Origin of the sequence: Blautia ammoniilytica (genome assembly GCF_025566965.1) — a bacterium.
Lineage (GTDB): Bacteria > Bacillota > Clostridia > Lachnospirales > Lachnospiraceae > Blautia_A > Blautia_A ammoniilytica.
In genome coordinates this window covers 57,672-115,342 of the sequence record NZ_JAOQJL010000007.1, presented here as the reverse complement: position 1 = coordinate 115,342, position 57,671 = coordinate 57,672, and the positions used below count along the sequence as shown (strand labels likewise).

The window sequence follows — 57,671 nt, the reverse complement described above, 5'->3', positions numbered from 1 at the left end:
GCCTTCTCCCACGAAGCAGATGAATCACCCAGTTCTTTTAACTTGGTGGAAAGCTCAATGACTGTCTTCCACGGCTCTTGCACGTTATAATCCATACGAATAATTCTCGTGCTGATTCGGATTCCCAAATCCTTATCATCCACGGTTACCACATCTCCGATACCGAAACTCTCATGCTCCCACCCAGTCAGTACAGACAGATCCATTACCTGTATGACATAAGAAATACTCGGCTTAGAATAATCTGCCAGTCGCATTTCGGTATATTCAAGCATCTGATATGGATTGGTAAAAGAGGAACAATCAAGCGTTGATACCCTGATTTCTGAAGAATACTCCGTATTCTCCACATATTCCTTTCCATTATTGATACTTGCAAAGGTCATACCATCTGCACCATAAGCATAGAGTCTTGTCACAAGACTTCTGGTATCCACCACCCGCTGTATGGATTTCATATTTTTACGATAGGCAAACACAGCACCACTGTTACTTCCAGATTGTGTCAGAAGGCTGACCTGTTTATTTACATTGTCAAACTCCAAATCACCACCATAAATGGACTGAATGGTACGAAGCATGGAAAGGGCATTTTTATCCGTGGACTGCCAGGAACGTTTCGTTGATACCGTTATTTTTCCAACACTCCATCCGGTTCCCTGCAGTGCATAAGCCATCGGCTTTTCTGCGGTTTCCGCTTCATATGTCTGTTCACTTTTCTTTTCAGAATATGCAAGGTCATAAAACGCAGCTTCCGCATAAATGCTCGTTACCGTCTTTCCGTCCTCACCCTTATCATCCGTGACTGTTCGGATACGGTAAATATCCTTAGTAATCTGCAGTTTCTTTTCATTATCGAGATATGATCGCTTCCCATCTTTGAATGGAATAGAAAATTCCAAATAGTCAGAACCGTTCAATTCACTCGTAACAATAATGTCATAGGCATTTTCTAATACTGCTTCCCTGATTCCACCATCACTTAACACCACCGGCCTTGCATATCCCAATTTAGAATAGGGGGCCTTTGGTGTCTCGTATATCTGAATTGCACTCAGTTCCGGTGTCATAGACGTATCTGTTGTAGAAAGCGTCATCTGTATCTGAATGTATCTTAAATTTGGAGATTGTATCACTCCATCCGTTCCAACCGCTTCCCAATCTGAAAAAGATACATCTTCCAAAGAGTCAGATGTTCTTGTTTTGACTTCCGAAATGGATGTAATCCCTGCATCCACCGTACCGACAAGCTGTATCTTTCCCTCTCCGGCAAGACCACCTTCCCCAAGGTCTAAAATCCTTGTATAAAGGACACCGCTTTCTGCATATACACCGTCCGTCTGCTTTAAGGTCACACTGCCCGGATTTGATATGGCATCCACAGACGAGTCCACATCTGCACCATTTGCTAACAGACCGGAAAGAAAGTGTGCTTCCAAATCATCAATTGTCAGATTAGAATCCGTTTCATAAAACCAATCATCAAATCCTCCGGCAAAGTAGTAACTGTCTGCATACATTCCCATGACGATATCTGCAGTACAGGAAGGATTCAGTTCCCCGGTAAAAGAACGAATTGCTGTCTTAAACACATCCCCTGTGCTTCTGTCACAAACAAGGCTTTGTACAGTCTTTGCCTCCAAATCAATGACCGTTCCAATAAAATACGCACCATTGTTTTGCAGCACCACCCCCATCGGGTCTGGCTCGATAACGTCATAAATCAGCGTACCAGAAGCATCATAAAGCATATTTCGCAATCTTCCTGAACGAAGGGAAAGATAAAACAGAGGATTTCCCGGACCGCTTCTGGTACTGAAAATAGGTACAAATGTTGTCCCTACCGAATAAGTAGTTGGGTATATCCACCCTCCTGCCACGATTCTCTTTCCCAATTCTGTGAAGAAATCCCCTGTATTCGTTGCCCTTAGATGTGTTTTTTCCGTTGCTGGATTTACGGTATTGAACCGAAAAAATTTCCCAAGTTTTCCGGCACGGGTAGATGCTGTTGTTCCCGACCATCCATTGATGGTAAAATTTCTCGCATGACCGGACGAATCGTGTAGCGTTGTATCATCACCACTCGGTGAATCATTCATTTTCCACTGTGCCTGTGTATTGGCTGTTTTCCGAAATTCGCCTGTGAAATCTTCGGTTGCATTTACAAGCAGTTTTAATCCCATTACACCCACCTGCTCCTTCCCTGTATCGTAAGTTCCGTAAAGGTTGCACCACTTACAGAAACCAGAACCTCATTACCGCCCGGATTCAGTTCCGGGAACACCAACTCATCAAGCTGTGAAAGAGCGTTCCGCAATGTTACCCCGGTATTGGAATCCACAACTTTAGCCGTCAGCTTTGCCGTATCAAGTACAAAGGTTTCTCCTTCCGCAAGTTTTCCTTTTACACGAACCAACTCCCCATTTACTTCGATATCCACATAAGAAGAGGTGCTGTCCATAATCGCTTTTAATTCAAAAATCGGTTCAGATATAAGATTTCCCTTTTGTCTGTTTACAGTGGTCTTGCCCTCTGCTGCGATAGAAAACACCTCATCCTCTACGGCATAACCGAATGGATCAGGACAGATAAACTCCAAAGAAAACGTACCTGCTGTCCGTGATACTCTTTCCATGCTGATTTCCGTATTCAGTCTCGCCATAAAATATCTGTCCGGATATTCATCAAAAATCAATGGCTGAACCCCTCTATACGGATTCAGCCACCCATTAATTTCATCTATTCTATGTACCAGAGCAGAAAAATCCTGCTCCGGGAACACGGAACATTCCACCGGAATGATACGCTCAGAATACTCCATTCCAAAATCCAGTATCCCTGACCTTCCCGGTATGCTTTCCGTATTATTTCTAAAAGCCGGAAGCATGGGATATCCCGTAATTCTTGCTTTCAGCTTTTTTTCCTTCGAATGAATTCCCTGAAATGAAAATCCCATGCTTCTCCTCCTTCTTAGGTGATTGGTATAATTCCCTGTGCCCTCGTTCCCGACTGCATCAGGTTATACAGTCCCTGTGATACCTTTCGAATATCATCCTCACTTCGTACTACCATCTGTGCTACACTCACAAGCGGGCCGGTATAAGTAATCACCGTTCCGCCACTTCCCGAACCGGAAGTCTGTGTATTCGCTCCCACCCTTGCATCTACATCAAAGTCTGTAGGAATGGCATTGTTAATATCCTTTGACACCTTATCCATTTCATCTGTGAAGCCCTCGCCAAGACCTTTGGCCATGTTGTCACCAATTCCAGCAAACACACGGGATGGTGAATGGATACCGAGCAGGCTCTTGATACCGCCAACGATATCCCCAACAAAACTGGAAATCTTGTTCTTTACCCACGAAATCATGGAAGAAACACCACTCCAAAGTCCGGTCACGATATTCTTTCCGACACTCACAATAGAGGTCGCAGCTTTTCCAATACCGGAAATAATGGCTGTCACGATTTGAGGTAAACTTGCCACCAGCTGTGGTATCGCCTTAACCAATCCAACCGCCAGCTGAACCACCAATTTAACACCCATCTCAATAATCTTAGGCAGATTTGTGGTTATGAAATTGATGATGGACGAAATAATCTGAGGCAAAGCAGCCACCAATTTCGGCAGTGCATTCAGAAGTCCCTGGGCTAATCCGGTAATGATGGAAAAAGCGGCATCCAGAATTTTATCCATGTTGTTCAGCAAAGTAGTGCATATTAAAATCACCGCATTGACTATGGTCGGAATCAACTGTGGCAGTGCCTCTCCTATTCCGGTTGCCAGTGTGACAATCATCTGAATCGCAGCATCGACCAACTGTGGCAAATTCGCTAAAATTCCGTTGACCAGTGTAAGCACCAACTGCAAAGCGCCCTCGGTTATCTGAGGAAGGGCGGCTATCAGTGAATTCAGAATAGTCAGCACAATATTTGTCGCAGATTCAATCAAAATCGGCAGATTTTCCAGAATCGCACCTCCGATAGAGGTCACGATATTAAGTCCCAACTCAAGGAACATCGGCATCTGCTCTGTGATAATGGCTGCCACATCTCCTATGGCTGTTCCAATTGCCACACTTATCTGACTGAAATCTCCGTTTGCTTCATTGATTGCATTTCCCAGTGTGGAAAATACATCTGTTATTCCTGCGGACATCTGGCTTACCGTTGGTAGGAACACACCCTCAATGGAGCGTTTCGTTCCCTCCAATGCAGAATCCAAATCCGCATATTTTATTTCATTAATTTGTGACAGGGCATCATAGCTTGTAGCCGCCCCATCTTTCATCCCGGCAAGCACGGGAAGTACATTTGCCTGTAAATCTTCAAACTGTGTACCGAACAGTTTAACCGCAGCCGTGTTCTTTGCTATCGGGTCATCCATATTATTTAAGGTATTCACAACTTCGAAGAAGGCCTCCTCGGCACTCTCTCCTCCGGCAGCAAACCGTTTCGTCATTTCATCTGCATTCATCCCAAGTGCCTGAAATGCTTCTATAGTTGTATTGCTTCCGTCCTTTGCCCTTAAGTTAAATTCCTTAACGGCATCACCGACTTTATCAATGGAGAAAACACCTGCTTCTGCACCATTGATAAGTCCGGTAACAAACTGATCCGCTGACAATCCCAATGCGGAATACTGTGCGGAATATTCATTTAAGGTATCGAGTAAATCCCCGTTTTGGTCTGCACCATTCTGTGCGCCGACTGCAATGATGTTATATGCTTCCTCTGCTGTCACACCAAAGTTCTTCATCAGTGCATTGGCAGCACGAGCCGATTCCTGCAGATCATATCCGAAGGTATCACGCAAAGCAAAACCGGACTCTGTGGCTTTCTGTAACTCATCCCCCACAAGTCCGGTTGTTTTCTGTACAATGGATAATCCCTCTGCTACATCCTCAAGGCTGTCACCGAAATTATTGGTATAGACCTTCTGTGCGATTGCACCAAGTTCCTCTAATTCCGTGCCTGTTGCTCCTGTGGATGCGGATATCTGATTGACAGCCTTATTATATTCATCACCCAGTTTTACCAGTTCCACGCCTGCTGCCACAACGGCAGCACCAATAGCAGCTGCCGCTGCTGCGATAGCCGTACCGACTCCTGCGACAACAGAACCGACCTTTTCGAACTTACCGGATGAATCCTCTGCCACATCTCCGCTGTCTGAGAGTGATTCTGCAAAATCATCCGTCTGTTCTTCTGCTTCCTCCATCTCCTGTCCCAGTCTGTCAATGGCATCCTCATTAGCTTTCAATTCAGACTCCATTTTATTCAAATCAGCCTGTGCATTGTTCAGCTGTATCTGCCAGCTTCTGGTTCGGCTATCCGCTTCCCCAAAAGAAGAGGAAGCATTTTCAAGTGCCGCCTGTAAAGTCTGCACCTTATTTTTCTGTGCTTCTATCTCCTTCGTCAGCACACCGTTTCTTGCACTTAAGGACTGGATGGATTTATCGTTTTTATCAAATTGCGATGTGACAAGGTTCATTTCTGAACCAAGCACCTTAAAAGCGGAGTTGATTTCCTTTAGGGCATTTTTAAACTCCTTCTCGCCCTCAACTCCCATCTTGACACCGAAACTCTCAGCCATCCAAACACCTCCTTAGATGCCTTCCGGTATGATATCCTCAATGAAAACCTCCCTCTTAGGCTTTGCAATTCCAAGAAACTGTTTGTGAAGTTCCCATTGATCCATAAGTTCGCCAAGCGGTGTCAAAAGCACTTCCTCTTCCGGTTTCCGTAACTGTGTTACTCCGATATACACGAACCGGGCAAAGCTCACTTCTGGTGGCTCTGCCCGGTCTGTGCGTTTCCCTTTTCATTTTTCTCCGGCATGGATTCCACATGACGCTTCGTGCCTTTTAACATTGCTGCCATGATTGCATCCTTATATTCTGCCAGTTCATACGGATTGGTAAGAAGTTCTATTTCATCTTCTGTAAGAAGCGGTTTCGGTTCATCCCTGTGCTGTAAATTATGGATGAGGATTTCCTGATTTGCCAACAATGCAATCAGCCAAATAACCTCTCCCAACGATTCCTCCATCGTTGCATTCTTTAACAGCTTGTCACCGAGTTTTTCCAAACCGCCATACCGCTTGGTAATATCCTTTGTTGCTTTGGTGGTAAGAATCAGCTTGTGTTCCACACCACCGATTGTAATAACCTGACTTCTATCTTCTATACTGTACATACTGCTTCTCCTTTCAAATCCCGGTTACCCGGTTTCTATGCATCCTCTTCCGATACATTTGACGCTTCAGTTGTATAAGCAGGCTCGTAAACCTCTTTATACCAGCTTCCGATAGTTGTTGTATTTACACCGGAATCATCCTCACTGACCTCCGCTTTCCACGGATGTCTGCCCTTTCCGTCCACCTTATTTCTGCGCATTACCGTTCCTTCAATGCTTGGTGTCTGGAAGTTTATGGATTCTCCCTTTGTTTCCAAATTGGTAGCCGGAACCGCAAACTTCACACGGTATAACCAGAAATAACGGTATTTTCCGTTTGCCTTCTTTGCTCTGAAGCCGACTGCTACAGGCTTACCGTCGTCTTCCGATGTGGAAACCAGTACACCATTGCTGTCAATCTCTGCACCTGTCAGTTCTGATGCTGCGGAAAGTCCGATGTCATCCACACCAAGTGTCAGTGTGCCAGAATTGAATTCCTTGATGATCTGTGCAATTCCATCATCCGCATACAGCACTGCTTCTGCAAGTTCTACAGACAACTCCACAGAAATCGCTTTTGCAAGCTGCACCGGAGTACCATAGGTTTCCTCCTCGTTTTCATCCTCTGTAATAGGCGCATAAAATAATTTATCAAGACCGATGGTTGCCATTGGCAAATCCTCCTTCCTATTCGCTTATTCCCATTACTTCAAAAATGTAATGGTGGTATTTTGTTTCTTTTTCAAACTCCATATATTTTCTGGATGTAATCGTAATGTCTGCATCCAGGAGCCTTGTAGTAATCTCATCCCTCATCTTCAGATAATTTCCTTTACAGTAAAGTGCCAGTTCAACTTCCTCTGTCTCCACGATTGGTCGGTCATCTGCACATACAGGGAAATCATCCGTTCCGGGTATGATTACCAAAAAAGTATCCGGTTGTTGAGGTTTTCCTTCCTCATCATTAACCGGATACTCCGAAACTGTCACTTTCAGTTTCATAGGTTCTAATGCCTTTATGATTCGGCTGTTCAGACTCATAATTTCTCCACCTCCGAATCCAATGCTTCCTGCATCTTTTTGATGCATTCCTTCTTCGCCTTTCTGCCGGCCGGCTTCGCCCACGGCTTGGCTGGCTGATTAGAACGACCATGTTCCAAAACAGCAGCTTTCAGTGGGTTGGGTACTCCTTTTCTGTCATAACCGATACAGCCCACCTTTATGTTCCAATTCCCATCTGCAGACTGGTAAGGTTTCGTAACAGACAGAGACTCAAGCAAATCACCTGTTGATTCCGATGGTTCTTTTGTCGCCTGACCAATAACGGAAGAAAGACTCTGTTTCGCAGCATCGTACAATGGCTTTACCCCTTCTTCCAATACCGCACTTGTGACTGCATCATAATAGCTGCCCAGTGCTTCCATCTTTCGTATGGTTTCTTCCGGCAGTTTGAATGTCATCTTTGCCATCGCGCCACCTCCCTCGCCATAATGGTAAGCATTCCGCTCCGCTTATCTCCAAGCACGGACTCAATTTCAAAAATTCTGTCCCCGTGTTTTATTCTCATGGTAGATTTAATTCCTGAACGAAATCGGATGTATATTTTATTTGTGATTTCTGCAGTCTCTCTGTTGGAAGCCATATACTCTTTACCGGAAACGGGAGCGATGTCTGCCCATACCGTATGGACTGTCATCCACTCCCTTGTTTCAAACCCGTCTGCATCCTGTGTACTTTTATAATCCTGTATTTCTATGCGGTATCTCATCCTTCCGACCTGCATCAGAATTCCTCCTTCCGCACACTGTACAGCAGAAATTTAAGCATCCTAGTCAACTCATCAAAGTCTGCCTTTTCCCTGTTTTCATATAAATAGGTCACAGCATAACGAATTCCAACTTTCACAATCTCCGGCACTTCTTCCATTTCATCAAAATCTGTTCTTACAATATCCTGGCACAGACTTTCTGCTGTCTCCAAAAGCGTCTGAATGAGGGCATCCTCTTCCGTGCCATCCAAACGCAGATATAATTTCGCTTCATCCACGGTCACAAGCATACCCTCATCCCCCTATCTTACGCAGACTTCATACTAAGCAGTTTCACAGCTTCAGGAAGAATCAGCTTTCCATCCACTCTCTGGCTTGCAAGGAAACCGACCTGTCCTGTGGTTGCATAAAGTTCATTCAGACGTTTGAAGCTTCTGCCCTCACGGTCTGCAATCCAGTAATAAGAAAAATCACCGAATGCAAGAGGTGTGGCTCCTGCTGCCACTTCCGGTGCAAATGTGGAAGTGTAATAAGGACGGTTCAAAATCATATCCGGTACACCTACAGACACAGAAGGCTGCCAGATATAATTACCGTTGGAATCCTTTAACTTACGTAGTGCCTTAACTGTGGAATCATTCAAAATCCATTTAGCCTTCTTACGGTAAGGAGCCTTTAATGAATAGAACAGATCCATGACATCATCAAATGTGATGTTGGCAGTCGTAGTTGTTACACCAACTTCTCCACCTCCGGTGGCATTGAAAATACCGACAGGTTTTCCGGCACCGTCACCAACAAAGAATGCTTCCTCTTCCTTTGTGGAGATACGTCTTGCAAACTCTTTCACGATATATGCCTGAACGTCAAATATACTATCATTTAAAAGTTCATCCGATACTTTAATCATGGTAGCAAGTTTATATGCTCCGATAGATGTCTGACCAAAGCTGTCATCAGATTCAGGGAACTGTCCGTTCTCGTCAATCCATGCTGCTTCGCCCTTACCCGTAACAATCGGAATCTTGCGGTCACCGCTGGAAGTTCTGATTACGGTTGCAAGGGAACGGAAGAAACTCTCCTCTTCCAGTCCTTCCACCAATTTTCTTTCAAACTCATCCGGCACCAGATAACCGCCCTCGGCATCTTCCCCGATGGAAAGTGCATTATTGACATCGTAATAGTTCTTCTTACGCATCGCATTCCAGAATGCAGTCTGGTATTCAGCAGATGCACGTCCGCTCCCCTTATCCCCCGGCTTCATGCCCGGCTTATCCTTGATTGGTTCGGAAGTAGCCTTTGCCAGTTCCGCATCAATGGCAGCCTGTCTCTGCAATCTCTCGATTTCTTTACCGAGTGCCACCACATCCGCTTCCATTCTTTCGTAAGTCGCATTGTCCTCTGCAGAAATCAGACCATCACTGCCCCTTCTGGAATCCAAAAATGCCTTGGCAGTTTCCCATGCTTTCTTTCTCTTTTCCATTAATTCCAATACTGTACTCATATTCATTGCCCTCCTTATGGCTTTAACAGACTGAGCCGCTTTTCAAGCTCGCTAATGTTTACCTTTTTCTCCGGCTTTCCGGGAATCAGCTTATTAAAAAAGGAATTGGTAACAGCCGACCTTGAAAACAGGATGGCTTCCAATTCCTCTTCCTTTTCTTCTTCCTTTTCTTCCGAATTTTCCTCTTTTCCCTTATCAAAGAGAACTTCATCCGCAAACCCAAGTTCCACAGCTTTCTTTGCATTGAACCAGGACTCTGCATCCATCAGATGTGAGATTTTCGTGCGGTTCAATCCGGTTTTGATTTCATAGGCATTCATAATGGATTCCTTGACTTCATCAAGCATCTCAATTGCCTTTTTCATCTCTGCTGTATCTCCAATGGCTATCGTAGCCGGGTTGTGGATCATCATCATTGCCACCGGACTCATCAGCACCTTTGTTCCTGCCATTGCAATCACGGAGGCTGCCGAAGCAGCAAGACCGTCAATCTTCACAGTCACATGACCTTTATAGTCCATCAGCATGTTGTAGATTTGGGCAGCTGCAAACACATCACCGCCCGGACTGTTTATCCATACGGTAATATCCCCTTCGCCGGATAACAGTTCGTCTTTAAATAACTTAGGGGTAACCTCATCCCCGTACCATGTTTCATCTGAGATTTCTCCATTTAAAAAGAGGGTTCTTTCCCCCTCATTTCTGACCCAGTTCCAAAACTTTCGTTTCATCGTAGACCTCCTCTGTTTCTATTGTCTGGTGGTTGCTGCGGTTCGGTTTCCTCTGACGTGCTTTTCGTTCCCTCTTTGGCAAATGCTCCTGCATCCTTCAGCTTCGTCATCGCACCGTTCACAAGATACAGATTGCCACCTTCCTCTTCCGGTAATGGATTCATATCTTCCATTTCACGGATATCGTTGGTCGACAGCCAACCATTCTGTCTGCCGATGGCGTAACCATTCATTCGGCTCTGATAATCTCCACGGAGCAGACCGTCCACATTCAACTTTATAAAAAACTCTTTTTTCTCTTCCGGCAGAAAAAGGGATTTTTTAAGTGCCTGTTCCCATCGGATTACCCACGGGTCAAGTGTGTATTTCACAAATTCCAAGGACTGCTGCTCAATATTAGAAAAACTGCTCTTTTCCAAATCACCGACCATATGTGGCGGTATCCGAAACAGCCTTGCAATTTCGTTAATCTGAAACTTTCTTGTTTCCAGGAACTGCGCCTCCTCCGGTGGGATACCTATCTGCTGGTATTTCATCCCTTCCTCAAGTACGGCAATCTTGTGGGCATTGGTCGTTCCACGATACACTGCATTCCAAGAATCCCTTACCTTTGCCGGGTCTTTCAACACACCCGGATGCTCCAACACACCACCGGGATTTGCACCATTAGCAAAAAAACTGGCACCATATTCCTCACATGCCATCGTCATACCGACAGCATTCCTTGCCATTGCAATAGGTGAGTAACCGATAAGACCATCAAATCCAAGTCCGGGAATATGAAGCACATCCTCCTGCCTTAAGATGATATCTCCCATCTTTTTCATGTTGGGATTCTCATCTGTATAACGGGAATACACATAATACAGCACTCCATTACTGTCCCTCTCCACACTCATCTTGTTTGGAAGTAGCGGATACAGAGAAAGCACCTCGCCTTTCCCATTTCGTATGATCTGTGCATATGCATTTCCCCAAATTAAAAGATGACTCATCAGCGTTTCTCTGAACACAAATGAAATCATCTCCGGGTTTGGCTCATCATGGAGCAGCGTATAAAGCGGGTGGTCACAAACCATTTCCTTCCCACCGTCTTTGTATCGATATACATGAATTGGAAGCGATGCGATTGCTTCTGACAAAATCCTCACACATGCATAAACTGCAGTAGTCTGCATGGCTGTCATTTCATTGACGCTCTTTCCGCTGGTGCTTCGTCCGAAATTGAATGTATACTCACCATTGCTGTAATTCCGTACAGGCTTATCCCTCGCCTGACCGAAACCAAACAAACTTTTTATTCTCATCTGCTATCCCTCCAATGCCTGATTGATTGCTTCCCTTATGAGAACGAAGCCTAATATGCTGACCAAAATCATGTCATCCTCCTAAAACACCAGAATTCCTCTGGCATCGTACACACTGCCATCACTTCCCTGATTACGGATTGCACGGTCAAGTGCCATGACGGTTGCGACTGCAGCATCAATTTTCTCTGTAGATTTTTCTTTATCCATTTTGATATTTCCGGCAGGGTCTTGTCTGACATACACGTTATCCATCATCCAACGGAGAACCTTATGCCCACCGTGGGCAATTCGCTCCTCAAGTGTCAGCTTCATAAGTTCCTTCGTTGGCGGACTCATATCCTTATACCCCTGCCCGAAAGGAACAACAGTAAATCCCATACCTTCCAAATCCTGCACCATCTGCGTTGCACCCCAACGGTCAAATGCAATTTCTTTTATGTGGTACTTCGTACCAAGTTCCTCTATAAATTTCTCTATAAAACCATAATGAATGACATTTCCTTCCGTGGTTTCCAGACTCCCTTCTGCTGCCCACACATCATAAGGAACATGGTCCCTTCTGACACGGAGTCTCATGTTATCTTCCGGTATCCAGCAGTATGGTAAAATGATGTATTTTTCTTCATCATTTCTTGGTGGAAACACAAGTACAAATGCCGTGATATCCGATGTACTCGAAAGGTCTAAACCGCCATAGCAGGTTCTTCCGATAAGTTCCTCCTCATTTACGGGGAATGCACACGAATCCCATTTATCCATCTGCATCCAACGGGTAGACTGTTTTACCCATTGGTTTAATCGAAGCTGCCGGAAGATATTCTCTTCTGCAGCATTTTCCCTTGCACTGATGTAAGCATTTCGAACCTTTTCAATATCGATGGTTTCTCCAAGGGAAGGATTGGCTTTATACCATGTGGCTTCGCTCGTCCAGTCATCCTCATCGGATGCACCATAAATCACGGGATAGAATGTCGGGTCAATTTTTCTGCCCTCTATAATGTCAACAGCTTTTTGGTGCTGTTCAAAGCAAATCGAATTTCTGTCTGTTCCGGCTGTAGTAATCAGAAAATATAAAGGCTGTGTTCTGGCATCACCGGAGCCTTTTGTCATAACGTCAAAAAGTTCTCTGTTCGGCTGTGCATGAAGTTCATCAAAAATAACAGCGTGTACGTTCAGACCATGCTTGGTATATGCTTCAGCTGATAACACCTGATAGAAGCTGTTGGTCGGTTTATACACAAGCCTCTTAACCGACATCACTGGTTTAATTCTCTTTTTCAAAGCAGGACACTGATCCACCATATCCACAGCCACATCAAATACAATAGATGCCTGTTGGCGGTCGGAAGCACAGCCATACACTTCTGCTCCCCATTCCCCGTCACCGCAGGTCATATATAATGCAATGGCAGCCGCCAGTTCCGACTTTCCATTTTTCTTCGGAATCTCACAGTAGCAGGTATTGTACTGCCTGTAGCCATTTTCCTTAACCGTACCAAATAATGTGCGGATAATCTCATCCTGCCAGGAGAGAAGTTCAAACGGAACTCCCCTCCATTTCCCTTTGGTGTGCTTCAGACAATTGATAAAGTTGACCGCATGATCCGCTTTTGTCACATCATACATTATCTGCCACCTCCCTTAATCAAGAGAAGTTCCATCTCATCACTTTCTTTGTCCTCAGCTGTATCTGCAACAATTCTGCTTCTCGCAGAAGGAGTAAGTCCGAACTGTTCACAAAATTTATTCATAATCTTAAGATAGGTCTGTGCAATGGATACCTGTGGCACCTGCTGCCAATAGCCACTCGGAGTCTTCACAATCGTTCCATGCTGCGTGATAAATTCCTCTGCTTCTTTCCACCTCGCATATGCCTGACAGTATCCGGCAAAGGCAGCCATATCAATCTCCGTGAGAATCCCCAACTGCTCCAGCTGCTTGCTCATCCTCTTCCATTCTTTTTTCGCTTCATCCTCAAGCCATGACGGACAGCGTGGTGCTTTCTTTTCAGGCTTCGGTTCGGCCGTATTAAGGCTTCTCTTGCCCGGATTGCCCTCCAACACCTTTACTGCCGTAGGCTTTGGCTTACGTCCTCTCTGTGCCACTGTCCTCACCTCCGTTTCATGGCATCAAAAAAAGGACTCCCGTAGGAATCCTTTGCTGTATAAATTGGTTATATTAACACTCGCCTGTTAGTATGAATTTTGCATAATCTCCCTTGTGTTCCTCAATGAAAATCACAAGTTCATAAAACTTCATCTCGTTTGCAATTACCTGAACCATATTGGTGTCAAACATATTGGTCCGCCCCGTAGCCCTGACAGCAAGTATCTGCTCTTTTATTTTTTCTGTCATCAGTCCACCTCATCCCTGCACTCAGTCATTCCCAGACAAAGCTGTGTATATATGGTGGCACATCTCTCCTGCTCGCTTCCTTCCGAACCTGCCATCGCTTTCAGGAAGAAGGCTTGTGCCTCCTCCCTTGACTGCCATGTATCCTTTTTCCCGTAGCAAATGGTTGTTATCTGCTCCATATCTGCCTCCTAAATTTTTCTGCATCGGTCTTCCCCATAAACTACATGAAGACTGCTGCCGTTATCCCATTTAACCATTATGGAACCTGTGTCATCCACACCCCTTACTGTTCCTTCCGTTCCAATTGGCGGTGCTTGCATATCATCCATCCGCTCAAGAACCACACGGCATCCTTTAGGATACTCATTCCGCACCTTCTCCACTTCTTCTCTGCTTGGAAATCTCATGCTACTCATAATAATATCCGACCTCCTTCAGTAAATGCTGTCCGACTCTTTTTCCAACGCTGTCGTAAAGAGCCTGTTCAAGAACCGTCTGTTTAAATCCAAATCGGCAGTACCCCTCAAGGCAAACATCATAATAATGCTTTGTCGGGCATCCGAGCGGTCTGTCCTCATGCATGATATAAATAATTGCTTCCGTTCCACCGTTTACCTTCTCGCCAATAAAGGGTTGTATTTCCACCCTTATCATTTTCTTGTAATAAAATGATGGGCAACCTTCGTAGCGGTCGAGGTAATGTTCATCCCTTTCACTAATCCGCCAAACCAAAACCGGAACCGTACTTCCCTTCTTTGGCTCAACCGTCAGATAACTTCCTGACTGGCTTCCTTTGAAAAGAAGCTGATAATCCTTAAGTTCTGCTGTCCCCACATATACTGCATCGGGACATCTCTGTGCCATTTGTGCCATTGACAGGTTGCTGCCATAGGCTAAATAATATTTATTCATATTCGTCCATCCTTTCTGAAGGGTTCTTCCCTTCTACCACCTTAAGACCGCCGAAGCGGTCGGTGGCCTCAAAGCTGAATCCTTCAAGCTGCTCTGCCGTGTCTGAAGGCTGTATCCCCTTCAAGGTTTTTGGTAAGGATGTCTCTTGCTGTTGCAAATTCATCTCCGATGAAGCCGAGTCTCAAAAGCCATGTTCTCATTGCGTATTTTGGATTTTCAACCTGTGGCTGTTTCGGGCTGGCACTCGCTACCGTTTTCGCCATCTGGCTGAGTGCGAGGCAAAGCTGTATGTAACTCTTAAGTTCTCCTGCGTGTAAACCGCCCTTTCTTCCGTTGCCAGCGTTGGCAAATTGGAAGCATCTGAACTCGATGGTTTTATGTGTGAAGCAAGCGTGGTAATTCAGCATTCTGTATCTTGAATCGTTGTAATGCTGATTTCTGCTGCCCCATACTCCTTCGTACCAAATGTCTGCAAGCTGTTCCATTGTCTTTGGCTTTCTTCTGTTCAGCCTTTCAAGGAAGGAAGGGTCAACCGTTCTACAGTATCTGTTGATTCGGTTTCGGTCAAGTCTCATTGCGGAAATCAAAAGGCTTTCGTGGCTTACCATGATGTTCGCAAGGTTTCTGAGGCTCTTTGGAGTGTGGCCATTCAGTCCGATGTGAATGTGTACTCCGCACATATGGGCAGGGTCGCTTTTTGCTCCCTTATGTCTCAGCTGTCTTAAAATCTCCTGCAAATCTGGAATGTCCTCGTAGGTAAGAATCGGTGTTCCAAGTTCTGCCTTCTCGTCATCGGAAGCTGCCTGAATGCTTGAATCTCTTGTGATTTTCCATTCTCTTCCCTTATTGTCCTTGCATGCCCATGCGCTGTAGCTTCCTCCAATGTACTTTACCGTTCCTTCGGTATGAAAATACTCTGCAATCGTTCTCGCTGCCTTTTCCCTTGTGATGTTGTACATCTCCACCTCAACCCCAATGGTCTGTTTTTTCATTTCCTCAATTTGGATTCTTGTTTTTTCGTTCATTCTATGTACCTTCCTTTCGGCTGTTTGTTTTCCCTTTCGGTAGGTACATATTCGCTCTAAAAGCACATATTATCCAGTTAATTCGGAGGCATAATGTACACAAATATTTACTGCTCATATCCATATGAAATTGTGTATTTTATGGCAAAATCCACCCCTCTGCTATTCAGCAGGTTCGGTGGATTTCTTACTGTTTCGTTCTTTCCATTTTTCCTTATCTTCCTCGGTTCGGAATGCGGTATGCCCTTTCAGTCTGGAAAGAAATACCTTCCTCGTGTCCTTTCCGTCCTTACCTCCAAGACCAATTCTGACAAGCCAGACTCTCATGTAATATTTTTCATTTTCTTCGATGGTAGCCTTTGGACTTACTCGCTTTGCTTCCTTTGCCGTCTTTGCCATACAAGCTGCCAATTCAGCATAGGCTCTCGCTTCATCCTCGTTCAGCGGAAATCCGCAGAAAAATATTCTGTCCTCCCCAAAGGCAAGCCCCTCTATACTTTCTTCTTCCGCAATCTGTATCACTTGCTCAAGCGGTATGTTTTCTTCCGCATCCAGTCTCTCTACCAGCTTATCGGAAATTCTGAATACCTCTTTTCCAACTGCTTTTTCCAAAAGGTACTGTTTGCTGTGAATCATGTAAATGAGGTTTTTAATACCCTCTGCTGTGAATCCCTCTATCGGAATCCCAATGTTAAGTCTGTCTGTTTCGCCTTCAGCAAAACCTCTCGCTACTAATTCATTCTGCATGGTAAGTGCTGCCTCCTCGGATTCGTGTTCCACGTTGCCATCACGATCCACTGTATACTCCCCGACCTTGTATCCAAAAGATGGTGGTCCCTGATATTTTGCTTTTACATTAAGGATTTCCTCCATCGCTTTCACAACGTCTTTTCTGTTTTCTGCTGTTGTTTTTACCTTCATTTGCTTTTCCTCCATTCAATTTGGTACTACATATATCACTCTGAATGGAGGAAATAGCAAGTTATTTATTCACTAATTTTCCCGTGATTCCGGCAGTGACATTGCCACCGCAAATGCCACAGTAGCGGTCACCGCATTCCCTGCCTGTTTGTAAAGCTGTGCATCCGAATTAACAGATGCTGCTTTATCAAATAAAACATCCGGGAAACCTTGCAGACGGAAACACTCTCTCGGAGTGAGCCTGCGGATTCTTCCGCACTTCATAAGAGTCCCCATTTGCCCGGAGCAATCTAATGTCTGGGAACAGCCTTTTCCAACCCTTCCCCTTCTGGTATCACTCTCAGGATATGCAAGGCTGATACCATCACCAACGTGTGCTTCGTCATACCCCTGTTTTGTACCATTTCTGACACGAAGCATGGTTTCCTCATTCTGCTGCACTTTCTCACACACAAACACACCATGTCTGTCCTGTGAGGTAAGCGTAAACATCGGCTCTCCATCTTCTTTCATCCGTCTGCCATTCTGCCTTTTCTCCATACGTTCTGGTGTCAGAACCGGATGCACTTCCATAACTGCAGAATTCATTGCAGTATGATTTACCATCCCGGAAGTATACCTTGCAGTTATGCATCTGGCATTTTCCGTCAGCTTTGGAGCATGATTGCTCTGATCAATAAATATTCTCGTGCCACAGCCTTTGTTTACAGTAACCGTTGGTGCAATTCCGTCTTCATGATAGACATTTCCACCCTGACCGTGACCACTCGGATTCAGATTACCCATAAGATACAAGCCTGTCTTGGCGCCCACACCTCCAGCATTTCCAACGAGGGTAGCTGATATGCCATCCGTGCCATATACACGGTATCCCTGCATCCCACCTACAAGTTGGTTAAGAGTTGCTGCGTTTTCTCCGCAGAGAGGTAATATTTCTCGTCCACCTCGGCTTCTAAGATTTGCGATAATGAACACACGCTCCCTGTTTTGGGGGACTCCGAAGTCTTTTGAATTAAGCACCTGCCACCGACAGTCATACCCCGCTTCGTCCATTTCAGACAGAACGCTGGCAAAGTCGAAGCCTGAATTAATTGATAACAGGTTCTTAACGTTCTCAACAAGAAGGTATGTGGGCTTATCACTTTCTTCTTTGCCTTTGATGAGGTCAATAATGTTGTAATATATCCCACTTCGCTCTCCGACAAGTCCCCGCTGTTTTCCTGCAACGGAGATATCCTGGCATGGGAATCCGAAACACCAGATGTCTGCATAGGGGACATCTTCTGATTTAAGTTTTGTGACATCATCTGCTTTCCACTCTCCTTCCGTGTCGTACATTGCTTCATAGGAAGCCCTCGCAAATCTGTCATATTCACAATAACCGATACACTTATGGCCGGCAGATTCCAGACCAAGTCTGAAACCTCCTATGCCTGAACATAAATCAAGGAAGGTCAGCTGTTGCATTGGCTTCACCTTCCTTCCCTAAATCCCAATATGGAATTTTCACATTATTTCTGATAACAAAAACTTCATCCGCAGAGCCTTTCATCTCCATATAGCGGTTGACGATGACATCCACAAATTTCTCTTCCAGTTCCACACCATAGCAAATACGCCCTGTCTGTTCACAAGCCATAAGTGTCGAACCGGAACCAAGAAACGGGTCCAGAACCACACATCCCATCATGGAAGAATTCTGTACCGGGTATGCCATCAGAGCAATCGGCTTCATGGTCGGATGGTCTTTGGATGCCTTCGGACGGTCATATTCCCAAATGGTGGTCTGCTTCCTGTCGGAATACCACTGATGCTTACCGCCTTTCTTCCATCCGAACAGACACGGTTCATGCTGCCACTGATAAGGACTGCGTCCAAGCACCAGTGCATTCTTTTTCCAAATACAGCATCCCGATAATTTGAACCCGGCATCCGCAAACGCCTTTCTGAAATTCAATCCCTCGGTATCCGCATGGAATACATAGATAGAAGCATCGCCCTCCATGTTCTGTTCCATATTCACAAAGGCAGCAAAGAGGAATTTGTAAAAATCTTCATCCGCCATATTGTCATTCTTAATCTTTCCGGCAGTCTCCTCCACATCTACATTGTACGGTGGATCTGTCAGAATCAGATTTGCTTTCCTTCCATCCATAAGGATGTTGTATGTTTCCGGCAAAATAGAATCGCCACAGATAACACGGTGTTTGCCCAGGAGCCACACATCACCTGTCTGTGCCACTGTTGGTTTTTTCAATTCTGCTTCTACATTGAAATCATCTTCTTTTACCTTTTTGTCATGTACCTTTGAAAAAAGCTGTTCAATCTCCGGCGGTTCAAATCCTGTAAACCCGACATCAAAATCCGAGTCCTGCAAGTCCTGAATCAAATCTGCCAACAGTTCCTGATTCCATTCGCCTGAAATCTTATTCAACGCAATGTTGAGTGCCTTTTCCTGAGTTTTGCTGACTTCCACAATCGCACACGGTACTTCCGTATAACCAAGTGCAGCTGCTACTGTTACCCTCTGGTGACCTCCGATAATTGTCATATCGGAATTAACCACTACAGGGTCAGCAAATCCAAATTCTTCAATAGAATGCTTAATCTTTTCATACTCCTTGTCCCCCGGCTTTAATCTTTTACGGGGATTGTACTCTGCCGGATTTAAGTCCTTAATCGGCAGAACTGATAGCTTCGCTGTCTTCATCTTCTACCTCCCAAAATCTTGCTTTAATGTAGCAGTCATGACTGCAATACTTCCTTTTCCTGTTACCGTAGCTTAAGAACTCTTTACCGCAACGCACACACACCGCAGGGTACATGGCACTTTCTTTTCTGTTGATTCGTTCCGGGTGTCCTTTCCACCATTCCCGTCTGCATTTATCTGAGCAGAACTTCTTTGGTCTTCCGGTATCCAGCTGTTTCATTTCCTTACCGCAGTACAGACACGCTTTCCCAAGCATGACCTGTTCCTGTATGTTTTTTGTCAGTGCCGAACCATAACCGGAAAGCCCTCTGCTTTTACAGAAGTTCCTCACAATATCACGGGACAGCCCTACTGTAAGAGCAATGGAACGGTAACCAATCCCCTGCTCCCTCATTTCCCTTATCTGCTTTGCCTGCTGCTCCGTCATATCCTTTCACATCCTTCCATTCAAACGGGCATAAAAAATGGGTAAAAAAGCACCTCTTTTTGCGCCTTTTTACCCATTAAAAACACGGTTTTTCTATACTTTTTATCGAAACTCTCTGACGGATTCCCCTTGCATTTAAACACATTCTGCGAAAAATATCACACCACCAGACTATCCCCCCTGCTTAATTCTGCGAAAATTCACGTTTGAGGGGGCGGCGGTCAATCCTGCACAGGATTGTGGAGATTTGATACCCCCACCCTTGTGTATGATACACAATCAATATTTATATTCCTGATACCTGTCCTCGGTCATTGTCTTCACATCATGGTGGTGCTTGCAAAGCGGCTGCCAGTTCCTTTCATCCCAAAACAAAATCGGATTACCCCGATGCGGTTTGATGTGGTCAACCACAGTCGCTTTTACAAGCCTTCCTTCCCTCTGACACTGAACACAAAGAGGATGGCATTTAAGAAACCTTTCTCTTGCCTTTCTCCACTTGCTGTCATACCCTCGCACTGCTGAATCCCCTCGCTCCTGCCCATGCAGCAAAGCGTGTTCTTCACAGTACATTCCCTCCACCAGCTTCGGACAGCCGGGATGCTTACATGGTTTCTTTGGTTTCCTCGGCATAGCACCACGCTCCTTTCTTATGTACCGGGTACGGTGAAAGGATAAAGCCCGTACCCATACCAATGTAAAAGACAGAAAAAAAGACCAAACCACACAGGATTCAGTCCACCTCTAATCTTTCACGCCTACAATATACCACGAAAAATACTCCATGTCAGTACACCGGACGGTACACACTTAGTACACCTTTAGTACACCACCAAAGCAGCAAAAGGGGGTAACTTTTAAATATTCGGTAATGCTATCTTTATGGTTGATAACTTACCAATTCAGAGTTAATATGACCTCATGGTGAAAGGAGCGATTACATGGATAACAAATCCGTACTTTATCAACTGATGGATACCCGAATGGGAGAAGCATTGCACAAGATTACAAAAGAGGATACTTCGTTTATGCAGACAAAAGAAAAAGCAGATGAATATGCTGCCAAACTGGCATCTCTTAATCTGCCGGAAGAAACGATGCGTTTAATCGACCAGTATGTCAATGAACGCAGTGCCAATTGGGTACGCTATGGAGAACTTGCCTATATGCTCGGCTTTTCAGACTGCAAAGAACTGCTTCTTGGCTCCTGCCATATTCCAGAAATGAAAGATGAAGATTAACGAAACGAACTGTTGCATAATTTAAGGGTGGGACACACAATCCCACCCGGTATCAGTTATATTCTTCAAAAACCCCTATCTGTATCTGAAGGGCAACCGTGATCTGCTCCATCAGAAGATTATCATGTATTTCCCCGATTTTATCTTTTACTTTTATCTTATCTACAGTATCGACCTGTTCAGCCAATGCCATGCTCGGTCTTTTCAGTCCAATACAGCTTGAAAGCGGTATCTGCACATGGGTTGGCATTTCAGGTCTCTTATGTATGTTGCCTGTAAGCGGAACAACCGTTACTGTTGGTCCATGACCATTTCCCCGGTTATTACTCACAATCACTGCCGGCCGAATGCCACACTGTTTATGTGTCGTTTTGTCTTTTCCAAAATCCACAAAATAAACCTCGCCTCGTCTCACTGCCTCACCTCAAAATAAAACTTTCCGTCTGCCTGTCCCTCTCCTCATACAGCGCATCCAATTCCTTTATAGCTTTCTTCCGGTATTTCGCCACCATTGTATGGCTGATATGATATTTCATCATCAGTTCTTCCCAAGTGAAACGCTCCACAGCCATATCCCATACAATTTCCGGTAATTTCCCGGAAAGTCCACGTACAGCATGTTCAAAAAAATCCAGTTCCTCTTTTATCTGTCCGTACTGTCCGGCAAGATAAGATAACCATTCATCACTCATCCTGTCTGCCACCTTACGGTATGCAAGTGCTGCTCTTGCAGTCACATCCGAAACACCGCTTGTCTGTACTCTTTCCCCTTCCGGCTTAGAGAAAGTAAGGGAAGATATGACGGTGTCATAATCAATTCCCTCACATCGGCTTAACTGAAATTCCAACACCGATAGTTCCCTTTTCAAATTCGGATATTCCTTAATCATCCTTTCTGCTCGCACCGTTCACACCTCCAATCCTTGCCTTTACTGCATCTATGATAGCCGACTGCCCACAGTCCTTCTGTTCCAATGACCGCATGGCATCTTCGTCCAATGTTCCTTTGTTGATGATATGGTAAATCATTACTGTTTCCCTCTGTCCCTGTCTCCACAGTCTGGCATTGCACTGCATATACAGTTCCAAAGACCAGGTAAGTCCGAACCAAATCAGAATGTGGCCTCCGTCCTGTATGTTCAGACCATGTCCTGCCGATGCCGGATGGATTGCTGCCACCGGGATTTTTCCTTCTTTCCATTTGCGGATGTCACCTGCTGCTTTTAATGGAACAGCTTTAAACCGTTCAACAATTCTATCCAAATCATGCTGATACCAGTAAGCCACTAACACAGGCTTTCCATTCGCTGCCTCGATTAAATCCTCCAAAGCATCCAGTTTCTTATCGTGGATATGGCGGACTTTGTGGTTCTCATCATAGACTGCTCCATTTGCCATCTGCAGTAATTTCCCGGAAAGAGCAGCTGCATTGACCGCATCCACGTCCCCATCTTCAAATGGCAGAAGCATATCCTTTTCCATCTGACGGTACAGCTTCTCTTCTTTTTCATCCATCCGAACCTCCACCCGATGATAAAGGCACTCCGGCATAGAAAGGTAATCCTCGGCCTTCATGGAAATGCAGATATCAGAAATCAAATTGTAGATTGCTTCTTCCGCACCATCCCTCGGTTTATAGGAATAAATGATATTCCTGTTTCGCTTATCCGGCAGAAAGAACCTGTCACGATAAGCTCCAATATATCTTCCAAGCCTCTGCCCCATATCAAGAATTCCAATCTCAGCCCATAAATCCATAAGATTTCCCGGTGTTCCGGTCAGACCAACCACACGAATTGCCTTCGGCCGGTATCGTCTTAGTGCTTTGAACCTTTTCGCCTGATAAGATTTGAAAGAAGATAATTCATCAATCACAATCATGTCAAAATCCCAGTGATGCTTCTCACAAAGCCACACCACATTTTCACGGTTGATTACATACACGCTTGCCTTTTTTTCCAAAGCATCCAATCGTTCTTTTTCAGAACCGACTACCACTGACACCGACAGTCCTTTCAAGTGATCCCATTTTTCCAGTTCTTCCTTCCAAGTATCCCGTGCCACACGGAATGGTGCAATGACCAGAACCTTTCCTACCTCAAAGTAATCAAGTGCCAGTTCCCACAAAGCAGTAAGGGTAATAACTGTCTTTCCAAGTCCCATATCCAAAATCAAAGCACATACCGGATGCCCGATAATAAACTCCCTGGCATATTCCTGATATTTATGTGGTCTGAATTCCATGCAGCACACCTCCGATCTGTTCCAATCCATCTATCACATATACGGAAAACCCCAAGGCTTCCAGCTGATGTTTTCGTTTTTCCTGTAACGGTCGCAGCTTTTTTCCCGGTGCCTTTAATTCCACAAATGCACACTTCCCACCAGGAAGCAGAACGAGACGGTCAGGCACCCCATCGAAACCGGGAGACACGAACTTTACCGCCATGCCGCCCCTGCTCTTTGCCTCTTTTACCAGAGCCTTTTCAATTACACATTCTCGCAAAACCTCATCTCCGTTTCCCTCTGCTGTTTCCACTTTCAAAAACATCTATTCTCCCATATGCGTATATACGGGTGTATCCGTGTCCTCTTATACTTATTTTCATTTATTAAATATAAGTGGAAACATTGGAAACAGCACCGACACAGCCCTTTTGCCTGCTGACTTCATGGCTGTTTCCAACATCTGTTGCCTACCGTCTTACCAATCCCCCACGGAAACCCATCATTTGTTTCCTGCGGTTTCCTTTTTCACTCTGACAAACACCCTCTGTACACCATAACCGGGGATACGCATTTTGCCGGAGGAATTCCCTTCATACTTCTTCCAGCCACCAATTTTTTGAATAATGGATTCTAACTCATAAGAATCTGTCTTTCGGAAATTCTGACGCTCCTTCCCAAAGCATTCACACCAGACTTCCATTAAACAGAATCTCTCTCTGACTACCGTTCCGGTTCTTCCTTCTGCTTCAAACTCTCCACCACCAAGATAAGAACGTCTCTGATACAAATCCATTGTGTCCCAGTCTGCCGGAAGTAATCGCTCCAGGTAATCCTCCACAATGCCTTCTCTTTCATCAGACTCCATTGCTTCCTGCTGTGCCACATAAGCCTCTGCAGCTTCCTTTCCTTTCAGATACAACTCTTCTCCATCTTTATAAATGGAAATCGCTTCTGCCCAAATCTGGTCTACCGTCTCAGGAGTTAAATCCCATCCACGATGCTTCCCTTTTCCGGTTACATGCACAGGCCAAAAGCGTCTGTTTCCGGTAACATCACGCAGAAAGCCGCCTTCTGAGTTTGTACTTCCCACAATCACACATTCCCTCGGATGACTCTCTACCGTTGTTCCATATGACTGCCTGTATTTATCATCCGTCCGGGTAACAAAAGATTTTACGGTTTCCACATCTACCTTTTTGATACCCGCAAGCTCTCCCAATTCCAAAAGCCAATACCCCTGAAGCTTCTCCGCAGCAGTTTTTCCATCCTTCATATCAGAAATCGTAAGGGAATCCGAATACCACTCTTTTCCCAGTTTTGCAAAGAACGTAGACTTACCACACCCCTGCGGACCGTTTAAAACCAACACGGAATCAAACTTTATACCCGGCTCATAAATACGGGCTACCGCCGCTACCAGAGTTTTTCTTGTAACTGCACGGACATACGGTGTGTTTTCTGCTCCCATATAGTCAATCAGCAGACTGTCAATCCTGCTACATCCATCCCAGGATAACGTGGAAAAATACTCCTTGACCGGATGATAAAGTCTTTCGGAAGACACTACTGCAAGCAGAGCATCTTTGAATTTGGTAGGTGACCAAATCCCATACACCCTTTCAAAGTACAGCTTCGCACAGGCAATATCTGCATCACCCCATCCTTTTTTGACCTGTACCCACGGCAATTCCCCGATGACATCCAGTGCATTCTTCAGCTGATTAAATACGATAGGTTGTAGATTCTCATCGAATCGAATAATCGTTGCAATATTGGAAAGTGTGTCTTTTACTTTTCCCTGACGATCCAAGTCCAGCATGGTCTGCCATTCCCCGGTATCAGTATCGAATTCCTCACTTGCTGCCTTCTCCCTTTCCTTTGCCAGTGTCCTCTTTACCTGTTCATCCGACACCGCAAAGTCACTCATAGCCTTAAAGGATGGCAGCTTTCCTGCATCCGTTCCTTCTTCAGCCTTATCATCCTGCTCCCCAAACTTATGGATGCGGACAATGTCAAACGCATTCAGCAGCTTCCCACAAGCCGGATCAGTGGCATGGTGGGAATATGCAAACTTCCCTTCATAAATCACCACACCTGCCTGTGAATCTGCCGGAATATAATCAAATCGCTCCGGCATCATGCTTTCCTGATATACATCCGGCAGAAATATACGGATTGCCTCTTCTATCGAATAAGTCCGGCAGAATGCACCTACGATTCCTTCCTTCGACAACGGATCAGCCTGTTTCTTCATCTCCCTGCTGACAACTGCTTTTTGTCTGCTGCTGACAGGCCATGAAGAAGAATCCCTCCAATCTGCATATCTTTCCAATACAGAATCCGGATTCAAAAATGTTCCCGGAATATCACGGAAAAAGAATTCTCCATCTGCAGAGGTGGAAGGCCAATACATGAGGCGGCTTGGTTCGTAGGTTGTATCATCAAACAACTCCATACCAATATCCTCTGCCACTTTTCTTGCCACTGCTGCATATTCATCCGGCGATACCGTTCTTGACAATGGGATGATTAAGCGAAGCCTTGGTTTCTCCGGTGTGTGTTTATGGGTAGAGTAGATTAGGCATCTAAAATCAAAAAACAGCTCTATCTGCTCTGCAATATCCTCTGTGGCATAGTCCATATCCAATGTCAGACCAGAACGGAATAATACATTTGCTTTCTTTCTTCTACCGCCCTTCAGCTTTCCAAGCACAAAACCACCCACATCCTTGATGGAATCCTGCTTTGCCTTGCTCAGTTTCCGATACTGTTCCATCGTTTCACTGGTACGGACAGTATGAGAGAGACGCTCCAAAAACACACTAAACTCCATCTCCTGTCCATTCCACTTCTTTTCCATTCGGGAATTTCCTGTTGAAATATACAGTTTCATCCTGCAATCCCTCCTAATCCTTTTTATAAAATTGGCACTCGTAGCCATCAGCACGAAGCGGAAGCCCGTGTACCCAGGAAGGCTGCTCTGCCATAATCCTGCATACCTCTTCCACGGATGATTCTCCTTCCGGCACTTCCAGCACCGCTTCATCATGTACATGAAATACAATGGAGAATCCCGCTTTCTTCAATCTCATCATGGCTTCTGCCAGAATATCCCGGCTAGTACCCTGTACGATATTCTCCACCAGCTTTGGCCCGTAAGTATCCATCCTTTCCCATTTCTTGTTTTCTCCCACACCTTCATAAGTCAATCCATCCCTGCCATATTTGTTGACACCCATTCTCGGTTTCACATAGGCAAGTTTCCTTCCGGACGGGAGCATGGCAAACAAAATACCGGAAGCATACTGAAAACGAATCAGTCCGACCTGTGTTTCTTTCCTTTCACGGACTGCCCTCACGGCTGCTTCATCTACATCCCACCAAAACTGTGTAATATGCGGATTTGCATTTCTCCATGTAGATACCAGTCCCGGCAGTTCCTCTTCACTAAGTCCCATTGCCAAGGCTCCCATTGAAGTCAATGCCCCTACTGCTCCTCCGTATCCGAGAGCCAGTTCCGCAATCTTTCCCTTTTGTCGCAGTGGAGATCCTTTTGTAATTTCCTCTATCGGAACACCAAACATGGCCGATGCCGAAGCCTCATATATTTTTCCGTGTGTAGCAAATACATCCAGTCTCCACTGTTCCCCGGATAACCATGCCAGCACCCTCGCTTCAATAGCTGAAAAGTCCGCAACAATAAACCTGCATCCCTCTTTTGGAATAAATGCAGTACGGATTAATTCAGACAGTACATTTGGTGTGGATTCGTAGAATAATTCCAATTCCTCGAACTGCCCTCTTCTGACAAGACTACGTGCTAGTTCCAAGTCACTGATATGATTCTGAGGAAGATTCTGTACCTGCACCAGTCTTCCTGCCCACCGGCCGGTACGATTTGCCCCATAAAACTGCAGCAGTCCATGTACCCTTCCGTCCGAACACACTGACCGTTCAATCGCTTCATACTTCTTTACTGATGTTTTCGCCATGAGAAGCCGGAGTTTTAAAGCCTCCAGCACTTCCCCATCCGCATCCTCAATCAACTCCGCAACTGCTCCTTTGGATAGGCTGTCGATTTCCACTCCACGTTCTGAAAGCCATCCTTTCAACTGCGATACAGAATTTGGATTTTCAAGTCCCGTTACCTCATAGGCACGGTTCGTCACAATGTCTTTATGTAACAGGTCACAGGTAATCGACTGTTCTACCAATTCCCTGTCAACTAAAACTCCCCTGTCATTAATTTCCTGATCCAAACGGTAAAATGCCATCTCAGATTCCGGTATCGGAAACTTATGCAGTTTCTGCCGGATACCTTTTTCCACATCCACGTCACGGATGCAGTACGTCTTGAACTGTTCCCATTTTTCCGGTGCATGGCATGGAAGGTTCCTGCTCCTGCCACCATTTGTTTTGGTCGGTTTGCAAGGCACACAAAAATAGCGGATTAAGTCCTTACCTTCCTTCAGCTTTTGCTCAGAAAGCCCCAGAACCGCCCCAACACCCTCCAAAGAAAGCGGAAGGGCAAGCATAGCCGACTGTACTGCAGTACAAACCCACGATTCGGGAGATAAACGGACTCCCATATATTTTGAAAGACAGGTACGCTCAAAATTAGCATTGAACGCTGTCTTAATAATTCCCACATCAGACAGGGCATTTTTTATTTCTTCCGTCAGCTGTTCGCCCTGTGCCAAATCAATAATCTTTGTTTCTTCATCATCAAAGCTGTATGCAAACAGCAGGATTTCAAATGCAGGACTGTCTGCATAGGCATATACCCCGCATTTGATTAAGTCCACATCGGAAAAGGTCTCTATGTCAATTGCCAGTGTTTTATATCCTACTTCGCCCATGCGTAACTCCTTCCCGATTTAATCTTGCTGACGGTCTTTCTGGAAATCCCCATGCTGTCAGCAATATCATACACATGTTCCTTTCTTCCAAGCCTTTCCTTAACTTCCCTTACCTGACTCTGGTTCAAAGGAAGAATCTCTTCCGGCAGTCTTCTCCCCTGAATATACCGGGACAGCCTTTTGTATCTCCCCATATTACTGATCTTGTATTTCCCTTCCAGTCCGGGAATATCTGTCCATGTCTCTTTCATCAAAACAACTCCTCTATGTACGGGCGGCATACACCGCCCTTATCATTAGCCGAGGAAATCTTCATCCTCTACTGCTTCAAAATCATCCTCTGCATTGGTACGGCTGCTGAGTGCCTCTCCGTCTTTCAACTTCTGGATGTTACCAAGTCCTGCTGCCACACCACGGTTGCCATTGCTGTTGTAGCCATAGAAGTTTACACTGATTCTTCCGTAACAGCCGGAATACACTTCTGTCTGATCCAGGATTGGCTGTACCTGCTTATCAACCACCTGTGGTGCCTGTCTGCTGTTGGCATTAAAGAAATAACAGCCTTTATATGCCTCATCCTCCGGTCGGTCAATGTCACCATCACGCAAAGGAAGCTTCAGATTCGGTGGAATCTTGCCACCCCACTTTGACAAAGATTCCTGCTTTGCAGCTTCCACCGCTGCCTGAATCTTCTTAATGGTTTCCTTATCTGACTTCGGGATAATGGCAGACACGCTGTACTTCGGCTCGCCGCCATTGATTGCTTCCGGCTCCCAACAATGCAGATAAGAAAATCTGCACGGTACGATTACTTTGGTCGGTGTTTCATTCTTGCTCATTTATTCATCCTCCTTAAAATCCGCCTCAGCGGTTTCTGTTTGAATTGGTGGTCTCTTATCGGATTCCGGCACCAAGGTGATTTTGCCCTGCGGCTTATACACCAGACTACCCAGTATCTTCTGAAAATCTTTTTTGCCCATCAGCTTCTCCATTTCCGTGATACCAATCAGAGACTTCTTGTAAATGTCCTCATATCCGGCTGCTTTTGCAGCATCCGCCACTTCCTCTTCGTTGACATATTTACGGTTACTTCTGCCTTCTACCAGTTTGAATCCGTTCCATACCCTTCCGTGTGTAATCGCTTCATCCTGTGCATAGGCATAAACATCTGCAGACCACTTGGCAAGTTCATCCGCCACCTTCAAAACCTCTGCGATTTCTTCCTCTGACAAAAGTTCCGGTGGCTTAAACTCCATTTGTGCCAATCTCAAATATTCTTCTGCTCTGGCACGGCAGGTATTTTTCGCTTTACAGAAACGACACCAATCTCCAACTGCAAACTCTCCTTCGCCTTTGGCTGCCATCTCTGCCTTCGGCATCAACTCCTGCTCTGCCCATTCCATGAGGTCATGAACCGTAATTTCAAAGGTGCTGACATTTTCCAGTCTCGGCTGGTGGATGGTCATATTGACCTTTTCAATGTCATAAAGGGAACCGAACAGTTCCAATGCTCCCAAAGAATATAAAAGCATCTGTGGATTCCATTCTGCAGATACAGCAATGCCTTTTCCGTACTTCAAATCCACAATGTATAAAGTATCATCCGCTACGATGACCAAATCTCCGGTACCGAATCCTTCCGGCACCCATCTGGAAAAGTCCAGTCTCTGCTCAATCATCACTACCGGATCACTGCATGACTGTTTCGCCTTTTCAATCTGCTCCATTGCAAAGGACACATAATCATCTGTGCATTCTTCCATCTCATCACAGTCATAATCAGATACCGGACGTTTGGAACGCTTCTTAAGAAACCGTTTCAGCTTATGCTCTGCAAGAGCATGGGCAGCAGTTCCCTCCGCTGCATAGATACTTTCCTCGTCCGCAAACTGCTTCTCCAACAATGCAGATGGGGTACAGTTCATCCATCGTTTGGAGGCAGATGCGGATAATATCGCATGCTGTCCCATTAAAGAGCCTTTGCATCACGAAGCAAATCTGCATATTTCTCCGGCTGTACCCCGGATAGCTTATCTGCCCCATACTTTTGAATCAGCGCTTTGACCTGCTGCGTTTTTCCATCCTGCGATTTGGATGCCATGACCGCACGGACCTGTTCAATGGTAACGGCATTCTCTTGTTTCTCCTGACTCTTCTCATTTCCGCTTTCTTCATCCTTCTGCCCTCGTTCTTCTTCCTGATTTTTACTACAATTACATGAATGTGCCTTTCCTGCGAGGGCACGGACTCCTTCCGAAACCGCCAAAAGACCATCTGCAATTTTCAACAATTCCTCGCTCATAAACTGCTCCTTTCCACAAATTCTCCGTTTTGCTTTGTGAAATACCGGATGGGAATTCCTGCATGGTCAGCTTCCGCAATCTCCATACACATGCCTTCACTCATTATTTCTCCAAATACCCATACTTCCCGGCACTCTTTCAACAATGAAAGTCCAAACTGAATCCCTGCCATCCGTTCCTGAACATCACTTTCCTTTAGGAACTGTGGAAAATACAGATGAGGCACTACCGGAAGACAGCCTTTTTCATAAGCAAATCTGGCATATTTTCTGGCAAGCTCCACATTCTTCTCTTCCGCTCCCCGGAACGGACTGCAGATAAACACCCTTTCCAAATCTTTTCACCTCCATCTTTCAGACAGGACTTATTTCTCTGCCCTTTTTGTCAAAGCAAATTCGGAAAGGATGCTGTTCATCGTAGCGAGGTCTTCGCCTGTTAAATTTTCTGAAAGCCGCTTCAACAGTTCCTGCTGATCTGGTTTTAAATACTTACGTCCAAGATAATAGCCATCAGCAACCCTGACGCCTCCACCATATCTGCCACGCACGGTTTCAATCGGGTGAGCAAGTGTCAATTCTTCAATATCATTCCGAATTGTACGAGTTGTAACATTGAATTCCTGTGCCAGATTTTCCATCGTTTCCTGACGGCGCACACACAGAATTTCCAATATCTTCTGCCTACGTTCATTCGCTTTCAACACTTGCCCACCTCCTTTCCTCTGCTTTGTGGCATCATCATAAGAGTTAAATAGGAAGGTTCATTTCCTATTTAAAAAACTTTTTGAGATTTTTTCAGTAGCAGAGAGGAAGCCTGTCCATCATCCTTTAAGCGAAAAACACCCGACAAGGCGCAATTCAGCTATTGCATCTTGTCGGGTGTTCCATTCAATCCATGTTTCTATGTACTGTTTTCCTATTTTACGAGTTCCGTAAGCCACGGAGCCATTGGCCTTGCAACTACTCTCGCATTCAAATATGCCATCTCCAACGTCAGACAGGTATTACCCAAATAGTACCCATCCATAACCGTCAGTGTCATGGCAAGGTCAGGTTTCTGCATATTCGTCAGATAAACCGGAAGAAGATACTGCACTCTCCCCTGATATCCCTGTGGGACCACAAGCCCCGGTTCAATTACCGACTTCCTTCTTCCAAGTTCTACTGCTGTTTCAAACAATAGCGGCAAATTCTTCACCTTCCGAATTTTAGCCGGAATACGCTCCAGGTTCTCTTCATCTCCCAATATGTGATTTACGTTTACTCTTATAGGCCACTCTGGATTAAAGTTAATGCCACTCTGCGCCATATGATAGACGGGCTTTTGTGGTAATGGCTCGATGTATCTTAACTTTGGAGACAATTCATCACAAAAACCTCTAAAATACCAATCTCTTAAAGAATCCGAAAAATTGTTTCTTTCAAAATAACCATAAATCCCCTTGTACTGAGGTGTGTATAATCCAGTATGGAAGCAGACGCATTCGTTTTCCAAATGAAAAATACTGTCTGCCTTTCTTGGATCACTTTCTGAATTAAAGTCAATAACCTGCTTGCGAAAAATTGTATGTATGTAACGTTCTAAAATGGGGGTGTCTGCATTCTTTGTTTCCCGGCTCGGCTTTCGGAACTTCCATGATTCCGGCAATGCCAATCTCTCCAGTTCCGCTAAATGTCCGTACCAATCCGGTACATATGCAAATTCAAATAAATCCGGTGCTATCATCTGTTTCCTCTTTTCCTGTGGTTTTCTGTACTCATATCTGTTTTCTGTCTTTGCTTCCATCTCTTTCATCATGAGCCTCCTTCTTGTTTTCTCTTGAAATATAAAATAGGTGTATCGCAATTCTATCGTTCCATGAATTGCGATACACCTATCAATGCGTTTTTATCCATGAGCAAATTTCAGTAACTTCAACAAACATCGTATTCTGTGCTGTTTCCTTGCTTCCATGTGATTTCTCCTTTTATGGTGTAGTTCGTTTCATCTTATACCTGTACTCTATTGTAATTCATAATATTTACCCTGTAGTGTAAACTAGCACTGAGGTGAATTGTAATGCATGACTATGTAAAAAATCTTGCGAAGGTAGTTCGGGCTGCCAGAGAAGAAGCCCATCTATCTCAAGCAGCATTAGCTGAACAAATAGGTTGTGATGAACGTACAATACTGAATATTGAAAACGACCGTGGGAATCCCAAGTTCGAAGTATTGTGCCAGATCATCGCTTATTTACACATTCCTGCAGACCGGATTTTCCACCCTGACACTGCTACGGATGGGTTGAAAAAACAAAAACTGTTATTGATGCTACAGGAATGTGATGAGCAAGAGGCAGCCGAGATTCTTCCAGCAATTGAATACCTCTTAGCACTCATACATAAAAGAGGTAATTCAAACGAGTAAAGGAACCAGCTAATCCGTTGTGATTCTGGTTCTTTTCTTTTTGTTGCCATCTCCAAATCTTACTCTTGTAATATTTCAATTATTACACAAGTAAGATTTCAAGTCAATATGTTTTTTCTGAAATTGACAACCACATAAATAACGTCTATAATATATTTATTACAGCCGTAAGATTTAAGGAGGGATTTAAAATGAACGATTTACCACAGATTTCTGAAGCTGAATTTGAAGTTATGAAAATCGTATGGAAACATGCGCCGATCAGTACCAATGAAATAACAGATAAATTATTACAGACCACAAGCTGGAGTCCTAAGACGATACAGACTTTAATCAAACGTCTCGTAACAAAAGGCGTTCTAACTTATGAAAAACAGAGCCGAGTGTTTGTTTATACCCCAGTCGTGAAAGAAAGCGAATACATCGGCCAGGAAAGCAACTCTTTTCTGGAACGATACTATGACGGGGATATCACTGCCATGCTGTCTGCCTATATAGAAAATGACAGACTGTCTGAAACAGAAATAGACACCCTCCGTTCCCTTCTTTCCAAGAGGTCAAAAAAAGGAGGAAATTAACGTGGCTAATTTTATGATACGCTTTTTAATATGCAATGTATTTATCAGCGGTATCATCGGAATTCTTTTGATAGCCAAGCGGATATTCAAAAACAACCTGTCCAGCCGGATGCAGTATAATCTGTGGTTCCTGCTTCTTGGGTTGCTGGCAGTTCCCTTTATACCGTTCCGTCTCATCGGATTTCCACAAATCTTCTCGTGGCTTGGTAGCTTAAGAAGCTCTCCTGCTTCTGGTACCGCAACCGCTATGGGGGAAGCTGTGGGAATTCATCCGACCGGAAATACAGACTGGATGAATGATTTCGCACTTTCTGTAAATAGCGAGACACCATCCATTGCTGGATATATATTATTAGGGATATGGACTGTAGGCATTTTTGCAATGATTATATTAGTAATCAAATCCTCACTCCGCCTACGCAATTTGGAGAAATCTGCACTTCCCCTTCAGAACCCGGAGGTACGCAGACTATATCATCGATGTTTGGAGGAAATGGGAATTCACAGAAATATCCCTGTTTACAGTACTGCATTTTTGAAATCCCCGATTATTGTGGGACTTTTGAAACCATGTATTTATCTGCCGATTCATCTGATCTCTGATTACAACGAATCCGATATGCGGTATATGCTGTTGCACGAACTGCAGCACTATAAGCACAAAGATGCTGTTGCCAGTTATCTGATGAATCTTGCCGGGGTAATATATTGGTTCAATCCTCTTGTCTGGTATGCACTGAAAGAAATGCGTAATGACAGAGAGGTTGCCTGTGACACTTCCGTTTTGAAAATGCTTGAAGAGGATGCTTACGAAGATTATGGTAATACACTGATTAACTTTGCAGAGAAGGTTTCACTTACTCCTTTTCCGTTTGCCGCCGGCCTTGGTGGAAACATGGAGCAGATGAAACGAAGAATTATCAACATTGCCTCTTATGAGAAGCCGACATTTATGAAAAGAATAAAAGGTATGACTGCATTCATGTTGACTGCTGTTCTTCTCCTTGGATTCGCACCTTTTATTTCTACATACGCAGCAGACGGAAGCCACTACCAATGGGATTCCTCTTCTGAGAATGTTTCCTATGTAGACCTCTCCACATACTTCGGAGAATACGAAGGCAGCTTTGTTTTATACGATTTGGAAAATGATGCATGGAGCATACACGACAAGGAGCATGCCACCCTGCGAGTTGCACCAAACTCCACCTACAAGATATACGATGCCCTGTTCGGATTGGAAGAAGATATCATTACACCGGAAAATTCGTTCATTGCATGGAATGGAGAAACCTATCCATTTGAAGCATGGAATGCAGACCAGACCTTACAGTCAGCAATGAATTCCTCTGTGAATTGGTATTTTGAATCTGTGGACGAACAGCTTGGAGCCGCTAACATTTCCAACTATATTCAGGAAATTGGATATGGAAACGAAAATATAAGTGGTGATTTCTCCACCTATTGGATGGAGTCTTCCTTGAAAATTTCTCCAATAGAGCAAGTCGAACTTTTAACCCAGCTGCAGAATAACAACTTTGGATTTGCTCCTGAAAACATCAATGCAGTAAAAGATTCCATCTGCCTTTCTTCTTCCGATGCCGGAACATTCTACGGAAAGACCGGAACCGGACGTGTGGATGGCCAGGATGTGAACGGATGGTTTATCGGTTATATCGAAACTGCAGATAATACATACTTTTTTGCTACCAACATTGGTGCAGACAGCGATGCTACCGGAGGCAACGCAACTGAAATAACCATGTCTATCTTGTCTGACATGAATATCTGGAAATAAAGAATCGGGTAAAGGTCAATCTCTGACTTTTACCCGATTTTTCTTAATTCGCTATCTGAACAAGCCCTTTGTATTCCCATGTCGCTCCATAATCAGTTGACTGAAATACAATCCCATCTTTCTCCGCTGCATCTGTGGTAACCGTTATCGTCAATGTGTCGTCCTCTTTTTCAGGCATATTCAGGTAATCAAAATCCTCCACCGTAAATCCGCAATCGATAGCGATTTGTGGTAATTCTGAAACAAGATCCATTGGAAGTTTCATTTCTTCAAAGGTCCTTCCGCCATCGCGAGTGACATATAAGCGGGAATAGGACTGGGATGCGCCTGTAATTCCTGCAACCCCAAAGTTCTCATCATAAAATATTAAACCTTCTGCAACTCCCAATTGTCCACTGAACGGATCATCATTTATGCATTCCCAAGTAGAACCACCATCCATTGTCTTTTCCATTACATAAAATCTGCTTCCGGCAGCTGCATCCGTTATCACCAAACGCCATCCATTATTTTCATCTAAAAAGAAATACATAGTTCCATCACTTTGATCCACAGTCCAACTTTCTGTATCTTTAGCATCCTCCACCTGCTGCATCGTATTCTCCTGCTTCAATTCTTGTTGACTGACGTACTCAGGCTCCATAATATATCGAACAGGTGTGACACTATTTAAATCAGGAATATGCAAAGATACCTCAAACCCAACGATTTCTCCACCGCTTCTAAGCTGAGTAAAATTGCCGGTTCCTGTTTCAGTTCCATCACCATCTGCATCTCCCGAAATATATTGTAAGCCTTCCTCTGAACTAAAAGATCTTCGCCCCATATAGAGTATTTCATAAATCTGCTGCTCTTCAAATGTTTCAGCCCACGCCTCTACCTGACTCGTCCAGTCTGAATTGTTCAAAATTTCAATCATTGGAGACAAACGCATATCGTCACTATATTCTCCATTCACATTACCATCTATCCAAACAGTCATATCATTACTGCTGTCTGCGTCATAATCAATAAGATACGTTTTTTTCTCTCCAGCCTCATTTTTTCCATATATGAATGCATAAATCCTTTGAATCGTTCCGTTTTCATCAAATGACACCTGATATTTATTTGCAATATAGAGTTCTTCCGGCAGTTGCAATGCTTCATCCAAATCCATCAGAATCCCTTCTACACCATCCTCAAAAAGATTATTATGCTCCAGTTCTACTTCTTTTTTACGCATCCACTCATCAAGTTTCCAAGACAGTGCCCCGTGATACGGAACTGCAGAATAAACGATACGTCCACCAAAGAATAAAGTTGCTGCTATAAGGAGTATCATTTCCGTATAGAAAAGTTTCTTATTTCCATTATCTCCTGAATTAACTTCTTGATTATGCCTTTTCGAAATCAGCCAGAGAACCACTGTGCCAACCAATCCTATTATACCTAACGCCAACATCGGTATATGCCTTCTCAAGCCACCATATTGACATAGATGCCAGAATTGATACAACATAAATATATATAGTATTAAACTTACTTTTCCCGTGATTTTATAAATATATTTCATGTAAGTCTCCTTTCTTCATATCTGTAAAAATACCATAAAACACCAGTATTATCAAATCATTCTTTAATACGGTATTGGTAATCTGGTATATGCATAATTCCGTCATTTAGGATTTCATTCCCCAAATACTGAAAACTGCCATCCTCTGCAAACCTTACCGTAAGTTCATGGGTTATGACTGCATCATCGCAAATGACCATGTCACAGACCGCCTCAACTGTTAATGTGACTGTTCCATCTTGATTTTCTTTGATGTCGACAACCTCCGGCAGAGAAGTTCCAAAGAAGGTAGGCGCATAATTGAAGCACCCAAGTCTCGCCCAAAGATAGGTCTGGTTTTCCTCATCAAATACTGCGTACTCTCGTATCTGCTCCGCTGTTATGGGAAGATACTCCATAATCAGACTTTCGAACTCTTCTTTAGGAATGCCATTTGGATAATCTTCAGAATTGAACTTTTCTCCATATTTCATTCCATACAGATATTCAAACATTCCGTTATAATCCAACTCACTCATATTTTCTACATTCCAGTTGGAACACAAAAGGTTCTGTCCCTGATATCCAAGCCCCCGAACACAACGTTCAGACATTTCACACTGTTCCTCTGTCATAGGTTTTATTCTGATCAGGCAGCTTCCATCCATAATTTCACTAACCTCTGGCGGCTCTGGCACACACAGCTCATAGCAGAACCATCCTTTTTCCGTGTATTTCCATTCTTTGAGTCTCGTATAAGAAATGTACGAAATTCCCGGCTTGTTGTCAGCATTCCAGATTCCTCTTGTACTCACAACATACATATCCGTTCCATCAAAAATGAATTTCATTCTGCCCAGTCCACCATCATTGTGGATTTCATAAATCACCACAGAGCCTCTTTTCCCTTCCATACATTCTTTCAGAAAACTGTCAACACTTTCATAATTCTCCATGTTAGAATACGTTACCATCGTAGCAATTGGATATCCTGCGTCCTTTACCTTCTTCTGAATTTCAAGAACCGTTTGATCATCCAAAACAACATTAGATGCTATCCCTTTATCTGCTGTTTCATAAATGTCAAGATAAAGTTCCATCAGCTTTTTACAGTCAGTCTCAGCTTCTTCCCTTTCCTGTTCATCTACCGGAAGATCGTAGCCCTTTTCCCATTGTACTGCAGCCTCTTCCTCAGTATTTTTTGTTTCCTCCGTGGAAGATACTTCTTCCGTATCTTCCACAAGAGATTCTCCCGCAACACTATCTTCTTTTCCACAGGCACACACGAAACCCCCAATCAGAAATACCATGATCAGTAGAATGCTCTTTTTCCTTAATACCATAAAATCATCCTTTCGTTCTTGCTATTGGCGGCAGTTCCAATTCAATTTGTTCTATAGAATTGGAAAGATACCTGAAAGTTCCGTCTTCAAATGGCTGGACCACAACCGTATTCCGAAAAGCGAGATCAGAATTATAATCCGGCCATACTCCATCCACGATAAGTGTAATCGTTCCATCCGCATTTTTTGTATAGTCAACTACTTCTCCAAAAGGTGGGTATGGGCTGGCATAAATCATCTCATATTCATAGCTGTTACTCCCTTCATCATACCCACAATACTCTCTTAACTGTTCTATCGATACTGGAAAATAGGTGGTCATTATCCTTTCATATTCCTCTGCCGGAATCTTCCAATCCTCAGTTTTCAGATTTTCACCCGTGGAAATTCGGTAAATATCTTCATACATGCAAGGCATCAAAATATCCTTTACATTGCTACTGTTCCAGTTTGTGACAAGCACATTGTAATTCACATAACTTAGTCCTGATATGTATTTCTCCGTCAGTTCCTGGCAGTCTTCCGGAAGCGGTTCTATTCTCCAATACTGTCTCAAACTTGCATGTGCAATCACATATTCATATGCGTAGATAAAATACCCTTTTTCCGTAAGTTTGATTTCAGCCACATTACTTACCGAAGTTCCCTGTATTTCAGGCACTCCACCTTCCTTCCAACGAACACCTATATAATAAGTCTGCAACTCACCTTTCCGGTAAATAAAAGTAACTGCTCCAATCAGTCCATCTCTATGTACTTCGAATACCGTAACCATTGAGTCCCGTCCATCCAAGTAATCTGCATAAAATGTTTCGACTGCTTCATGGTTTTGCATGGCAGTATCTTCTTCAACACTTACCAGACCGCTTCTGCCCAATTGCTCCACCACAGTTTTCCTCTGCTCGTTGGTAAATTCGCTAATGCCGGAAGAATAACTTGGTGCATCTGCAATTACAATATCCTTATAGATTTCTGCTACCGAATCTGCCGCTGACAAAACCATACTCTGCAATTGTTCCTTTTCCTCATCTGAGATAAGACAATCACTGGCTTGCGGAATAAACCAATATGCTGACTCTGTGGAAGTTTCCGCATTCTCGGCTTCTTCTGTTTCTGCTTCGCTATTTTCGATTTCTACAGGTGGCTCCCATACTTCTTCTGCCACCTTTTGTTCTTCTTCATGCATTTTCCCCCAACAGATTACCCCAACTATCACGAAAATCAACAGCAGTAAAATTAGAAGTCCACATTTTCTAAGCAGCCATTTCACATCCTCCATTATTCTCCTCCGTACAATTCTTCCCATTCTTCTAACGTCAACCGTGGCGTATGCCAAGTTTCTCTGTAGTTGTCTTCGGATGGTATAATTCGATTAGATACATATTGTACCCGTCCATTCTCTAAAGGGCGAACCACAACCTCGTGAGCATATACCTTGGAATCACCCGCATAAGGGAATACTACATTGGCTGTAAGTGTAATTGTCCCATCATTGTTTTCTGTAAAACCTACTACCTCTGAATATGGATATTCGGGGTACTCTACTTCTTCAAAGCCTCTCGGCTTATATTCATAAGTCAAATTCTCCGAATCATAGATGGTTTTTGATTGTAGCGTTTCACTATCAATGTTGAAATATTTCATAATAACACTTTCAAATTCTTCTTTTGGAATCTGATAAACTGCACTGACTGATAAGTTGTCATCAGCAACATAGGGAGCATATTGACCATTCACTTTTGGATAAAGAATGTCATACATATCATAGAAATTCAAATCCCCGAAATCCTCCTCACTCCAATCCACAATGAACATATTATTCCGTTCAAAGCTGATTGGGTTGAGATATTTCCGACTCAACTCCCTATATGTTTCATCCAATGGCTGTACCCGTAATGCGGTATGTTCCTCTGCTCCACTCAATGTAAGAACATATAATTCTTCTGAAAACCAAACACCGGAAAACATCAGGTAACCTTCTTCTGTATAATTCCAATACTCCGCTTGATAGTTTCCTATAACCTCTCTTTTCATATTTCCATTTTCATACTTGTAATAGCTTCTGACCACATCCACATTTCCGCCTTTTGTGTGCAAATCGTATTTTACAAATCCGCCCAAATAACTGATTTCAAGAATCGTTATTTCTGCTTCCTCCTGTGCATCCACCTTTTCGCAGAATTCCACTACCTTCTCTGGTTCCGTCATGTTAATTTGATTTCTGCTGTCAACTGCCGAATAACCATTTTCTCCAAGACGATTTACAATACTACGGATTGTTTCCAAATCCGCTAATTTATTTTCTTCTTCTGCTTTCTCATAAAGATCAATGCAGACGCTTATAATTTCATCTGCATCCTCCTCTGATTCTTCCTGAATAGCCTGAACATCTATTACCGTTTCCGAAACTGTATTTTCTTCCGGGGGTGCATCACTGCACCCCGAAATACTAAGTATTAATACAAAGCTAATTGCTGCCAAACCACTCTTCCAGAACCAGGTTGTCTTTCTTAACAACATATCCGCTTCCTCCTCTTCCTTTCACATCTTCTACCATGCTAATAATCAATATAGGACGTTCTACCGTATCTTCTGCTGTAAAAATTGCAAACCATCCTAATTCCGTACCCGAAGTATCATCCTTCGATGCCTTGATTTCTGCCGTACCTGTTTTTCCTGCTAAAAGAATGTCATCCCGATGGGCTGCATATCCAGTTCCATTAGAATCATTCACAACCTTTTTTGTTCCTTCCAATACACGGCTTGCTGTCTCATTAGAAAAGGCTCCCGGAATCCAATACTCAGCTACTGCGTCTTTCTGATATACTAAATACGGCTTTATAACATTTCCCTCGTTACAGAAAGCAGAATAGATACATGCCATATGTAATGGATTCACCAAAACCTGCCCTTGACCGTAACCGCTGTCTGCTAACTGTATTTCTGTTTCAATTCCCTCTGAATTAGAATACTGCGACTCTGCCATCTTAATCTCAAATGGCAGTTCCTCATTAAAACCAAGTCCAGTCAAAGAACTCTCCATCTCTTCTGAGCCAATCTTTAATGCTGCCTTTGCGAAATAAATATTGTCGGAATATATTAGGGCATTCTCTAAAATGACTGGTTCATATGCATGGAGTGTTGTTACATGATAGGAACCCCACGATGCATCCTTTTGCCAACTTAAGCCTACGTTGCCGTAATCTTCCATTGGATCGATTGCTCCTGATTCCAAGCCGACCGCTGCGGTAATTGGCTTGAATGTAGACCCCGGACACCACACTTGCCGGAAGCGATTATACATTGGCTTATTCTCATCCTCGTTAAGTACAGTCCACTGCTCACTCGACAATCCCATAATAAAATCGTTATTGTCATAGGCCGGTGTGCTGACCAAAGCCAATACTTCTCCGATATAAGGATTCATGGCTACCGAGCAGCTTTTATCTTCCTTAAACTGCTCATGCAAGGAAACCTGTAAATCAGTATCTATCGTAAGCTGGATGTCCTGCCCATGCTGTACCAGGATACAAGCAAGTTCCTCCTTCTCTTTGCCTTCCGAGTTTTCAATGTAAATCCTGCAACCGTTCTGGCCTTTCAGTTCACTCTCGAACAAGCTCTCCATTCCGCTTCTGCCGATTACACTATTGGCTGTATAGCCTTCTCCTGCATGCTCCTCTAAATCTTCCGCAGTAACACTTTGAACATATCCGACCAAATGTGCCGCTGCTTCTCCTAATGGGTATTCACGCACTTCAACATCAGATATCATCACTCCGGGAATCTCCAGCAACTTTTCATGCCTTTCTTTCTCCTTTAGGACTTCTTCATCTGGACTGATAGACATTAACTCAATTTCTTCCACTCTTGGAATTGTTTTAATGGGAACAAAAGAATCATCCTTTACCCACTTTGCAGACAGTTTCTTTTCTATCGCTTCCGGTGTGATTTCCACTAGTTCTGCAATCTGTGCGATTGCTTCCTCTCTGTTTTCCAACTTGCCCGGAACGATTCCAACCGAAGATGCTGTACCTTTTCCTGCAAGGACACGTCCGTTCCTATCCAGAATTTCTCCTCGTTCTGCCTGTGTAGTGGAAACTCTTACTTTATCTGTAGATGCCAGATTCGGAAAAATCAGGGAATCATCCCAAACTAACTGATATCCTTCTTCGTCCTTTAGGAAAAGTGCTTTATTCTCAAAGCTGATAGTTCCTGCAACTGTATCGAAAGAAGTCTGGTAGGTTACCGTCATTTGCTCCTCGTCATATGCAATAATCTGGACAGCTATATTCTGGACTTCTATACCTTCATAAATAGCTGAATTTCGAGTTACAAAATCCTCCTGACTGACATTTCCCGATGCCTCAATATGTAGCATTGCATACATTTCTTCATACTCCTGTTTTGGAATATGATCCATGTACTCCACCAGAAGTTCTTCCGGTGTCTTCCAGGCATTTTCCTTTGTTGCCAACATTCCTGCCACACATACTGCAGAAATTACCGCAGCTATTCCTATAACAGCAATCGCAATCCATAGGAGCCTGCTTCTTGTTTTCTTTCGCTTGTTTCTGCTTTTTCCTTTCTTCATATTGACCTCCATTCATTTTGCTTTGCTGATATGGTCATATTCTATTTTCAATGTACGCTATATCTTCAAAATATTACACTCGTAAGATTTTGAAGTAAAAAAATTTCTCTTTGCTGGGTATATCGTACTATGCATTCCTCCTTCCTTTTATTACATGCGTAAGATTTCGCAACAAAAAAATTTCGTCCGCAATCCTACTGCACTTGTGTAAATATTACATCAGTAAGATTTAGAAGTCAAGTTATCTTTATATAAAAAGGCTTCTGCCAGGAAGTATCATACATTTTCACAAAAGTGATACCTTTTAGCAAAAGCCTATTATTCAGCAGAGTTTCAAAACACCCCACTGCTGCGATATTCAAATGGTTCATTCATAAGGCTACAAAACACATATCCATTTTCGTTCCTTAATATCCCACAAACCGCAGAAAATCAAGGTTTCTTTGAAAGCAGACATACGGTTTCAATAATCCCCTGAACATTTATTTTATGCTGCATAGCGAAAGTATGCAATAGGTTTTCAAAGTGGGGTAATGGTTTTATCCCCATAAAAAGTGGTTGACTAAATGTATTTTAGAATTTTTCTATATAAATCCCACAGCCTCGGTCCACAAAAACCACCCAAAGCACTCAACCCACGATGCTCATGAACATCTCTATCTTCAACCTCAAAGAGCCTATGGAAATCATCTCCCTCACCTACATAAACTGATTTGTCATAATTAAGAAAAGTAGACTTGCCACTAAATTGGTCACCTGTGATATCTATAATAATATATTTGTCTACCATCAGCCATGCATGAGATTGTCCGTTTCCATCCGGTTTACCCCAATATGTTCCACAGACATAATCTGTTTTGATACCTTTATCCAATAAATACTGAGCTAACAAATCACTCGTATCTCCGCAGCAAGCACGTGGAAATCTGCGATATATGCTGTCGTTATCAAACTCCCCTGCTTCCAAAGCCAAGTCAATCGCTCTTCGAAATTGGGTTGCGAACTGTTCAATTTCCTTCATCATACGCTCCTTTAACAAAACCGCTTTTGCGAAAAAGTATTCTTTCGCCAAAATGTATATTTCCCGTTCTCCAAAGCCTATCCCCTGGGGTAAACCTCCTGATATATCATCACTCTGCGGAAACAGAAACACACATCTATTTTATTCCCAAAATGGCGAAATCCTTTGATTTATAAGGGCACTGAAAAAGTCTGATTCTAAAAAAGAATTGGGCTTTTTTTCGTATTTCCATTATAATAGAAATATAAGGAGGGAGCGGCTACCATGTTAAAAGATCATTCACAGTTACAATTATCATTGTCACCATATCAGGGGCTTTACGATGCAATCATTCCCGAAGATCATCTTTTGCGGAGAATAAAAGAAAATATAGATTTCAGCTTTGTAAATCCAATGCTTCGTAAGCAGTATTGTGAAAATTTCGGTCGCCCGGCGAAGGAACCGGAGATGATGTTTAAACTGCTTTTTCTGAAAAAGCTGTATGATCTTTCTGACGAAGCTCTAATAAGTAGCGCCCAGACGGACATGGCATATAAATTTTTCCTTAATCTGGAACCGGAAGCAAAAATGATAGATTCCAGTCTTCTTACAAAATTCAGAAAAACTCGTATTACAGAAGATATCTTAGAAGAACTACTGAAAGAAACCATTCAACAGGCACTAGACAAAAACCTGATCAAATCGGGAACCATTATCGTCGATTCCACTCATACACTTGCGTCTGTTCGGGCAAAATCCCCAACGCAGATTCTGCGAGATATGAGCAAACAACTCCGGAAAGAGATTTATAAAACAGCTTTTGAATTATCAGAGCAATTTCCTGAGAAACCATCTTTGGAAGCAGGGTTGGATGAAGAAATTGCCTATACTAAGGAACTCCTCCGGATTTTGGAGGAAGGAATAGAATCCTGTGGAAATGAAAAGATACAGAAACTTTCTCGGGAAATGAAAGAGCTGCTAGAAGATGAACGGCTCAAAGAGATCCGCTCCAAAGAGGATAAAGATGCACGATTCGGGCATAAAACGGCAACCAGTACGTTTTATGGATATAAAAATCACCTTGCGATGACAGAAGAACGTCTTATTGCAGGGATCAGTGTAACAGATGGAGGAGCGCCAGATGGGCAGGAATTACCAAAACTGATAGAAAAAGCAAAGGAAAATGGAATAAAAGTTACAGAAGTTATAGGCGATATGGCATATGTCAGTGATGATAATCTGGAAGTTTGCGGAAAAGAGATTACATTGATTGCCAGGACCAATACAGCAGTAGCTGCAGCAGCAAACGGAAACCTTGAGGAAGGTTTCTGCTTTAACAAAGATGCGGGGATGTTGCAGTGTCCTGCCGGAGAGCTTTCCACGCGTGTGGAAAAAAGAACAGCAAAAAACGGAAACACTTATTTAAGATATATATTTAGCAAAGTAAAGTGCCGGAAATGCTCACAAAGAGAAAACTGCCGTGTAGGGAAATCAAAGGCTAAAGAACGAAGCTACAGTATTACGCAAGCAAGCGAGAAAAATCTTGAACGGCTTAAATTTGAAGAAAGTGAATATTTTCAGGAGCGAATGAAGATTCGGCACAGGATAGAAGAAAAGAATGGAGAATTAAAGGAAGCTCACGGTTTGCGCAAAGCAGATTCGAGAGGTCTATTTGCTATGCATCTGCAAATGTATTTTACGGCATTTACAGCAAATGTAAAACGAATAGTAAGATTAGAAGAGCTGGCTATGGAGTAAGCCATAGCTTTTTTGTGCTTTTTCTAAAAAAAAATTGAAAAAATATAAAAGAAAAACTTCCACTTAAGAAAAAATGGAAGTTTTTCAGTGCCCTTGTAATAGCAGGCTTTCAGGGGTGTTTTGTTAAAGATGTATATGTATACAAGGAGACAAAGAAGATGAAAATTGGATTTATCGGATGTGGGAACATGGGATCTGCGATGATCAGCGGGATCCTGAAAAAAGGGATTTTTCAGAAGGATGAGATCATTGTATCAAATCTTACAGAAGAAGGCAGCAAAAGAAGCAGGGAAAAGCTGGGAGTTGTAACCACCCTGGACAATCGCCAGGTAGTTAAAAATGCAAAGACGATCATTCTGGCCGTTAAGCCACAGTTCTATCAGGAAGTGATCGAAGAAGTACGGGCGGATCTTACTCCAGAGCATATGGTGATCGGTATTGCACCAGGGAAAAGTCTGGACTGGATACAGGAAATATGTCAGACATCCCTGAAAGTAGCACGCCTTATGCCAAATACCCCTGCTCAGGTAGGTGAAGGTATGACAGGTGTTTGCAGAAATGAACTGGTAACAGATGATGATCTGGAACAGGTATTGAAGATCACTGACAGTTTTGGCAAAACGCAGGTTGTGCCGGAGCGATTGATGGATGCAGTGGGAGCAGTCAGTGGGTGTTCTCCGGCATACGTATTTATATTCATTGAAGCAATGGCAGATGCAGCAGTGGCACAGGGGATGCCAAGAAAACAGGCATACCAGTTTGCTGCACAGTCTGTTCTGGGAAGTGCCAGGATGGTACTTGAGACAGGAATGCATCCTGGAGAATTAAAAGATATGGTATGCTCACCAGCAGGAACCACCATTGAGGGTGTGCGTACTTTGGAAAAGGCAGGCTTTAGAAGCGCTGTTTTTGAAGCACTTCAGGCCTGCGCAGATAAAGGCAAAAAGATGTAAATAAAAAATCAGATAAAAATGCATCTGGATACAGAGCAAACTGTAATCAAGATACAGATAATCGGAAATACTTAAAACTGCTACAACTGGCAAATTCCCTTACTTAAAGTGCTGTTGTGATATTTGGAAGAGTTGGTTACTTCTTCACCGAACCATTCTGGAGGTATATAAGATATAGCTTCTTCTTCAGAAGAGAATTCTACCTCTGCAAGGAAAAGCCCCTGATATGGAGCGTCAAAGATGTCCAATTCAATGGTCAGACCGTCCTTTTCCGGAATCACATATCTGGTTTTTGATATGATAACACCATCTGCTTTAGGCTTCAGGTGCTCATAAGCTTCCTGAGTAAGAGGCAGATTGTATTCTTCACGGCACATCAGTCCTTTGGATTTATAGGTAAGATAATAAGAATCATTGGATCTGCGGATACGGACAACAGGATCTGTACACAGATATCCCTGTTGGATCTTTTTTGAAGGATAAGATACCAGGTTTTGGGGCAGATTTTCCTGAGAAATCAGGAATTTTCGTTCGATTTCCATAATAAAAGCCTCCTTATATAATATGGGGAAAACCAATACCATTTATAATGTGGGAAAACCCAATCTCATTATACATGGAACAAGGGAGAAATAAAATAGGAAGAAAGAGGAAATAATAATGGCAAAAAATGTTTATATTTTTCTGGCAGACGGATTTGAAGATATTGAAGGACTTGCTGTAGTAGATCTGATGCGCAGGGCAGGAATCCGGATCACTACCGTTTCAATTATGGACAAAAAAGAAGTAGTTACTTCTCACCATATTGCCCTTTTGGCAGATTCTTTATTTGATGAAACTGATTTTTCAGATGCGGATATGCTGGTGCTTCCTGGCGGGATGCCGGGGACAAAGTACCTTGGAGAGTATGAGTCGCTTGCAAGATTGTTGACACAATTTGATCAGAAAGGCGGAAAAATCGGAGCTATCTGCGCAGCACCTACTGTGCTGGCTTCCCTGGGACTTCTGGAGGGAAAGAAAGCAACTGCTTATCCTTCCTGCATGGACGGATTAAAAGGGGCAGAAAAATCCTTGGAAAAAGTGGTAACAGATGGCAATATTACCACCAGCAGGGGACTGGGTACAGCCGTTGATTTTGCACTATCCCTGATTGAACAGCTTCTTGGAAAAGAAAAAGCAGATGAAATTGCAGAATCAGTAGTATATACCCGGTAAAATGGTCTTTTGCTGGAAAAACCATGTAAAATGGGGGCTTTCCTTTGAAAAAACACTAGCGTTTTTGAAACTCCTGTGCTATACTACTACAATGACTGTAATTATAAAGAATTGTAGCGTTATTCATGAGCGTTATAAAAATTAAAGGCCAGAAGTCTGAGACAGTGACTGCCTGCATGGATATTTGACAGACCGGATGGCAATGTATTATTTTACCTGAATTTTAAGGAGGAACACGAAAATGAGTTTACAGGTTGAGAAAATGGAAAAAAACATGGCGAAGCTTACGATTGAAGTTTCTGCTGAGGATTTAGACAAGGCAATGGAAGGTGCTTACAAAAAAGCAAAAAACAGAATTTCCATTCCTGGATTCCGTAAAGGAAAAGCTCCAAGAAAGATGATCGAGAAGATGTACGGAAAGGGAGTATTCCTGGAGGATGCTGTGAATGCACTGTTACCGGAGCATTATAGCAAAGCTGCTGCAGAGAGCGAACTTGAGATCGTTTCCCAGCCTAAGATCGACGTTGTACAGATGGAGCCTGGAAAAGACTTTATCTTTACAGCAGAAGTAGCTGTTAAGCCGGAAGTTACTCTTGGTGAGTATAAGGGACTGGAAGTTCCGAAGACAGAGATCAGTGTAACAGATGAAGAAGTTGATGCTGAAGTTAAGAAAGAGCAGGAGAAGAATTCCAGAACAATCACTGTAGAGGATCGTGCAGCACAGAAGGATGATATTGTTACTATCGACTTTGAAGGATTCACAGACGGTGTTGCATTTGAAGGCGGCAAGGGCAGCGATTATCCGCTGACTATTGGCTCCAATACATTTATTCCTGGATTTGAGGATCAGCTGATCGGTGCAAATACAGGTGACCATGTAGAAGTTAAGGTTACATTCCCAGAGGAATATCAGGCAAAAGAGCTTGCAGGCAAAGAAGCTGTATTCCAGTGTGATGTTAAGAAGATCGAAGCAAAAGAACTTCCGGAGCTGGATGATGATTTTGCAAAGGATGTTTCTGAGTTCGATACTCTTGCTGAGTACAAAGAGAATGTTAAGAAGGAACTGACAGAGAAAAAAGAAGCAGAAGCAAAAACTGCAAAAGAGAATGCAGTGATCGATAAAGTGATCGAGAATGCACAGATGGATATTCCAGAGGCAATGATCGATACACAGTGCCGTCAGATGATGGATGACTTCGGAAGAAGAATGCAGTCCCAGGGCCTTTCCATGGAGCAGTACTTCCAGTTCACAGGTCAGAGCATGGACAAGATGATGGAAGATATGAAGCCACAGGCTCTTAAGAGAATCCAGACTAGATTGGTTCTTGAGAAAGTGGTTGAGACAGAGAATATCGAAGCATCTGAGGATGAGATCAATGAAGAGATCAGCAAGATGGCTGAGATGTATAAGATGGAAGCTGACAAAGTCAGAGAGCTTCTTGGCGAGCAGGGTCTTGGACAGATGAAAGAAGACCTGGCAGTACAGAAAGCAGTTACTATGTTAGCTGATGCTGCAAAAGAAGCTTAATTGTAACTATTCAATAGGAAGTATCCTGTGAGGTGTTTTGAAATATATCAGCTGGGAGTCAATCCCCCAGCTGATATAGCCTCCGGCAGGATTGCAGAGGTGCGCAGGAGAAGTATGTCATGCAATTGCATGACGCGCACCTCGCAGCAAGAATGCCGAGGCATTCTTGAATTTGCCTCGCAACTGTAAGGGTACTGAACAGTTACGTTTAATCAGAGAGTAGAAAAGAGGAAATTATGAGTTTAGTGCCATATGTCATTGAACAGACAAGCAGAGGGGAAAGAAGTTACGATATTTATTCAAGACTTTTAAAGGACAGGATCATTTTCCTGGGAGAAGAAGTGAATGATGTAAGCGCAAGCCTTGTAGTGGCTGAGCTGCTTTTCCTGGAAGCAGAAGACCCTGGAAAGGATATTCAGCTTTATATTAACAGCCCGGGAGGTTCTGTGACAGCCGGCATGGCTATTTATGATACAATGCAGTATATCAAATGTGATGTATCTACAATATGTCTTGGAATGGCTGCCAGCATGGGAGCATTTCTTCTGGCCGGAGGTACGAAAGGTAAGAGATTTGCCCTTCCAAACTCAACGATCATGATTCATCAGCCCTCAGGCGGTGCCCAGGGACAGGCTACAGAGATCCAGATCGTAGCTGATCATATTGCAAAAACGAAGAGAACCTTAAATGAGATTCTTGCTGCCAATACCGGACAGCCACTGGAGGTTGTAGAGAAGGACACTGACAGGGATAATTATATGTCAGCAGAAGAAGCCAAAGCTTATGGCCTGATCGATGGTGTTGTCATGCATAAGTAACAACATAAACAAAAGAGGACTCAAACAGGAGCTTTCTTTTGTATGTAATGATTAAGAAAAGACTCCTGAACATCAGGAGTCTTATCTTGCTTAAAAAGGAAAGACGCAGAAACTGTATTTTTTATGGGAAAGCTTCTGCAAAGAAATAGAAAGGAAATGTATTGACCCATGGCAGAGAAGATAAGAGAGGGAAAAATAAGATGTTCCTTTTGCCGTAAAACGGAGGATCAGGTAAAGAAGCTGATCGCAGGACCGGACGGCGCATATATCTGTGATGAATGCGTAGGTATCTGTGCAGAGATCATGGAAGAGGAATTTGGAGGATACGATCAAGAACTGGGATCTGAGATCAATTTGCTTAAGCCGGAAGAAATCCATGCCATTCTGGACGATTATGTGATCGGACAGGATGAAGCAAAAAAGGTTCTTTCCGTAGCAGTATATAATCATTATAAAAGAGTGACCGCATCCAGGAACCTGGATGTGGAACTGCAGAAGAGCAATATTCTTATGCTTGGACCTACCGGATCCGGTAAGACACTTCTGGCACAGACATTGGCACGGCTTTTAAATGTACCTTTTGCCATTGCAGATGCCACCACTCTTACAGAAGCCGGATATGTAGGCGAGGATGTGGAGAATATCCTTTTAAAGATTATCCAGGCAGCAGATTATGATATTGAGAGAGCTCAGTATGGCATTATTTATATTGATGAGATCGATAAGATTACAAGAAAATCAGAGAATGTTTCCATCACCAGAGATGTTTCCGGAGAAGGCGTACAGCAGGCTCTTTTGAAAATCCTGGAGGGCACAGTGGCAAGCGTTCCGCCGCAGGGAGGAAGAAAGCATCCTCATCAGGAATTTTTGCAGATCGATACTACCAATATCCTTTTCATCTGCGGTGGTGCTTTTGATGGTCTTGAAAAGATCATTGAATCCAGACAGGATACCAAAGCCATTGGTTTTGGCGCAGAAGTTACCTCTAAAGAAGAGAGAAACGTAGGTGACGTGCTTAAGGATGTTATGCCGGAAGATCTGATCAAATATGGCCTGATTCCGGAGTTTGTAGGGCGTTTGCCGGTAGTTGTTACTCTGGACAGTTTGGATGAGAAGGCTTTAATCCGTATTCTTCGCGAGCCTAAGAATTCATTGACAAAGCAGTATCACAAATTGTTTGAATTAGATGGTGTGGAACTTGATTTTAAGGAAGAAGCACTGGAAATGATGGCAAGAAGATCCATGGAGCGCCGGACAGGTGCCAGAGGTCTGCGTGCCATTATGGAGAGTACGCTGATGGATCTGATGTATCAGGCTCCTTCAGATGATACTATCCGCAAATGTATTATTACTAAAGAGGTTGTAGAGGGAACCGGCAAACCGGAGATTGTCCGGGGAGAAGCTCCGGCACAACCGGCAGGCCGTAAAAGTCCAAGGGTCAAGAAAAGCGGAACCCCGGAAACAGCCTGATGAAGGGATAGACAATAGATGAGTGAACCAGTCATTATAATGCCTGCCATAGCACTTAGGGGAACTACTATTCTTCCGGGAATGGTTGTTCATTTTGATATAAGCCGCAAGCGTTCCATGAAGGCGATTGAGGCAGCAATGGTCCAGGACCAGAAGATTTTTCTGGTGACACAGAGAAATTCCAGGCAGGAAACACCAGAACTCCGGGATTTATATCAGACCGGAACGATCGCCTATGTAAAACAAGTAGTAAAGCTTCCCCAGAATCTTTTAAGGGTTCTGGTAGAAGGAACAGAAAAAGCGGATTTATTGGCCCTGGATCAGGAAGAGCCTTATCTTAAGGCTGAGGTTTCCATGATCCGGCAGGAGGAAGAAGAGCTGCAGGCACCGGTAAAGGCTGCCATGCATCGCAGCATTCATGACCTTTTCCAGCAGTATTGCCAGGACAATGGTAAGATGAGTAAGGAGATGGCAGTACGTATTCTGGATATTGCAGATGTGGAAGAACTGATCCAGCAGGTTGCTGTGAATCTGCCTCTTACCTATCAGAACAGGCAGAGATTTCTTGAAGCGTCAGGCCTTGAGGAGCAGTACGAAGTACTCGGCGCACTTCTCACCAATGAAATCGATCTTTTGGGCATTACCAAAGAACTTCAGCAGAAGCTGAAAGCCAGGGTAGATAAGAATCAGCGGGAGTACATTCTCCGGGAGCAGTTAAAGGTGATCCGGGAGGAACTGGGTGAGAATAATATTCTGGATGATGCTGAAGAATACAGGAAAAGACTAAAAGAACTGCAGGCATCAAAAGAAATAAAAGAGAAGATCAACAAAGAAATTGACCGTTTCAAAAGTATTAATGGCAACAGTGCAGAAAGCACAGTAGAGCGCAGCTATATAGAAACACTGCTTTCCCTTCCATGGGATAAGCGGTCACAGGATTCAGAAGACCTTGAAAAGGCATGGAAGATCCTGCAAAAAGGACATTACGGACTGAAGGAAATAAAAGAGAGGATCATGGAATTTCTTTCTGTAAGAAGCCTGACCCATAAGGGTAAAAGCCCGATCCTGTGTCTGGTAGGACCTCCGGGTACCGGAAAAACCTCTATTGCCAGGTCTGTAGCAGAGGCATTGGATAAAAAATATGTGAGGATCTGTTTGGGCGGTGTACGTGATGAGGCAGAGATCCGGGGACACAGGAAAACCTACGTGGGAGCAATGCCTGGAAGGGTGACTGCAGCTCTTGCACAGGCTGGTGTAAGCAATCCGCTGATCCTGCTTGATGAGATTGACAAGACCAGCAGTGATTACAAGGGAGATACATCATCAGCACTTCTCGAGGTTCTTGATCCTGAACAGAACAGCAGATTTAATGACCATTATGTAGAGATCCCTCAGGATCTTTCAGAGGTTCTTTTTATTGCAACTGCGAATGATCTGCAAGGCATTCCAAGACCGCTTCTTGACCGTATGGAGATTTTGGATATTTCCGGTTATACAGAAAATGAAAAAGAGCATATTGCCAAAGAGCATCTTATTCCAAAGCAGATGGAAATCAATGGCATCAGTAAGGACATGCTTACCATACAGGGCAGCGCTGTCCGTAAGATGATTAATAATTATACAAAAGAAGCAGGTGTACGTTCCCTGGAGCGGTGTATTGGCAGGATCTGCAGAAAAACTGCAAGAGCAATTATGGAACAGGGAAAGGATAAGATACGTGTAACCGGGAAGAATCTTTCAGAGTACCTTGGAAAAGAAAGATATGATTACCTGATGGCAAATAAAAAAGATGAAATTGGTATTGCACGTGGACTGGCATGGACTCAGGTGGGTGGCGACACACTTCAGATCGAAGTAAATGTAATGCCGGGAAAAGGGGAACTTCTTCTTACCGGTCAGCTGGGAGATGTAATGAAAGAATCTGCACAGGCTGGTATCAGCTATATTCGTTCTGTAGCCGGGAAATATGGGATCCTTCCTGAATTTTTCAGGGAAAACGACATTCATGTACATATCCCGGAGGGCGCTGTACCAAAGGATGGACCTTCAGCCGGCATTACCATGGCCACTGCTATTTTGTCAGCTGTAATCCAGGTTCCTGTACGGGCTGAGGTAGCTATGACAGGAGAGATCACTCTGAGAGGAAGAGTCCTTCCTATCGGAGGTCTGAAAGAAAAGCTTCTGGCAGCAAAATACGCAGGGATCAAAGAAGTCCTGGTTCCAAAGGAAAATAAAAGGGATGTCCAGGAAATGGATAAAGAGATTACGAAAGATCTGAAAATCTGTTATGTGGAAACAATGGGACAGGTTCTGGAGCATGCCCTTTCCTCCGGAAAAAAATAAAGGCTTTGCATAAAAAGGCGGTTCCATGGCAGCAAAGGAGATTATTACATGGTAATTAAAAATGTTTCATTAGATATTGTGTGCGGGATCACCAGTAAACTTCCGGATACAGGAAGACCGGAAGTGGCATTTGCAGGAAAGTCCAATGTAGGAAAGTCATCACTGATCAACAGCCTGGTGAACCGAAAGGCTCTTGCAAGGACAAGTGCGCAGCCAGGCAAGACTCAGACCATTAATTTCTACAATATAAACGAAAGTATTTATCTTGTAGATCTTCCAGGATACGGATATGCGAAGGTTCCCCAATCTGAAAAAGAAAAATGGGGAAAGATGATCGAAAGGTATCTTCATACTTCAAAAGTATTGAAAGCAGTATTTCTGCTGGTGGATATCCGACATGATCCTTCTGCAAATGATAAGATGATGTATGATTGGGTGGTACATAACGGCTACAATCCTATTATCATTGCAACCAAAATGGACAAATTAAAGCGCAGCCAGATACAGAAAAATCTTAAAGCGATCAAAACCGGGTTGAATCTCCGGCCTGGAAGCATTATGATCCCATTTTCTGCTGAGACAAAGCAAGGAAGAGATGAGATCTGGGCATTGATCGATGAATTGACCGGACAGATTCCGGCAGTTACTGAGCAGACCAACTTACAGGAGAAATAATATGGGAATAATTAAGGCGTTCAAGCTGGGATTTGACTATTTCAAGTATGACGAAGACGGCAATGTGCAGGAAATGCAGAGAGCCGTCGATGATATAAACCTGGACATTGAAGCCGGGAGCTTTGTGGCTATCCTGGGACATAACGGTTCTGGGAAGTCCACACTGGCAAAGCAATTAAATGCACTGCTCCTTCCTTCCGAGGGGACGATCTGGGTGGATGATATGGATACATCCAAGGAGCAGGAATTGTGGAAGATCCGCCAGAAAGCAGGAATGGTTTTTCAGAATCCGGACAATCAGATCATTGGAACTGTTGTTGAGGAGGACGTAGGCTTTGGCCCTGAAAATATGGGTGTGCCTACAGAGGATATCTGGAAACGTGTGGGTGACAGTCTGAGAAAAACAGGGATGACAGCATACCGCCACCATTCACCTAACAAGCTTTCCGGAGGACAGAAGCAGAGAGTTGCCATTGCAGGTGTAATGGCCATGCGACCTCAGTGCATTGTTCTGGATGAGCCCACAGCTATGTTGGACCCGAATGGCAGGCATGAGGTTCTGGAAGCAGTTTCCGAACTGAATAAGAAAGAAAATGTGACAGTGATTCTGATCACTCACTATATGGAAGAAGTCATCCATGCGGACAAGGTTTATGTAATGGACAGCGGTAAGATTGTTATGCAGGGAACTCCAAGGGAGATCTTTTCACAGGTGGAAAGACTGAAGGAATACAGACTGGATGTTCCCCAGGTAACTTTGCTGGCTCATGAACTTCATGAGGCTGGTGTGGATATCCCGGAGGGAATACTGACAACAGAGGAATTGGTGAGTGCATTATGTCAATAGAACTTAAGAATGTTACCTATACGTACAGCCCGGAAACGGCTTATGAGATACATGCATTAAAAAATATTAACCTTGTGATCCCAGATGGACAGTTTATGGGGATCATTGGCCATACAGGCAGTGGAAAATCCACATTGATTCAGCATTTCAATGCGCTGATCCGTCCTACCTCAGGCACGATCCTTTATAATGGAGAGGATATATGGGAAGAAAAATATGACCGCAGAAAGCTGCGAAGTGAGGTTGGGCTGGTATTCCAGTATCCAGAGCATCAGCTTTTTGAAAGTGATGTTTTATCCGATGTATGCTTTGGACCTATGAATCAGGGACTGAGCCGGGAGGAGGCTGAGAAAGAAGCCAGAAAGGCCCTTGCCCATGTTGGATTTAAAGAAGAGTATTTCAGTAAATCACCCTTTGAACTTTCCGGAGGACAGAAAAAAAGAGTTGCCATTGCAGGTGTGTTGGCAATGAATCCAAAGATCCTGATTCTTGATGAGCCTACTGCAGGATTGGATCCTAAAGGCCGTGATGATATCCTGGATCAGATCCAGCTCCTTCATAAAATGCGCGGCATCACCATTATCCTTGTATCTCACAGTATGGAAGATATTGCCAAGTATGTGGAACGGCTGGTGGTTATGAATCATGGTGAAGCTGTATTTGATGACACACCAAGAAAGGTATTTTCCCATTATCAGGAACTGGAAAAAATGGGGCTGGCAGCTCCGCAGATCACTTATATTATGCATGCCCTGAAGGAAAAAGGGCTGGATGTGGATGTAAATGCCATCACTGTGGAAGAAGCAAAAGACAGCATTCTGAAAGCACTGAAGAAGGGAGGAAAGGCAGATGATTAGAGATATTACCATTGGACAGTATTATCCTGCCGATTCTCTGATTCATAAGCTGGATCCAAGAACTAAGCTTTTGGGTACATTGATGTTTATTGTTTCAGTGTTTGCTTTTCATACATTTTGGGGATATTTGGTTGCTACAGTATTTCTGGGCAGCGTGATCCTGATTTCCAAGGTACCTGTTAAATTTATTTTTAAAGGCCTGAAAGCGATTTTTGTACTTTTGTTATTTACTATTGTTTTTAATATTATCCTTACACCAGGCGAAGTGTTATGGCGTTGGGGATTTATTAAGGTGACAAAAGAAGGTCTGGTGCTGGCAGGGAGAATGGCGATACGTCTGATCTATCTGGTGATCGGATCTTCCATTATGACTCTTACCACAACACCCAATCAGCTTACCGATGGATTAGAACGTCAGCTTCGTCCTTTGAATAAGATCCATGTTCCGGTTCACGAGATTGCAATGATGATGTCCATTGCACTTCGATTTATTCCTATTTTGCTGGAAGAGACAGATAAGATCATGAAAGCGCAGATTGCAAGAGGAGCAGACTTTGAAAACGGAAATCTGATACAGAAAGCAAAGAATATGGTTCCGCTGCTTGTTCCGTTGTTTATTTCAGCTTTTCGTCGTGCCAATGATCTGGCAATGGCCATGGAAGCAAGGTGCTATCATGGCGGAGATGACAGGACACAGATGAAACCTTTGAAATATGCAGGCAGGGATTATGCAGCCTATGGGATTCTGACCGGATATCTGGCAATTGCAATCCTGTTTCGGGTAGTGGGGATATAAAATATGAAAAGAATCGGACTTGTAGTAGCGTACGATGGAACCAATTACAGTGGATGGCAGGTGCAGCCAAATGGGATTACGGTACAAAGCGTTTTGAATGAAACCTTATCCCAGCTGCTGGGAGAACAGATCGAGACCATTGGAGCCAGCCGTACAGATGCAGGGGTGCATGCAATGGGAAATGTGGCTGTATTTGATACTGAGACACGGATTCCGGGCGAAAAGATTTCTTATGCTCTGAATCAGAGGCTTCCGGAGGATATCCGCATCCAGCTTTCTGAAGAAGTGGATCCGGATTTTCATCCCAGGTATTGTGACAGCGAAAAGACTTATCAGTACCGGATCCTTAATCGCAAATTTCCTGTACCTACAGAACGGCTGTATTCATATTTTTACCATTACAAGCTGGATGTGGATAAGATGAGAGAAGCCACTTCTTTTCTCATCGGACGTCATGATTTTGCCAGCTTTTGCGGGGCGAAGGCCCAGGTAAAGACAACCATTCGTACCATTACAGGAATGGACGTATGGCGAGACGGAGATGTGGTAACGATCCAGGTAACCGGAACCGGATTTCTTTATAATATGGTAAGGATCATTTCTGGTACATTGATCGAGATCGGCAATGGTCAGTATCCACCAGAGAAGATCAAGGATATCCTGGATGCCTGTGACAGGGAGGCAGCA

At 43.7% G+C, this 57,671-nt stretch carries 61 protein-coding genes (2 of these 61 cut by a window edge); 16 read left to right on the top strand and 45 right to left on the bottom strand.

Going from position 1 to position 57,671, the window contains the following annotated elements; translation table 11 throughout:
* From OCV61_RS05195 to OCV61_RS05075, 25 genes are all read right to left on the bottom strand, one after another.
* Positions 1-2,183, bottom strand: the 5' portion of a protein-coding gene (locus tag OCV61_RS05195; protein WP_158420909.1) for a phage tail spike protein. It extends 361 nt beyond the left edge of the window; only the first 2,183 of its 2,544 coding nucleotides appear in the window; the start codon lies at positions 2,181-2,183; its stop codon lies beyond the left edge, outside the window.
* Positions 2,183-2,956: a distal tail protein Dit gene (locus OCV61_RS05190; protein WP_155176894.1), complete on the bottom strand. Its 774-nt coding sequence runs from the start codon at positions 2,954-2,956 to the stop codon at positions 2,183-2,185. Before OCV61_RS05190 ends, OCV61_RS05195 begins: the two co-directional genes overlap by 1 nt.
* Positions 2,957-2,970: 14 nt before the next feature.
* The gene (locus OCV61_RS05185; RefSeq protein WP_155176892.1) at positions 2,971-5,598 is read right to left on the bottom strand and encodes a phage tail tape measure protein; all 2,628 of its coding nucleotides are present in this window, start codon (positions 5,596-5,598) and stop codon (positions 2,971-2,973) included.
* Positions 5,599-5,610: 12 nt separating this feature from the next.
* The gene (locus tag OCV61_RS05180; RefSeq protein WP_155208334.1) at positions 5,611-5,772 is read right to left on the bottom strand and encodes a hypothetical protein; all 162 of its coding nucleotides are present in this window, start codon (positions 5,770-5,772) and stop codon (positions 5,611-5,613) included.
* Between the two features lie 14 nt (positions 5,773-5,786).
* Positions 5,787-6,200, bottom strand: coding sequence for a hypothetical protein (locus OCV61_RS05175; protein WP_021869604.1), 414 nt, complete (start codon positions 6,198-6,200; stop codon positions 5,787-5,789).
* Between the two features lie 35 nt (positions 6,201-6,235).
* Positions 6,236-6,850 carry a major tail protein gene (locus OCV61_RS05170; RefSeq protein ID WP_021869605.1) on the bottom strand — a complete coding sequence of 205 codons (615 nt, stop codon included), beginning with the start codon at positions 6,848-6,850 and terminating at the stop codon, positions 6,236-6,238.
* Positions 6,851-6,866: 16 nt separating this feature from the next.
* Complete coding sequence (locus OCV61_RS05165; protein ID WP_021869606.1) at positions 6,867-7,220, bottom strand: hypothetical protein; 354 nt, start codon at positions 7,218-7,220, stop codon at positions 6,867-6,869.
* The gene (locus tag OCV61_RS05160) at positions 7,217-7,648 is read right to left on the bottom strand and encodes a hK97 gp10 family phage protein (RefSeq protein WP_021869607.1); all 432 of its coding nucleotides are present in this window, start codon (positions 7,646-7,648) and stop codon (positions 7,217-7,219) included. The genes OCV61_RS05165 and OCV61_RS05160 overlap by 4 nt, the downstream gene beginning before the upstream one ends.
* Positions 7,636-7,962: a phage head closure protein gene (locus OCV61_RS05155; protein WP_021869608.1), complete on the bottom strand. Its 327-nt coding sequence runs from the start codon at positions 7,960-7,962 to the stop codon at positions 7,636-7,638. The genes OCV61_RS05160 and OCV61_RS05155 overlap by 13 nt, the downstream gene beginning before the upstream one ends.
* Complete coding sequence (locus OCV61_RS05150) at positions 7,962-8,237, bottom strand: head-tail connector protein (RefSeq protein WP_021869609.1); 276 nt, start codon at positions 8,235-8,237, stop codon at positions 7,962-7,964. Before OCV61_RS05150 ends, OCV61_RS05155 begins: the two co-directional genes overlap by 1 nt.
* A gap of 17 nt (positions 8,238-8,254) precedes the next feature.
* Entirely contained in the window at positions 8,255-9,451 is a 1,197-nt protein-coding gene (locus OCV61_RS05145) for a phage major capsid protein (RefSeq protein WP_021869610.1), read from the bottom strand.
* A 14-nt stretch (positions 9,452-9,465) separates the two neighbouring features.
* Complete coding sequence (locus OCV61_RS05140) at positions 9,466-10,182, bottom strand: head maturation protease, ClpP-related (protein WP_155176890.1); 717 nt, start codon at positions 10,180-10,182, stop codon at positions 9,466-9,468.
* Positions 10,179-11,489, bottom strand: coding sequence for a phage portal protein (locus OCV61_RS05135; protein ID WP_158420908.1), 1,311 nt, complete (start codon positions 11,487-11,489; stop codon positions 10,179-10,181). Before OCV61_RS05135 ends, OCV61_RS05140 begins: the two co-directional genes overlap by 4 nt.
* A gap of 81 nt (positions 11,490-11,570) precedes the next feature.
* Entirely contained in the window at positions 11,571-13,118 is a 1,548-nt protein-coding gene (locus tag OCV61_RS05130; protein WP_021869613.1) for a terminase large subunit, read from the bottom strand.
* Positions 13,118-13,597, bottom strand: a complete 480-nt coding sequence (locus tag OCV61_RS05125; RefSeq protein WP_021869614.1) for a phage terminase small subunit P27 family — start codon at positions 13,595-13,597, stop codon at positions 13,118-13,120. The genes OCV61_RS05130 and OCV61_RS05125 overlap by 1 nt, the downstream gene beginning before the upstream one ends.
* A 73-nt stretch (positions 13,598-13,670) precedes the next feature.
* The gene (locus OCV61_RS05120) at positions 13,671-13,847 is read right to left on the bottom strand and encodes a DUF5049 domain-containing protein (protein WP_021869615.1); all 177 of its coding nucleotides are present in this window, start codon (positions 13,845-13,847) and stop codon (positions 13,671-13,673) included.
* Complete coding sequence (locus OCV61_RS05115) at positions 13,847-14,026, bottom strand: hypothetical protein (protein WP_021869616.1); 180 nt, start codon at positions 14,024-14,026, stop codon at positions 13,847-13,849. The genes OCV61_RS05120 and OCV61_RS05115 overlap by 1 nt, the downstream gene beginning before the upstream one ends.
* A 9-nt stretch (positions 14,027-14,035) precedes the next feature.
* On the bottom strand, positions 14,036-14,254 hold the full coding sequence (locus OCV61_RS05110; protein WP_044929718.1) for a DUF4314 domain-containing protein: 219 nt from the start codon (positions 14,252-14,254) through the stop codon (positions 14,036-14,038).
* Position 14,255: 1 nt separating this feature from the next.
* Positions 14,256-14,759, bottom strand: a complete 504-nt coding sequence (locus tag OCV61_RS05105; RefSeq protein ID WP_021869617.1) for a gamma-glutamylcyclotransferase family protein — start codon at positions 14,757-14,759, stop codon at positions 14,256-14,258.
* An 83-nt stretch (positions 14,760-14,842) separates the two neighbouring features.
* On the bottom strand, positions 14,843-15,784 hold the full coding sequence (locus OCV61_RS05100; protein ID WP_155176888.1) for an amidoligase family protein: 942 nt from the start codon (positions 15,782-15,784) through the stop codon (positions 14,843-14,845).
* A 162-nt stretch (positions 15,785-15,946) separates the two neighbouring features.
* A complete protein-coding gene (locus OCV61_RS05095; protein WP_155176886.1) occupies positions 15,947-16,705 on the bottom strand; it encodes a phage terminase small subunit P27 family in 759 nt (252 codons plus the stop codon).
* 72 nt (positions 16,706-16,777) lie between these two features.
* Positions 16,778-18,172 (bottom strand): DNA cytosine methyltransferase, encoded by a 1,395-nt coding sequence (gene dcm / locus OCV61_RS05090; RefSeq protein ID WP_021869619.1) that lies wholly within the window; start codon positions 18,170-18,172, stop codon positions 16,778-16,780.
* Positions 18,150-19,415 carry a site-specific DNA-methyltransferase gene (locus tag OCV61_RS05085; RefSeq protein WP_021869620.1) on the bottom strand — a complete coding sequence of 422 codons (1,266 nt, stop codon included), beginning with the start codon at positions 19,413-19,415 and terminating at the stop codon, positions 18,150-18,152. Before OCV61_RS05085 ends, dcm begins: the two co-directional genes overlap by 23 nt.
* The gene (locus tag OCV61_RS05080; RefSeq protein ID WP_021869621.1) at positions 19,381-19,842 is read right to left on the bottom strand and encodes a helix-turn-helix domain-containing protein; all 462 of its coding nucleotides are present in this window, start codon (positions 19,840-19,842) and stop codon (positions 19,381-19,383) included. The genes OCV61_RS05085 and OCV61_RS05080 overlap by 35 nt, the downstream gene beginning before the upstream one ends.
* Before the next feature lie 279 nt (positions 19,843-20,121).
* Positions 20,122-20,475, bottom strand: a complete 354-nt coding sequence (locus OCV61_RS05075) for an HNH endonuclease (RefSeq protein WP_021869622.1) — start codon at positions 20,473-20,475, stop codon at positions 20,122-20,124.
* A gap of 308 nt (positions 20,476-20,783) precedes the next feature.
* Here OCV61_RS05075 and OCV61_RS05070 point away from each other — a divergent pair, with 308 nt between their 5' ends.
* On the top strand, positions 20,784-21,083 hold the full coding sequence (locus tag OCV61_RS05070) for a hypothetical protein (RefSeq protein WP_021869623.1): 300 nt from the start codon (positions 20,784-20,786) through the stop codon (positions 21,081-21,083).
* Between the two features lie 52 nt (positions 21,084-21,135).
* Here OCV61_RS05070 and OCV61_RS05065 read toward each other — a convergent pair whose 3' ends face one another.
* From OCV61_RS05065 to OCV61_RS05005, 13 genes are all read right to left on the bottom strand, one after another.
* Positions 21,136-21,498, bottom strand: a complete 363-nt coding sequence (locus tag OCV61_RS05065) for a type II toxin-antitoxin system PemK/MazF family toxin (RefSeq protein WP_021869624.1) — start codon at positions 21,496-21,498, stop codon at positions 21,136-21,138.
* A 4-nt stretch (positions 21,499-21,502) separates the two neighbouring features.
* Positions 21,503-21,988: a hypothetical protein gene (locus tag OCV61_RS05060; protein ID WP_009320888.1), complete on the bottom strand. Its 486-nt coding sequence runs from the start codon at positions 21,986-21,988 to the stop codon at positions 21,503-21,505.
* A complete protein-coding gene (locus OCV61_RS05055) occupies positions 21,966-23,327 on the bottom strand; it encodes an SNF2-related protein (protein ID WP_021869626.1) in 1,362 nt (453 codons plus the stop codon). The genes OCV61_RS05060 and OCV61_RS05055 overlap by 23 nt, the downstream gene beginning before the upstream one ends.
* Positions 23,308-23,634, bottom strand: coding sequence for a VRR-NUC domain-containing protein (locus OCV61_RS05050; RefSeq protein ID WP_021869627.1), 327 nt, complete (start codon positions 23,632-23,634; stop codon positions 23,308-23,310). The genes OCV61_RS05055 and OCV61_RS05050 overlap by 20 nt, the downstream gene beginning before the upstream one ends.
* Positions 23,635-23,811: 177 nt before the next feature.
* Complete coding sequence (locus OCV61_RS05045) at positions 23,812-26,205, bottom strand: virulence-associated E family protein (protein WP_021869628.1); 2,394 nt, start codon at positions 26,203-26,205, stop codon at positions 23,812-23,814.
* A 13-nt stretch (positions 26,206-26,218) separates the two neighbouring features.
* Entirely contained in the window at positions 26,219-28,171 is a 1,953-nt protein-coding gene (locus OCV61_RS05040) for a DNA polymerase (protein WP_155176884.1), read from the bottom strand.
* Positions 28,159-28,422, bottom strand: coding sequence for an NUMOD4 domain-containing protein (locus OCV61_RS05035; protein ID WP_155176882.1), 264 nt, complete (start codon positions 28,420-28,422; stop codon positions 28,159-28,161). The genes OCV61_RS05040 and OCV61_RS05035 overlap by 13 nt, the downstream gene beginning before the upstream one ends.
* Before the next feature lie 45 nt (positions 28,423-28,467).
* A complete protein-coding gene (locus OCV61_RS05030; protein WP_021869631.1) occupies positions 28,468-29,010 on the bottom strand; it encodes a DUF2815 family protein in 543 nt (180 codons plus the stop codon).
* On the bottom strand, positions 29,011-30,141 hold the full coding sequence (locus OCV61_RS05025) for a DUF2800 domain-containing protein (protein ID WP_021869632.1): 1,131 nt from the start codon (positions 30,139-30,141) through the stop codon (positions 29,011-29,013).
* Positions 30,141-30,473, bottom strand: coding sequence for a hypothetical protein (locus OCV61_RS05020; protein ID WP_021869633.1), 333 nt, complete (start codon positions 30,471-30,473; stop codon positions 30,141-30,143). Before OCV61_RS05020 ends, OCV61_RS05025 begins: the two co-directional genes overlap by 1 nt.
* Positions 30,470-30,799, bottom strand: a complete 330-nt coding sequence (locus OCV61_RS05015) for a DUF7768 domain-containing protein (protein ID WP_262582695.1) — start codon at positions 30,797-30,799, stop codon at positions 30,470-30,472. The genes OCV61_RS05020 and OCV61_RS05015 overlap by 4 nt, the downstream gene beginning before the upstream one ends.
* Positions 30,800-30,838: 39 nt before the next feature.
* Complete coding sequence (locus OCV61_RS05010; protein WP_330382883.1) at positions 30,839-31,177, bottom strand: HTH domain-containing protein; 339 nt, start codon at positions 31,175-31,177, stop codon at positions 30,839-30,841.
* A gap of 212 nt (positions 31,178-31,389) precedes the next feature.
* Positions 31,390-32,271, bottom strand: coding sequence for a DUF3825 domain-containing protein (locus OCV61_RS05005; protein WP_244092970.1), 882 nt, complete (start codon positions 32,269-32,271; stop codon positions 31,390-31,392).
* Positions 32,272-32,532: 261 nt separating this feature from the next.
* Between OCV61_RS05005 and OCV61_RS05000 the strand changes: the two genes are divergently transcribed.
* The 3 genes from OCV61_RS05000 (at position 32,533) to OCV61_RS04990 (ending at position 35,256) form a co-directional block, all read left to right on the top strand.
* Positions 32,533-32,880, top strand: coding sequence for a helix-turn-helix transcriptional regulator (locus OCV61_RS05000; protein WP_004059104.1), 348 nt, complete (start codon positions 32,533-32,535; stop codon positions 32,878-32,880).
* Positions 32,881-33,071: 191 nt separating this feature from the next.
* Positions 33,072-33,458: a BlaI/MecI/CopY family transcriptional regulator gene (locus OCV61_RS04995; RefSeq protein WP_155176880.1), complete on the top strand. Its 387-nt coding sequence runs from the start codon at positions 33,072-33,074 to the stop codon at positions 33,456-33,458.
* Between the two features lies 1 nt (position 33,459).
* On the top strand, positions 33,460-35,256 hold the full coding sequence (locus OCV61_RS04990; RefSeq protein ID WP_158420907.1) for a BlaR1 family beta-lactam sensor/signal transducer: 1,797 nt from the start codon (positions 33,460-33,462) through the stop codon (positions 35,254-35,256).
* Positions 35,257-35,299: 43 nt separating this feature from the next.
* On the opposite strand, the gene OCV61_RS04985 is transcribed toward OCV61_RS04990, so the two are convergent.
* The 6 genes from OCV61_RS04985 to OCV61_RS04960 all read right to left on the bottom strand — a co-directional run bounded on the left by OCV61_RS04985 (position 35,300) and on the right by OCV61_RS04960 (position 43,796).
* Positions 35,300-36,811: a WD40/YVTN/BNR-like repeat-containing protein gene (locus tag OCV61_RS04985; protein WP_117514080.1), complete on the bottom strand. Its 1,512-nt coding sequence runs from the start codon at positions 36,809-36,811 to the stop codon at positions 35,300-35,302.
* Between the two features lie 56 nt (positions 36,812-36,867).
* Positions 36,868-38,133, bottom strand: coding sequence for a DUF6070 family protein (locus OCV61_RS04980; RefSeq protein WP_117762062.1), 1,266 nt, complete (start codon positions 38,131-38,133; stop codon positions 36,868-36,870).
* Positions 38,134-38,137: 4 nt separating this feature from the next.
* A complete protein-coding gene (locus OCV61_RS04975) occupies positions 38,138-39,412 on the bottom strand; it encodes a DUF6070 family protein (RefSeq protein ID WP_117514077.1) in 1,275 nt (424 codons plus the stop codon).
* On the bottom strand, positions 39,412-40,653 hold the full coding sequence (locus OCV61_RS04970; RefSeq protein ID WP_009320924.1) for a DUF6070 family protein: 1,242 nt from the start codon (positions 40,651-40,653) through the stop codon (positions 39,412-39,414). Before OCV61_RS04970 ends, OCV61_RS04975 begins: the two co-directional genes overlap by 1 nt.
* Positions 40,601-42,724, bottom strand: coding sequence for a penicillin-binding transpeptidase domain-containing protein (locus OCV61_RS04965; protein WP_155176876.1), 2,124 nt, complete (start codon positions 42,722-42,724; stop codon positions 40,601-40,603). Before OCV61_RS04965 ends, OCV61_RS04970 begins: the two co-directional genes overlap by 53 nt.
* A gap of 562 nt (positions 42,725-43,286) precedes the next feature.
* Positions 43,287-43,796: a hypothetical protein gene (locus tag OCV61_RS04960; RefSeq protein ID WP_049889967.1), complete on the bottom strand. Its 510-nt coding sequence runs from the start codon at positions 43,794-43,796 to the stop codon at positions 43,287-43,289.
* Between the two features lie 213 nt (positions 43,797-44,009).
* Between OCV61_RS04960 and OCV61_RS04955 the strand changes: the two genes are divergently transcribed.
* Positions 44,010-45,482, top strand: a complete 1,473-nt coding sequence (locus OCV61_RS04955) for an IS1182 family transposase (RefSeq protein ID WP_158420906.1) — start codon at positions 44,010-44,012, stop codon at positions 45,480-45,482.
* Positions 45,483-45,640: 158 nt separating this feature from the next.
* The gene (gene proC / locus OCV61_RS04950) at positions 45,641-46,435 is read left to right on the top strand and encodes a pyrroline-5-carboxylate reductase (RefSeq protein WP_158420905.1); all 795 of its coding nucleotides are present in this window, start codon (positions 45,641-45,643) and stop codon (positions 46,433-46,435) included.
* A gap of 80 nt (positions 46,436-46,515) precedes the next feature.
* On the opposite strand, the gene OCV61_RS04945 is transcribed toward proC, so the two are convergent.
* Positions 46,516-46,977: a CYTH domain-containing protein gene (locus OCV61_RS04945; protein ID WP_158420904.1), complete on the bottom strand. Its 462-nt coding sequence runs from the start codon at positions 46,975-46,977 to the stop codon at positions 46,516-46,518.
* A gap of 118 nt (positions 46,978-47,095) precedes the next feature.
* On the opposite strand from OCV61_RS04945, the gene OCV61_RS04940 reads away from it, so the two are divergent.
* From OCV61_RS04940 to truA, 10 genes are all read left to right on the top strand, one after another.
* The gene (locus OCV61_RS04940) at positions 47,096-47,650 is read left to right on the top strand and encodes a DJ-1 family glyoxalase III (protein WP_158420903.1); all 555 of its coding nucleotides are present in this window, start codon (positions 47,096-47,098) and stop codon (positions 47,648-47,650) included.
* 241 nt (positions 47,651-47,891) lie between these two features.
* Positions 47,892-49,178 (top strand): trigger factor, encoded by a 1,287-nt coding sequence (tig, locus tag OCV61_RS04935; protein WP_158420902.1) that lies wholly within the window; start codon positions 47,892-47,894, stop codon positions 49,176-49,178.
* A gap of 236 nt (positions 49,179-49,414) precedes the next feature.
* A complete protein-coding gene (gene clpP / locus OCV61_RS04930) occupies positions 49,415-49,996 on the top strand; it encodes an ATP-dependent Clp endopeptidase proteolytic subunit ClpP (RefSeq protein WP_158420901.1) in 582 nt (193 codons plus the stop codon).
* A gap of 168 nt (positions 49,997-50,164) precedes the next feature.
* A complete protein-coding gene (gene clpX / locus OCV61_RS04925; RefSeq protein WP_158420900.1) occupies positions 50,165-51,466 on the top strand; it encodes an ATP-dependent Clp protease ATP-binding subunit ClpX in 1,302 nt (433 codons plus the stop codon).
* An 18-nt stretch (positions 51,467-51,484) separates the two neighbouring features.
* On the top strand, positions 51,485-53,809 hold the full coding sequence (gene lon, locus OCV61_RS04920) for an endopeptidase La (protein ID WP_158420899.1): 2,325 nt from the start codon (positions 51,485-51,487) through the stop codon (positions 53,807-53,809).
* Positions 53,810-53,857: 48 nt separating this feature from the next.
* Positions 53,858-54,484: a ribosome biogenesis GTP-binding protein YihA/YsxC gene (gene yihA, locus OCV61_RS04915; RefSeq protein WP_158420898.1), complete on the top strand. Its 627-nt coding sequence runs from the start codon at positions 53,858-53,860 to the stop codon at positions 54,482-54,484.
* 1 nt (position 54,485) lies between these two features.
* Positions 54,486-55,331 carry an energy-coupling factor transporter ATPase gene (locus OCV61_RS04910; protein WP_158420897.1) on the top strand — a complete coding sequence of 282 codons (846 nt, stop codon included), beginning with the start codon at positions 54,486-54,488 and terminating at the stop codon, positions 55,329-55,331.
* Positions 55,322-56,188 (top strand): energy-coupling factor transporter ATPase, encoded by an 867-nt coding sequence (locus tag OCV61_RS04905; protein ID WP_158420896.1) that lies wholly within the window; start codon positions 55,322-55,324, stop codon positions 56,186-56,188. The genes OCV61_RS04910 and OCV61_RS04905 overlap by 10 nt, the downstream gene beginning before the upstream one ends.
* The gene (locus tag OCV61_RS04900; RefSeq protein ID WP_158420895.1) at positions 56,181-56,984 is read left to right on the top strand and encodes an energy-coupling factor transporter transmembrane component T family protein; all 804 of its coding nucleotides are present in this window, start codon (positions 56,181-56,183) and stop codon (positions 56,982-56,984) included. Before OCV61_RS04905 ends, OCV61_RS04900 begins: the two co-directional genes overlap by 8 nt.
* A 3-nt stretch (positions 56,985-56,987) precedes the next feature.
* Positions 56,988-57,671, top strand: partial view of a tRNA pseudouridine(38-40) synthase TruA gene (gene truA, locus OCV61_RS04895; protein WP_158420894.1) — the 5' portion only. 57 nt of this gene lie beyond the right edge of the window; only the first 684 of its 741 coding nucleotides appear in the window; its start codon is at positions 56,988-56,990; its stop codon lies off the right edge, out of view.

Bases quoted from the DNA above. Each gene is read 5' to 3' on its own strand.
- OCV61_RS05190 (WP_155176894.1), bottom strand. From the start codon at position 2,956: ATGGGATTTTCATTTCAGGGAATTCATTCGAAGGAAAAAAAGCTGAAA.
- OCV61_RS05185 (WP_155176892.1), bottom strand. From the start codon at position 5,598: ATGGCTGAGAGTTTCGGTGTCAAGATGGGAGTTGAGGGCGAGAAGGAG.
- OCV61_RS05175 (WP_021869604.1), bottom strand. From the start codon at position 6,200: ATGTACAGTATAGAAGATAGAAGTCAGGTTATTACAATCGGTGGTGTG.
- OCV61_RS05170 (WP_021869605.1), bottom strand. From the start codon at position 6,850: ATGGCAACCATCGGTCTTGATAAATTATTTTATGCGCCTATTACAGAG.
- OCV61_RS05165 (WP_021869606.1), bottom strand. From the start codon at position 7,220: ATGAGTCTGAACAGCCGAATCATAAAGGCATTAGAACCTATGAAACTG.
- OCV61_RS05160 (WP_021869607.1), bottom strand. From the start codon at position 7,648: ATGGCAAAGATGACATTCAAACTGCCGGAAGAAACCATACGAAAGATG.
- OCV61_RS05155 (WP_021869608.1), bottom strand. From the start codon at position 7,962: ATGCAGGTCGGAAGGATGAGATACCGCATAGAAATACAGGATTATAAA.
- OCV61_RS05150 (WP_021869609.1), bottom strand. From the start codon at position 8,237: ATGCTTGTGACCGTGGATGAAGCGAAATTATATCTGCGTTTGGATGGC.
- OCV61_RS05145 (WP_021869610.1), bottom strand. From the start codon at position 9,451: ATGAGTACAGTATTGGAATTAATGGAAAAGAGAAAGAAAGCATGGGAA.
- OCV61_RS05140 (WP_155176890.1), bottom strand. From the start codon at position 10,182: ATGAAACGAAAGTTTTGGAACTGGGTCAGAAATGAGGGGGAAAGAACC.
- OCV61_RS05135 (WP_158420908.1), bottom strand. From the start codon at position 11,489: ATGAGAATAAAAAGTTTGTTTGGTTTCGGTCAGGCGAGGGATAAGCCT.
- OCV61_RS05130 (WP_021869613.1), bottom strand. From the start codon at position 13,118: ATGTATGATGTGACAAAAGCGGATCATGCGGTCAACTTTATCAATTGT.
- OCV61_RS05120 (WP_021869615.1), bottom strand. From the start codon at position 13,847: ATGACAGAAAAAATAAAAGAGCAGATACTTGCTGTCAGGGCTACGGGG.
- OCV61_RS05115 (WP_021869616.1), bottom strand. From the start codon at position 14,026: ATGGAGCAGATAACAACCATTTGCTACGGGAAAAAGGATACATGGCAG.
- OCV61_RS05110 (WP_044929718.1), bottom strand. From the start codon at position 14,254: ATGAGATTTCCAAGCAGAGAAGAAGTGGAGAAGGTGCGGAATGAGTAT.
- OCV61_RS05105 (WP_021869617.1), bottom strand. From the start codon at position 14,759: ATGAATAAATATTATTTAGCCTATGGCAGCAACCTGTCAATGGCACAA.
- OCV61_RS05100 (WP_155176888.1), bottom strand. From the start codon at position 15,784: ATGAACGAAAAAACAAGAATCCAAATTGAGGAAATGAAAAAACAGACC.
- OCV61_RS05095 (WP_155176886.1), bottom strand. From the start codon at position 16,705: ATGAAGGTAAAAACAACAGCAGAAAACAGAAAAGACGTTGTGAAAGCG.
- dcm (WP_021869619.1), bottom strand. From the start codon at position 18,172: ATGCAACAGCTGACCTTCCTTGATTTATGTTCAGGCATAGGAGGTTTC.
- OCV61_RS05085 (WP_021869620.1), bottom strand. From the start codon at position 19,415: ATGAAGACAGCGAAGCTATCAGTTCTGCCGATTAAGGACTTAAATCCG.
- OCV61_RS05080 (WP_021869621.1), bottom strand. From the start codon at position 19,842: ATGACGGAGCAGCAGGCAAAGCAGATAAGGGAAATGAGGGAGCAGGGG.
- OCV61_RS05075 (WP_021869622.1), bottom strand. From the start codon at position 20,475: ATGCCGAGGAAACCAAAGAAACCATGTAAGCATCCCGGCTGTCCGAAG.
- OCV61_RS05070 (WP_021869623.1), top strand. From the start codon at position 20,784: ATGGATAACAAATCCGTACTTTATCAACTGATGGATACCCGAATGGGA.
- OCV61_RS05055 (WP_021869626.1), bottom strand. From the start codon at position 23,327: ATGGAATTCAGACCACATAAATATCAGGAATATGCCAGGGAGTTTATT.
- OCV61_RS05050 (WP_021869627.1), bottom strand. From the start codon at position 23,634: ATGTTTTTGAAAGTGGAAACAGCAGAGGGAAACGGAGATGAGGTTTTG.
- OCV61_RS05045 (WP_021869628.1), bottom strand. From the start codon at position 26,205: ATGAAACTGTATATTTCAACAGGAAATTCCCGAATGGAAAAGAAGTGG.
- OCV61_RS05040 (WP_155176884.1), bottom strand. From the start codon at position 28,171: ATGGGCGAAGTAGGATATAAAACACTGGCAATTGACATAGAGACCTTT.
- OCV61_RS05035 (WP_155176882.1), bottom strand. From the start codon at position 28,422: ATGAAAGAGACATGGACAGATATTCCCGGACTGGAAGGGAAATACAAG.
- OCV61_RS05030 (WP_021869631.1), bottom strand. From the start codon at position 29,010: ATGAGCAAGAATGAAACACCGACCAAAGTAATCGTACCGTGCAGATTT.
- OCV61_RS05025 (WP_021869632.1), bottom strand. From the start codon at position 30,141: ATGGGACAGCATGCGATATTATCCGCATCTGCCTCCAAACGATGGATG.
- OCV61_RS05020 (WP_021869633.1), bottom strand. From the start codon at position 30,473: ATGAGCGAGGAATTGTTGAAAATTGCAGATGGTCTTTTGGCGGTTTCG.
- OCV61_RS05005 (WP_244092970.1), bottom strand. From the start codon at position 32,271: ATGATGAAAGAGATGGAAGCAAAGACAGAAAACAGATATGAGTACAGA.
- OCV61_RS05000 (WP_004059104.1), top strand. From the start codon at position 32,533: ATGCATGACTATGTAAAAAATCTTGCGAAGGTAGTTCGGGCTGCCAGA.
- OCV61_RS04995 (WP_155176880.1), top strand. From the start codon at position 33,072: ATGAACGATTTACCACAGATTTCTGAAGCTGAATTTGAAGTTATGAAA.
- OCV61_RS04985 (WP_117514080.1), bottom strand. From the start codon at position 36,811: ATGAAATATATTTATAAAATCACGGGAAAAGTAAGTTTAATACTATAT.
- OCV61_RS04980 (WP_117762062.1), bottom strand. From the start codon at position 38,133: ATGGTATTAAGGAAAAAGAGCATTCTACTGATCATGGTATTTCTGATT.
- OCV61_RS04975 (WP_117514077.1), bottom strand. From the start codon at position 39,412: ATGGAGGATGTGAAATGGCTGCTTAGAAAATGTGGACTTCTAATTTTA.
- OCV61_RS04970 (WP_009320924.1), bottom strand. From the start codon at position 40,653: ATGTTGTTAAGAAAGACAACCTGGTTCTGGAAGAGTGGTTTGGCAGCA.
- OCV61_RS04965 (WP_155176876.1), bottom strand. From the start codon at position 42,724: ATGAAGAAAGGAAAAAGCAGAAACAAGCGAAAGAAAACAAGAAGCAGG.
- OCV61_RS04955 (WP_158420906.1), top strand. From the start codon at position 44,010: ATGTTAAAAGATCATTCACAGTTACAATTATCATTGTCACCATATCAG.
- proC (WP_158420905.1), top strand. From the start codon at position 45,641: ATGAAAATTGGATTTATCGGATGTGGGAACATGGGATCTGCGATGATC.
- OCV61_RS04945 (WP_158420904.1), bottom strand. From the start codon at position 46,977: ATGGAAATCGAACGAAAATTCCTGATTTCTCAGGAAAATCTGCCCCAA.
- OCV61_RS04940 (WP_158420903.1), top strand. From the start codon at position 47,096: ATGGCAAAAAATGTTTATATTTTTCTGGCAGACGGATTTGAAGATATT.
- tig (WP_158420902.1), top strand. From the start codon at position 47,892: ATGAGTTTACAGGTTGAGAAAATGGAAAAAAACATGGCGAAGCTTACG.
- clpP (WP_158420901.1), top strand. From the start codon at position 49,415: ATGAGTTTAGTGCCATATGTCATTGAACAGACAAGCAGAGGGGAAAGA.
- clpX (WP_158420900.1), top strand. From the start codon at position 50,165: ATGGCAGAGAAGATAAGAGAGGGAAAAATAAGATGTTCCTTTTGCCGT.
- lon (WP_158420899.1), top strand. From the start codon at position 51,485: ATGAGTGAACCAGTCATTATAATGCCTGCCATAGCACTTAGGGGAACT.
- yihA (WP_158420898.1), top strand. From the start codon at position 53,858: ATGGTAATTAAAAATGTTTCATTAGATATTGTGTGCGGGATCACCAGT.
- OCV61_RS04910 (WP_158420897.1), top strand. From the start codon at position 54,486: ATGGGAATAATTAAGGCGTTCAAGCTGGGATTTGACTATTTCAAGTAT.
- OCV61_RS04905 (WP_158420896.1), top strand. From the start codon at position 55,322: ATGTCAATAGAACTTAAGAATGTTACCTATACGTACAGCCCGGAAACG.
- OCV61_RS04900 (WP_158420895.1), top strand. From the start codon at position 56,181: ATGATTAGAGATATTACCATTGGACAGTATTATCCTGCCGATTCTCTG.